Raw genomic sequence first — 57671 nt, 5'->3', positions numbered from 1 at the left:
ACTCATCCACCAGACCAACCACCTTCTCGGTGTTATCCATATCCGCGGTCATCACCGCCGCCATAAACTCGGCGGGATAGTGCGCTTTTAGCCATAGCGTTTGATATGACACCAAAGCATAGGCTGCCGAGTGCGACTTGTTAAAGCCATAACCGGCGAATTTCTCTACCAGATCGAAGATCTTCATCGAGAGTTCGCCATCAACACCCATGCTCTCGGCACCGTCCTGGAACACTGAACGCTGCTTGGCCATCTCTTCGGGTTTCTTTTTACCCATAGCACGGCGCAGCATATCCGCACCGCCCAGGGTATAACCCGACAGCACCTGAGCGATCTGCATCACCTGTTCCTGATACAGAATGATGCCGTAGGTCGGTTCCAGCACCGGCTTCAGGGTTTCGTGCTGCCACTGAATATCCGGATAGGATATCTCTTCACGACCGTGCTTACGGTCAATGAAGTTATCTACCATGCCTGATTGCAGCGGCCCCGGACGGAACAGCGCCACCAGTGCGATCATATCTTCAAAGCAGTCCGGCTTAAGACGTTTGATCAAGTCTTTCATGCCGCGCGATTCAAGCTGGAATACCGCCGTGGTTTCCGAACGCTGCAGCATATCGAAGCTTTTCTTGTCATCCAGCGGGATGGCGGCGATATCGATCGGCTCCAGCCCCTCTTTGGCGCGGCGCGGGTTAATCATCTTCAGCGCCCAGTCAATGATGGTGAGCGTACGCAGGCCAAGGAAGTCAAACTTCACTAGCCCGGCATATTCCACATCATTCTTATCAAACTGGGTGACCGGGAACTGGCCATTTTCATCGCAATAAAGCGGGGCGAAATCGGTGATTTTGGTTGGCGCTATTACCACACCACCGGCGTGTTTACCGGCGTTACGCGTGACACCTTCCAGCTTACGCGCCATATCAATCAGCGCTTTGACCTCTTCATCTGCCTCGTAGATTTCCGGCAGTTGCGGTTCCGCTTCAAAGGCTTTTTCCAGCGTCATGCCGGGATCGGGCGGGATCAGCTTGGAGATACGATCGACAAAACCATACGGATGACCGAGCACGCGTCCCACGTCGCGGATAACCGCTTTCGCCGCCATGGTTCCGAAGGTGATGATCTGTGATACCGCTTCACGGCCATACATCTCAGCAACGTGATCGATGACCTGGTCGCGCTTCTCCATGCAGAAATCGACGTCGAAGTCAGGCATCGACACACGCTCTGGGTTGAGGAAACGTTCGAACAGCAGGTCAAACTCCAGCGGATCAAGGTCAGTGATTTTCAGCGCATAGGCCACCAATGATCCTGCACCTGAACCACGGCCCGGCCCAACCGGAATGCCGTTATCCTTCGACCACTGGATAAACTCCATCACGATCAGGAAGTAGCCCGGAAATCCCATCTGGTTGATAACGTTAAGTTCAATCTCCAGACGTTCATCGTATTCTGGTCGCTTTTCAGCACGCAGTTTGTCATCCGGGAACAGGAATTCCAGACGTTCTTCCAGCCCCTCGCGCGATTTCATCACCAGGAAGTCTTCGGTACTCATTTCACCGGTGGGGAACTGTGGCAAGAAGTACTCACCAAGGCGAACCGTGACGTTACAACGCTTAGCAATCTCTACGCTGTTTTCCAGTGCTTCTGGGATGTCCGAGAACAGCTCGCACATCTCCTCTTCACTGCGCATATATTGCTGAGGACTGTAATTGCGCGGACGCTTGGGATCGTCCAGCGTATAGCCATCGTGGATGGCAACGCGAATTTCATGCGCGTCAAAGTCTTCCTCGTTGAGGAAACAGACTTCATTGGTCGCCACCACCGGCACGCCCTCGGCAATCGCCAACTCAACGGCGGCATGCAGATAGGTCTCTTCATCGGCACGCCCGGTGCGCGTCAATTCAAGGTAGTAGCGGTTTGGGAAATGTTCCTGATAAAAACTGAGACATTGCGCCACCAGCGCGCTGTTACCACGTAGTAGACTCCGACCAACATCACCACGGCGTCCACCGGAAAGCAAGATGAGCCCTTCGCCTAATTCAACCAGCCAGTCACGATCGATAATCGGCCCTGCGATGCCATAGCCACGTTGATAGGCTCGTGAAATCAGCAGCGTCAGATTTTGGTAACCGGTGTTATTGGCGGCGAGTACCGTCAGTTGGGTCAGCTCATCACCCATCAATTCACTGGCAACGTGGAAGTCCGCACCGACGATCGGTTTTACCCCTGCATCGTGCGCGCTACCGTAGAATCGCACCAAACCACAGAGGTTGATGTAATCGGTGATGGCAATCGCCGGCATGCCGAGCGCAGCCGCCTTTTTGACCAGCGGCTTGGTTTTCGCCAGGCCATCCACCATGGAGTAGTCGCTATGGACGCGCAGATGTATAAAACGAGGTTCAGCCATATCAGTTTCCGGTTAAAACAGCGTCAGGCTATTAAAGCGTAGTAGGCTGACGCGCGGCCAGCACATCAGCATCAATCAAAGCATTACGCACCGGCGCAAAGCTGCGACGGTGATGAGGCGTGGCACCAAACTGCGCCAGTTTTTCCATGTGCAACGCGGTCGGATAGCCTTTATGTTGGGCAAACCCATATTCCGGGAACAGCTGATCCAACTCGGCCATTTCACGGTCACGCGTCACTTTGGCGATAATCGATGCAGCGCTGATCTCTTGCACCAGGCTATCGCCCTTCACCACTGCCTGAGAGGGCATCGGCAGCGCGGGGCAACGGTTCCCATCGATCAACACAAAATCTGGCGTGACAGACAAGCCTGCAACGGCACGCTGCATCGCCAGCATGGTAGCGTGCAAAATATTCAGCTGATCAATCTCTTCAGGCTCGGCACGGCCAAGACTCCAGGCCAGCGCCTTTTCTTTGATCTCGTCATACAAAGCCAGACGACGTTTCTCAGAAAGCTTTTTTGAATCGGCCAAACCCACGATTGGGTTAGCGGGATCGAGGATCACGGCAGCCGTAACCACCGCACCAACCAGTGGACCGCGTCCGACTTCATCAACGCCCGCAATACATTGTGCGTTGGGATAGATAAACTCAGCCATTGGCGATCTCCAGCACGGCATCCGCGGCCTGCTCATCGGCGTTCCAGCGAATCTGTTGGTGTAATTCATTGAAGGTTTGCATCAGTGCATCACGCTCTGGCCCTGCATGAAGCAGAGGTTCCAGTGCTGCGGCCAGCGATTCCGGCTGACACTCATCCTGTAACAGCTCTTTGACCAGTTCGCGCCCCGCCAGCAGATTAGGCAATGATACGTAGGGTGTTTTTACCAACCGCTTTGCCAACCAGAAGGTGAACGGCTTCATGCGATAGCCCACCACCATCGGACACTTCGCCAGCATGCACTCCAGGGCGGCCGTCCCCGATGCGAGAATTGCAGCATCGCTGGCGATCATCGCCTGGCGACCTTTGCCATCCAGCAAATGCATCGGTAGCTCTGGCGCAACCTCGGCTTTGATATGCTCAAACTGCTCACGACGCTTGGCATTCACCAGCGGCACGACAATTTCCAACGTCGGATATCGTTGGCGCAGCAACTGCGCCGCACGCAGGAAATCAGCGCTGAGCATTTCCACTTCTGCACCGCGGCTACCAGGCAGCAAACCAAGGCAAATAGCATCATCAGCAATACCTAACTCACGGCGTGCTGCAGACTTATCGGGCTGCAGTGGCATCGCATCCGCCATGGTGTGGCCAATAAACCGGCACGGTACGTTGAAGCGATCGTAAAACGCTTTTTCGAACGGCAGGAACGCCAGCACCAGATTGGTGTTACGGCCAATCTTGAATACGCGTTTTTGCCGCCATGCCCAAACTGACGGACTGACGTAATGAATGGTGCGAATACCCGCGCGCTTGAGGCTACCTTCCAACGTAATGTTGAAATCCGGTGCATCAATGCCGACGAACACATCAGGTTTGAGTTCGGTGAAGCGCTGCGTTAAATCTTTGCGAATTTTTAGCAAGCGGCGCAAACGGCCGAGCACTTCGACAATGCCCATGACCGCCAGCTCTTCCATCTCATACCAGGCTTCACAGCCTTCGGCTTGCATCAATGGGCCGGCAACGCCGACAAAGCGGGCATCGGGATGGCGCGCTTTCAACGCACGAATAAGACCTGCACCAAGAATATCGCCGGAGGTTTCTCCGGCGACCAAGGCAATCGTTAAGGGACGCACTGACATGGATTAACGAATCAATCCACGCGTTGAACGAGCAAAGAAGTCGTAGAAAGGCTGCACTTCGCTGTGTTGTTTCGCCAGTTCTTCGATCTCTGGTTTCACTTCATCCAGCGTTTTGCCGCTGCGGTACAGTAATTTGTACGCATTACGAATCGCGTGCAGGGCTTCTTTGCTAAAGCCACGACGCTTAAGCCCTTCGATATTAATGCCGAACGGTGTCGCGTGGTTACCCTGCGCGATAACATACGGCGGGACATCCTGCGCCACGCCTGAACAACCGCCCACCATCACGTGCGCACCAATGGTGCACCACTGATGCACTGCCGTCATGCCGCCGATAATCGCAAAATCATCAACCGTCACGTGGCCGCCCAGGGTCGCGTTGTTGGCGAAGATGCAGCGATTACCAATCACGCAGTCATGGGCAATGTGCGCATTGACCATCAGCAGGTTGTCACTGCCAATTTTAGTCAGGTTGCCACCTTGCGTGGTGCCACGATGAATGGTGACGCTTTCACGAATACGGTTGCGATCGCCGATTTCAACACGCGTTGGCTCACCGGCATATTTCAGGTCCTGATTCACTTCGCCAATTGAAGCAAACTGATAGATCTGATTGTCTTTACCGATACGCGTATGGCCATTCACCACCACGTGCGATTTGAGCACCGTACCTTCACCAATCTCCACGTTAGCACCGATAAAGCAAAACGGGCCGATGTGAACATTGGCGCCAATAACGGCACCCTCTTCAATAACAGAACTGGGATGAATACTGGCGGTTGAATCAATCACTAATTATGCCTCCCGGCTACGGGCACACATCATGGTCGCTTCACAGACAATCTTGCCGTCTACTGTTGCCACGCCTTTGAAGCGTGTCAGACCACGACGAGTTTTCTCGAAGGTCACTTCCATGATCATCTGATCGCCCGGTACTACCGGACGCTTGAAGCGGGCTTCGTCGATACCAGCGAAGTAATACAGCTCACCGGGTTCCAGTTTCCCAACGCTTTTAAACGCCAGAATACCTGTTGCCTGCGCCATAGCTTCCAGAATCAGAACGCCTGGGAAAATCGGCTTACCAGGGAAATGTCCCTGGAAAAACGGTTCATTAACAGAAACGTTCTTCACCGCACGCAGGTATTTATGCTCTTCAAATTCCAGCACGCGGTCAACCAGCAAGAATGGATAGCGGTGCGGCAGCAGTTCTAAAATCTCTTCGATTTTCAGAGTATGCGTTTCAGTTGTCAAAATACTCTTCCTGTCCTAAAAAATCTGATGGCAATAATAACACGGCCTGCACAGATCAAAATGATCCTCCGCAGGCCGCAAATCAGTTCGTTGGCGTAACGCTTTCTTGAGAGACTTGTTGCTTCGTTCGGGTTAAGCCGATGAAGAGACAAAGTACGCTGCTTTATTATGAAAGCGGGTCGCGGAGATGCGTTTAGTCGTCTTTGCCGACCTTACGTTCGATGGCTTTTAAGCGTTTGCTCATTTCATCGATGTTCATCACCAGCGCTGCCGTTTTACGCCAGGTTTTGTTGGGTTGCAGTGGAATACCCGAAGAGTAAACCCCTGGTTCTGTGATTGGGCGCATCACCATGCCCATACCGGTAACGGTCACTTTGTCACAGATTTCCATATGGCCGTTAATGACGCTGGCGCCGCCAATCATACAATAACGACCAATCTTCAGACTACCCGCCATGATCACACCACCAGCAACGGCAGTGTTATCACCAATCACAACGTTGTGTGCAATCTGACACTGGTTATCTATGATAACACCATTGCCGATCAGAGTGTTATCCAGAGCGCCGCGATCAATGGTAGTACAGGCACCAATTTCTACCCGATCACCTATCACAACGGTACCCAACTGCGGAATTTTAACCCAATTACCACGGTCGTTAGCATAACCGAAACCATCAGCACCGATCACGGTACCGGACTGAATCAGACAATCCTGACCGATCTGGATCTCATGGTAAATCGTGACGTTAGCCCACAAACGGGAGCCACGGCCGATACGCGTCTGCTTACCAACAAAACATCCTGCGCCAATCACGACGTCGTCACCCAGCTCAACGCCGGATTCGATCACCGCATTTGCACCCACCGACACGTTCTTACCCAGCTTCGCAGTGGGATCGATTACCGCACTAGGCGCGATATTTTGCGCGGGCTGCGGCGTTGTGTCCAGCAGTTGTGCCATACGGGCATAGGTCAGGTAAGGATTTTTCACCACCAGGGCGGCCGTTTTACACCACTCCAGATCCGCTTCCGTCAGCACCACGGCTGAAGCCTGGACAAGAGCGAGCTGCTCGCGGTAGCGGCTGTTTGCAAGAAAAGTGATTTGACCAGTGGTGGCGGATTGCATAGAAGCAATGCCGGAGATGGCGATATCGCCATCTCCGTGCAATTCTGCATCCAACTGCTGGGCTAAATCAGCCAGTCGAATTGAAGACATCAATTATTTAACCTGTTTTACAACGTCAGCAGTGATGTCTTTAGCATCAGCAGAAGAGTACAGCACAGCCTGAGAGTCCAGCACCAGGTCGTAACCTTCGCTTTTCGCTACAGACTGAACAGCGGTCTGGATTTTAGCCAGCAGCTTGTTACGCTCCTGCATCTGACGAGACTGGTTGTCTTTGTCGAAAGCCTGCGCTTTCTGTTCAAAGGCAGCACGCTCAGAAGCAATCTGCTTCTCTTTCTTGGTACGGTCGCTTGCCTTCATGGTTGACGCATTACGCTGCAGATCCTGGATTTCGCCCTGGATTTTCTGCTGTTGCGCCTGGAGGTCAGAAGCACGGCCTGAGAACTCACCCTCAAGCTGCTTAGCAACAGCGGCACGCTGCGGAGACTGCTGGAAAACCTGGCTCAGGTTCACAACGGCGATTTTATCGGCCGCTTGGGCACCCGCAGAAGCAGCTAATGCAACACCCAGAGCAGCAGCACAGAACAACTTTTTCACTATAAACTCCTTACCTCAACGTGTGTGTTTGCAGCGTGTCACGCGTCAGCGCGACACGGGTGCAAGACGATATTTTCACTTCCTTGTTCAGAACTTTACCAGGTTTTACCAATGTTAAACTGGAACTGCTCTGACTTGTCTCCCTCGACTTTCTTCATCGGCTGGGCATATGAGAATACCAGCGGACCTAACGGCGACATCCATTGCAGGGCAACACCTGCAGAGACGCGAATATTATTCGGATCGCTGTAGTCCGGAATGCCAGCCGCACGTGTTTCTGCGGTATTCTGCCATTTCGTATCCCAGACCGTACCGGCATCCATAAACACCGAGGTACGTACTGAGTTAGCATACTTCTCGCTCAGGAACGGCGTAGGCGTGATCAGCTCGAGGCTGGCAATCGCCATGGCGTTACCGCCCACCGCATCATCTGACTTACAGATACCGTTAGGATCCGTCAGATTACAGGTGGATGAGTGATCGTTCAGGTACGCAGCTTTAGGACCAATGGTGTTGGACTGGAAGCCACGAACCGTACTTGAACCACCGCCGTAGAAGTTCTCATAGAACGGCATCTCTTTTCCACCGAGTCCGTCACCATATCCGACACGGCCACGGCCCAGCACTACCCAGGTACCGTCACGGTTCAACGGCACGTACTGCTGAGAATCCAACGTTGCTTTGTAGAAGGCGTTATCAGAACCCGGAATCGTCACTTTGCCGTTCAGGTTGGTGCGGTTACCCTTGGTAGGGAAGAAGCCGCGGTCCAACGTGTTGTACGTCCAACCGTAGTTGAAGGTGAAGTCATCTGCTGAGAAATCACCGTCATCATTCAGACCCTGATGACGACCTACCGAGTCAAGATAACGCCACATCGCAACCTGCGGCTGCATATTGGACAGATCGTTATGTACATATCCTAAGCCAACACGCAAGGTGTTGTTTTCGTTAACTGGGAAGCCCAGCGTACCGTCTACACCATAACTTCTGTTGGTGTAGTCTGACAGGTCCGCATCATCGGCTTTAAAGTCGTTATAGAATACGCGGCCACCCAGGCTGACACCGTCGACCGTAAAGTACGGATCGGTCAGTGAGAATTCAGCATAGGTTTGGTAATCGTTCTTCGTCCCGCTGATGCCAACGGTATTACCGGTGCCCAGCCAGTTTTCCTGGGTCACACCCACCTGGAAGCTGACGCCACTTTCCGTACCGTAACCGACACCAAAGTTGAACGTACCGGTGTTACGCTCTTTGACCTTGTAGACCACATCAACCTGGTCCGGAGAACCTGGTACACGCTGGGTGTCTACATCGACCGTTTCAAAGTAACCGGTTCGGTTCAGACGCTCTTTACCCTGGTCAACCAAGTCGCTGCCTAACCACGCACCTTCCATCTGACGCATTTCACGGCGCAGAACCGCATCTTTGGAGGTGTCATTACCTTCAAAGCGAACTTTGCGCACGTAGTAACGGTTACCTGCATCAACATTGATGTGCAGCTTGACAGTTTTGTCCGCATCGTTAATTTCTGGCTGTGTCACCACACGCGGATAGGCGTAACCGTAGCGACCCAACAATTTTTTGATGTCATCTTCCATCTGGGTCACTTTGGTGCCGTTATACAGCTCACCCGATGGAATACGCGTCATTTTTTCGATTTCAGCCGAATGACCCGCCATGCTGCCGTTAACAATCACGCCAGCAATTTTGTACTGATCGCCTTCAGTCACGTTCACGGTGATATAGATGCCTTTTTTATCTGGCGTCAGGCTCACTTGCGTTGAATCGATATTGAAGCGCGCATAGCCGCGATCCAGATAGAAGCTGCGTAAGGTCTCAAGATCCCCAGCCAACTTCTGTTTCTGGTATTTGCGATCGCCCACTACGTTCCACCACGGCACTTCATCACGCAATGAGAAGCGCGAGATCAATTCGTCGGAGCTAAATGCTTTGTTACCGACAATATTGATCTGCTGGATCTGTGCAGATACGCCTTCCTGGAAGACAAATTTCAAGTCCACGCGGTTACGTGGCAGCGGCGTCGCAATGGCTTTGACGCTGGCGGTGTATTTACCGACGCTGTAGTAGAAATCTTCCAGACCCTTCTCAATAGAAGAGAGCGTCGTGCGGTCAAGTGCTTCGCCGACACGCACACCGGAGGCTTCAAGGTTCTGCTTCAGCTGATCTTCTTTCACCGCTTTGTTACCGGAGAAAGTGATGCTGGCAATGGTCGGACGCTCTTTCACCTGAACAATCAGGGTATTTCCGTCACGCAGAACCTGGACATCTTCAAAGTTGCCGGTGGCGAACAGTGAACGAATGGTGTTTCTGACATCGTCATCAGAAACCGTATCACCGACACGTACCGGCATGCTGAGCAGAGCCGCGCCGACGGCGACTCGCTGGAGACCTTCGAAATGAATGTCCTTCACTACGAAATCGTCTGCACCGTACACGGTGGCGCTGCTAAACAGCAGCGACGCTATGAGCAACTTTTTCATCGCCATCGTTGTTATGCGTTTTCCTAACACATCCCGCGCCTGTCTGCGTTCCAGCTATTACAGGCGTGAGAAATCATTGAAAAGTGCAAGCCCCATTAATAACACCAGCAGTATTGAGCCAATGCGATAACTGAAGTCCTGAACTCGCTCGGACACCGGTCCACCTTTGATCTTTTCGATCGCCAGAAAGAGCAGATGTCCACCATCTAATACCGGCAGAGGGAACAGGTTGATGATGCCCAGGTTGACGCTGATCAGCGCCAGGAACATCAGATAGTAAATCACCCCGTACTCAGCGGATAACCCAGCACCTTGCGCAATCGAGATTGGCCCGCTCAGGTTATTCAGCTTCACATCCCCGGTTATCAACTTGCCCAGCATTGAGACCGTTAACTTCATCAGCTGCCAGGTTTTGACACTGGCTTCACCGATGGCGGCAAAAGGTCCATACTGCCTTACCGTTTTGTACTCGTCTGGCAGCGGAATCACGCGTGGAATGACCCCCGCAAAGCCTTCCGCATCATTTCCCGGTTTCGCTTCCGGCGTTAACGTCAACGCCACCGATTCGCCGTTTCGTTCGACTTCCAGCGCCATGTTTTTGCGCGGATTGTCGCGTACCTGTGCCGCGAAAGCCTGCCATTGCGTTAACGGCTGACCATCGACTTTAACGATCCTGTCGCCTGCTTGCAAACCGGCAACGCTTGCCGGTGAGTTTGCCTGAACTTCCGCTAAGGTCGTTTCAATCTGCGGCCCACGTGGACGAATACCTAACGCCACGACCGGGTCCTGCTTATCGGGCTCAAATTGCCAGTCGCGCAAATCCAACTGCTTTTGCTGCGTGGCATCTTCACCAAATTGCGAGACGGTAAGCGTGGCATTGTTGTCGCCGATTTTACCGATCAGCGCCATACGCACAGCATCCCAATCAGGCGTTTCGATACCATCTACTGCTTTAAGTTCCATCCCGGAGGTAATTTGCGCTTCTGCAGCCACCGAACCGTTCAGAATTTCGCCAACAACAGGACGTACGCCAGGTACACCGTGGATGAATACCACCCAGTAGGCGAAAACGGCAAAGATGAAGTTGGCGACAGGACCGGCGGCAATAATGGAAGCGCGTTGCAGCACGGTTTTGTTGTTGAAAGCCTGATGACGTAGCTCGGCAGGGACGCTCTCGACACGTTCGTCGAGCATTTTGACATAGCCGCCAAGTGGGATAAGCGCAATGACGTATTCCGTTCCCTGGCGATCACTGCGGCGCCATAGCGCCTTACCAAAGCCAATAGAGAAGCGTTCGACTTTCACGCCGCAGCGGCGGGCCACCCAAAAATGGCCGAATTCGTGAACGGTAATCAGCACGCCAAGCGCCACGATAAAGGCGACAAAACTCCAGAGTATGCTCAACATGGTTGCTAATCCTCAGAGGGTGCGGAACACCAGCAGCAGCAAGCAGGCAAACACCGGCACCGCAGCTGTCAGGCTATCGATACGATCGAGGATACCACCGTGCCCCGGAATCAAGTTACCGCTGTCTTTGATACCCGCTTCACGTTTAAACATGCTTTCGGTCAGGTCACCCAATACCGAAGCCAGCGTGGCAATCACGGCGCAGATGACCAGCGTGCCTGGCGCCACCGTCAGCGGCGCTAGCATCGCAAACAGCCAGGCAATAATAGCGGAGGAGAGCAGGCCACCAAAGAAGCCTTCCCAGGTTTTTCCCGGTGAGACTTTCGGTGCCAGTTTGTGTTTGCCGAACAGACGCCCAAACATGTAGGCGCCGGAATCAGCCCCCCATACGATGAACATCACGAACAGCAGCCACCATGCACCCGCGAAGTGGTCAGTATCATAGTGATATTGACGCAACGCCATCATGCCCCAGAAGAAGGGGATAACCGTGAGGAGACCAAAGATGAGGCGCAGCGGGCGCGAATGGCGCCACAGTGCAGCCGAAGCAGGATAGAAAAGCACCAGAACCAAGGCGACGATCCACCAGCCCAGAGAAACCCATAGCGAGCCTTCCATCTGGTATTGATGCAGATTACGTTGGTAGGGTTGCAGGGTAAACAGCATCGCCGCCAATAACAGGCCGCAAAGCACCGCCAGCCAGATACGTTGCTGACGCGATGCCATACCGGCAAACTGCCCCCATTCCCAGGCGGCCAGCATGCAGATGATGATCGTTATAATCGCAAAACCAGACAGCGGTAACCAAAACAGTGCAGCGATCACCAGCGGAATTAAAATAAACGCGGTAATCAGACGAGACTTCAGCAAAGGTTACCCCCAGATTGCTCAGGCGCCACCTGGTGCAGCGCCGCCGTAGCGTCGCTCCCGCGTAGAGAATGCATTCAGTGCACCTTCAAAAACGTGTTCATCAAAATCAGGCCAAAGAACATCGGTAAACCAAAACTCAGCATAGGCGATCTGCCACAGCAGGAAGTTGCTAATCCGATGCTCTCCCCCGGTCCTTATCACTAAATCCACCGGCGCCAACTCCTGCATACACAGATAAGGAGCTAAGCTTTCTTCGGTTATTTGGTCAGGACGTAACAAACCTTCCTGAACCTGTTCAGCCAGTTTTCTGGCACCCTGGATAATATCCCAACGTCCACCATAGTTGGCAGCAATGTTGAGGGTCAGTCCATTATTTTGCTGAGTCAGTTCTTCGGCGCGGCGAATGCGTTCCTGAATACGATTGTTAAAACGACTGATATCGCCAATGACGCGCAGACGCACGTTGTGTTTGTGCAGGCTTTTGACTTCGCTGTCGAGCGCCCAAACAAACAACTCCATTAATGCCGTCACTTCCTGTACTGGTCGGCTCCAGTTTTCACTGCTAAACGCATAAAGCGTGAGCGCTTCCAGCTTGTGGCTAACCGCAAAGCTGACAGCCCGGCGTACTGATTTTACCCCGGCTTTGTGGCCTGAAATACGCAGTTTGCCCTGATTTTTTGCCCAGCGACCATTACCATCCATAATGATGGCCACGTGACGTGGCGTACAGTACGACTCGTCATCGATTGTGTTGTGATTGTTGGACGACATAACGCGTAATAATTCCTTTCATCAGAAATGCTGTGGTTTCTGAATACATTGCGCCTGCGGCAAACTCCAGCCATTCTGCCGGATGACATCGAAACAATGTCGGGCCATGAAACGCGAGCGAGCGACTATACCATTTTCACCTTGAGCGAACAAATAGCGGTAAGTATCAACCTGCTAAACGAAAGCGTGGTAGCAATTCATTGGCACAGATTCGGGCTAACCGATCGATTTCCATCACATCATCAATGTTGCTCGGTTCCTGGCACTGCAGAGAGGCCAGCACTTCGCTATTCATGGCTGCAATATCGGTAAAACGAATCTGATGCTGTAAAAATGCCGCCACGGCCACTTCATTCGCCGCGTTCAGCGTTGTCGTCGCCGCCTGCCCTGTTGAGCACGCATCAATGGCCAGCTTCAGGCAGGGGTAGCGCGCATAATCCGGTTCATCAAACGTCAACGCCTTCATTCGGGTGAAATCAAGCGGCGTGACACCGGCTGAGATACGCGCTGGCCATGCCATGCTGTGCGCTATCGGCGTTCGCATATCGGGCGAACCTAACTGCGCCAGCACACTGCCATCGCAGTAACGCACCATAGAGTGAATCACCGATTGCGGATGCAGGATAACTTCCATTTGTGCGTCAGTGGCATTAAACAGCCAGCGGGCTTCAATGTATTCAAGACCTTTATTCATCATGGTGGCCGAATCAACAGAGATTTTACGCCCCATTGACCAGTTCGGATGTGCACATGCCTGGTCTGGCGTCATGGCCGCCAAATCGGCTAATGGAGTGTCACGAAAAGGACCACCCGATCCCGTAAGGAGAATGGAATCAATGCCATTTCCCCGCAGATCAGCGTACCCCAACTGATGCTGTATGGAAGCGGGTAAACTCTGAAAAATGGCGTTGTGCTCGCTGTCGACCGGCAGCAATTGAGCCTGATGATGGCGCACCGCCTCCATAAACAGACGGCCGCATGTGACAAGGGATTCTTTATTGGCAAGCAGCACCGTTTTGCTGGCACGAATCGCGGCCAGTGTCGGCTGGAGACCCGAGGCGCCAACAATCGCCGCCATCACCTGATCGACCTCATCCAACGCAGCCAGTTCGCAGGCTGCCTGAACGCCGGAGAGCACTTCAGTTTGAAGGTTCAGTGCTCTCAGTCGCTCACGCAGGGCCTGTGCCGAGGTCTCATCCGACATCGCGGCATAACGCGGCTTAAATTGCTGACACTGTTCTGCCATCAGCGCCACATTCTGGCCGGCAACCAGCGCGGTGACCTGATACAGGTCTGGATTTGCCGCCACCACTGCCAGCGTGCTGGTGCCAATCGAACCCGTGGAACCCAGCAAAGTTAATCGCTTCATCATGCTATCCCTGTGAGGTTGTGAACCGTGCCCGCAACTGCGCCGGGCACAATGTAAAACGCCGCCAGAGTCGCACAACGTCTCTGAACGGCGTTTTATACCCGTCATAGTAAAAATCACATCCAGATTGGCTGCGACTCATACCATTTCGGGTATAGATAACTTGATGGAATTAGAAATCCATCAGTTCCTTTTCTTTGTCGGCCAGTGCTGCATCAACGTGTTTGATGTATGCATCGGTCATTTTCTGGATCTCATCCTGCGAGCGACGTTCGTCGTCTTCGCTGATCTCTTTGTCTTTCAGTAGTGCTTTGATCTTATCGTTGGCATCACGGCGCACATTACGGACAGAAACACGGCCCTGCTCCGCTTCACCGCGCACGATCTTGATCAGATCTTTACGACGCTCTTCCGTCAGCGCTGGCAGTGGCACACGAATATCGCTGCCTGCTGAGCTCGGGTTAAGCCCCAAGTCAGATGCCATAATGGCTTTCTCAACGGCTGCGCCCAATGAACGATCAAACACGTTGATTTTCAGCGTACGAGAATCTTCTACCGTGACGCTCGCCAGCTGACGCAGTGGCGTAGGAGTACCGTAGTAAGGCACCATAATGCCGTCGAGCAGTGAAGGCGAAGCACGACCGGTGCGTACTTTGCTGATTTGGTTTTTAAATGCATCCACACATTTTTCCATGCGCGTGTCAGCATCTTTTTTAATGTCGTTAATCACGTTAAAACCCTTGGATTCGGTTTGACCTGGCCACATCCGGCGTTCCAGAAGTGGTATCGATAAACATCGATCATCCTGTTACCCACCATAATTCGAGCTGCAAACGCATTGTTGACACTGAAATTATGTGAAGTAATGGCGCGGTGACCCAGCATCGCGCCCACAGAATATACCTTATTTTATCCTGCGTCGGGTATTAATGCGTAATCAGGGTGCCTTCTTTTTCACCCATCACCACGCGACGCAGCGCGCCAGGCTTGTTCATATTGAAGACACGGATCGGCAGCTGATGGTCGCGCGCCAGTGTAAAGGCGGCCAGATCCATCACTTTCAGCTCTTTATCCAGTACTTCGCCATAAGACAGCTGCTCGTACAGCGTAGCATCCGGGTTTTTCACCGGATCATCCGAGTAAACACCATCGACTTTAGTGGCTTTCAACACCACATCCGCTTCGATTTCAATGCCGCGCAGGCAAGCAGCAGAGTCGGTAGTAAAGAACGGGTTGCCCGTACCCGCGGCGAAGATCACCACACGGTTGTTACGCAACAGGCTGATGGCTTCTGCCCAGCTGTAGTTATCACACACGCCATTCAGCGGAATCGCGGACATCAGTCGTGCGTTCACATACGCACGGTGCAATGCATCACGCATTGCCAGGCCGTTCATCACGGTTGCCAGCATACCCATATGGTCACCGACCACACGGTTCATACCTGCCTGTGCCAGGCCAGCGCCACGGAACAGGTTACCGCCACCAATAACCACACCCACCTGGATGCCCAGCTCAACCAGCTCTTTCACCTCTTGCGCCATACGGTCAAGCACGCTCGCGTCAATACCAAAACCTTCGGCACCTTGCAGTGCTTCGCCACTCAGTTTTAGCAGGATACGTTGATATACAGGTTTTGCGTTGGTCGCCATGGTCAATTCTTCCTGGAAGATATGATGAATGAGAAGTTAAATCTGATCGATCATCCGCTTAGCAAGCGAGAAAAGCTATTGGGATGAGACTGAAAAGTGGTCCACGCAAAACGCAGACAAAAAAGAACCGCCTTCCGGCGGTTCTTTCGGAACATTAAGACTGTTTGGACATTGCAGCAACTTCTGCTGCGAAGTCAGCTTCAACTTTTTCAATGCCTTCACCCACTTCGAAGCGGATGAAGTTGATGACGTCTGCGCCTTTCTCTTTCAGAGCCTGGCCAACGGTTTTGCTTGGATCGATAACGAAAGCCTGACCGGTCAGAGACACTTCGCCGGTGAATTTCTTCATACGGCCATCAACCATTTTCTCTGCGATTTCTTTTGGCTTGCCAGACTGCATGGCGATGTCCAGCTGTACCTGGTACTCTTTCTCTACCACGTCAGCAGACACGTCTTCTGGCTTAACGAACTCTGGCTTGCTTGCAGCAACGTGCATAGCAACTTGCTTGCTCAGCTCTTCATCAGCACCGGTGGTTGAAACCACAACGCCGATACGTGCACCGTGCTGGTAGCTGTTCAGCTGAGCACCTTCCAGGATAGCAACACGACGGATGTTGATGTTCTCACCGATTTTAGTAACCAGCGCTACGCGTTCTTCTTCGAACTGCGCTTTCAGAGCTTCAACATCAGTCACTTTACCTGCAGTGGCTGCATCCAGTACTTTGTCAGCGAAAGCCTGGAAACCAGCATCTTTAGCAACGAAGTCAGTCTGGCAGTTAACTTCCAGAATCATCGCGTAACCGTCAGCGATTTTAGTTTTGATCACGCCATCAGCAGCAACGTTGCCTGCTTTCTTAGCGGCTTTGATCGCGCCAGATTTACGCATGTTCTCAATCGCCAGCTCGATGTCGCCGTTTGCTTCGGTCAGCGCTTTTTTGCAATCCATCATGCCTGCGCCAGTACGCTCACGCAGTTCTTTTACCAATGCAGCGGTAATTTCAGCCATTCCAGAATCCTCGATTCGTCTCTGTGTGCGTTCACACTGTCAGAAACTTGTTGCGGAAAATTTACTCTGCCCCGCTTACCCAAAGGAAGCGTGACAAACTTAGATAAATAAAAGGGGCCTGTGCGGCCCCCTTAACAGATATATCCAGCATATTTCGCATGGCAGATGCGTTGGCTGCTCTCGTTCACCCACATCACTGACTCAAGTCAGCTCAGTGGGCTTCTCTCGGTTGCCGCCTTCCTGCAACGCGAACTATTTTGGATAAAACATCTGATGTCTAAGGGCTCTCAGAAAGAGCGAACCTTATTAAGCTTCAGCAGCTTCTTCTGCCTGCTCAGCCAGATCCTGTGAACGGCCTTCGCGCACGGTAGTCGCAACAGCAGTCAGGTACAGGCTTACAGCACGGATTGCATCGTCGTTACCTGGGATAACGAAATCAACGCCGTCTGGATCAGAGTTGGTATCAACGATAGCAAATACTGGGATACCCAGGTTGTTTGCTTCTTTGATAGCAATGTGTTCGTGATCAGCGTCAACGACGAACAGTGCATCCGGCAGACCGCCCATATCTTTGATACCGCCCAGGCTGTTTTCCAGCTTGGCCAGTTCACGAGCACGCATCAGTGCTTCTTTCTTGGTCAGTTTGTCGAAAGTACCGTCCTGAGACTGAGTTTCCAGGTCTTTCAGACGTTTGATTGACTGGCGAACAGTTTTCCAGTTAGTCAGCATGCCACCCAACCAGCGGTGGTTAACGAAGAACTGGTCGCAGCTCAGAGCTGACTCTTTTACCGCTTCGGCAGCAGCGCGCTTAGTACCAACGAAAAGGATTTTGCCTTTACGTGAAGAGATCTTCTGCAACTCAGCCAGAGCTTCGTTGAACATTGGTACAGTTTTCTCAAGGTTGATGATGTGAACTTTGTTACGAGCGCCGAAGATGAATGGCTTCATTTTCGGGTTCCAGTAACGGGTTTGGTGACCAAAGTGAACACCAGCCTTGAGCATGTCGCGCATTGAAACAGTTGCCATGATTACCTCTAAAGTATGATTGGGGTTGGGCCTCCATGTATCCCATACAACCGACCTCTTTCAAGGCACCCCGGCGTATGTGTCGATACATGTGTGTTTTAGTACACAAAGTGAGTTTTATGCGTTTCTCGCCAACCACGAAGGTGACAGAGAATCGTCGGCGCGCTTTATACCATAATGCGCAGGAATACGCCAACAGAAGTTCGCGGCGTCAGGCGTGAACAATCCCGATTTGGCAGCCTAATTGCTGGCTGCTAACATGACTGCCACAGAACTCATTATTGTCGAAAATTTCGGCGATTGCGGATTATTTAATGGCCATTTCAATCAAAACCCCTGAAGAAATCGAAAAAATGCGTGTGGCAGGCCGTCTGGCAGCTGAGGTGCTGGAAATGATCGCACCGCACGTTGTGCCTGGCGTGACCACCGGTGAACTCGACCGCATCTGCCACGATCACATCACCAATAAGCAGCAGGCCATCTCGGCTTGTCTGGGCTATCACGGCTTCCCGAAATCGGTATGTATTTCGGTTAACGAAGTGGTATGCCACGGTATCCCCAGTGACGATCGCGTATTGAAAGATGGCGACGTAGTGAACGTTGATGTCACAGTGATCAAAGACGAGTATCACGGCGACACCTCGAAAATGTTCATTGTGGGCAAACCCACCATCCAGGGTGAGCGTCTGTGTCGTGTGACCCAGGAAAGCCTGTATATCGCCTTGCGCCTGGTGAAGCCGGGCATTCGCTTACGCGAGCTGGGCCGTGCGATTCAACAGTACGTTGAAGCACAGGATTTCTCCGTGGTGCGTGAATATTGCGGACACGGCATCGGTAAAGGCTTCCATGAAGAGCCACAGGTGCTGCACTACGATGCGGATGACGGCGGCGTGGTGTTGCAGGCTGGTATGACCTTTACCGTTGAGCCGATGGTGAATGCGGGTGATTACCGCATCCGTACCATGAAGGACGGCTGGACCGTAAAAACCAAAGATCGCAGCTTGTCCGCGCAGTATGAGCATACTATTGTGGTGACAGAAAACGGCTGTGAGATTCTAACGCTGCGTAGCGATGACACCCTTCCTGCGGTGCTTGAAAACAACGCGTAAAATTCTCCAACACAGTACCAAGCCGGCCAATAGCCTGTTACCCCTCGCGCAAGTGATGGGTATCAGGTTTAGAGTCGGCTTTTTTTATGGCGCAGATTGAGGCATGTCGATGAGTGGTAGCGTGACCGAAGCAGTACACAAAGGCCTGACCGATTCCCCCGCCAGCTGGCCAGATGAAGCCCTGACCCGTGACAAACTAAAACTCTATCTTGAGCAATTCCAGCAGCATCTGGGCGTGGCCTTTGATGCGGGAACGGATGTGGAATCGCTGATTGATGTCCGTACGCTGTTTATCGATCGCTTGCTACGCCGACTGTGGCGCTTCTATGGATTCGATAAATTAAAAGAGATCGCCCTGGTCGCGGTGGGTGGCTATGGTCGCGGCGAACTGCATCCGCTCTCCGACATTGATGTGTTGATCCTCAGTCGTCAGCCATTAGATGACGCCACCGCGCAGCGCACCAGCGAGCTGTTAACGCTGATGTGGGATTTAAAGCTCGAAGTCGGTCACAGCGTGCGCACGCTGGAAGAGTGTTTGCTGGAAGGCTTATCAGACCTGACGGTAGCGACCAATCTGATTGAATCGCGCATGCTCACCGGCGATGTAGCGCTGTTCCTTGAACTGCAAAAGAACATTTTCAGTGATGGCTTCTGGCCATCTGCGCGCTTCTTCGCGGCCAAAATAGAAGAGCAGCAAGAGCGCCATCATCGCTATCACGGCACCAGTTATAACCTCGAACCGGATATCAAAAGTAGCCCTGGCGGCCTGCGCGACATTCATACCTTGCAGTGGGTGGCGCGGCGCCATTTCGGTGCCACCACCATGGATGAGATGGTCGGATTTGGCTTTATCACCGAAGCCGAACGCAACGAAATCAATGAGTGTCAGACATTCCTCTGGCGCATTCGCTTCGCCCTTCATCTGACCCTGACGCGCTACGACAATCGCCTGCTGTTTGATCGCCAGCTCACCGTTGCCCAACGGCTCAACTATCTGGGCGAAGGCAATGAGCCGGTTGAGCGCATGATGAAGGATTTCTACCGTGTAACGCGTCGTATCGGCGAACTCAATCAGATGCTCCTGCAGCTGTTTGACGAAGCGATTCTTGCCCTCTCCACCACCGAAAAACCGCGCAGTATTGACGATGATTTTCAACTGCGCGGGAATTTGATCGACCTGCGCGATGCCACCCTGTTTGAGCGCGAACCGCAGGCAATTCTGCGAATGTTTTATGTGATGGTGCGCAACGAAAACATCACCGGCATCTATTCCACCACGCTGCGCCAGTTGCGCTACGCGCGACGCCACCTGAAACAACCGCTGTGTCAAATTCCGGAAGCACGCGAAACCTTTATGGCGATCCTGCGACACCCCGGCGCGGTGAAACGCGCGCTGGTGCCGATGCATCGCCATAGCGTTCTGTGGGCCTATACGCCGCTGTGGGGCAATATTGTCGGCCAGATGCAATTTGACCTGTTCCACGCCTATACCGTTGATGAACACACCATCCGCGTGCTGCAAAAGCTTGAGAGCTTTGCCAATGAAGCCACGCGCCCGATGCACCCGCTGTGTGTGGAACTCTGGCCGCGCCTGCCACAACCTGAGTTACTGCTGATGGCGGCCTTACTGCACGATATCGCCAAAGGACGCGGTGGCGATCACTCCATCCTCGGCGCGCAAGATGCGCTGGAGTTTGCCGAACTGCATGGCCTTAATTCTCGTGAAATGCAGTTGGTGGCTTGGCTGGTACGCCATCATCTGCTGATGTCGGTGACGGCTCAGCGCCGCGACATTCAGGACCCGACGGTGATCCAGCAATTCGCGGAAGTGATGCAAAATGAAAATCGCCTGCGTTATTTGGTGTGTCTGACCGTTGCTGACATCTGCGCCACCAACGAGAGTTTGTGGAACAGCTGGAAACAGAGTCTGCTGCGTGAGTTGTTCTTTGCCACCGAAAAACAGCTGCGTCGTGGTATGGAAAACAGTCCCGATTTGCGCGAGCGAGTCCGCCATCACCGCTTGCAGGCGCTGGCGCTATTGCGCATGGAAAACCTCGACGAAGAGCGTTTGCATCATATCTGGAGCCGCTGCCGTGCAGATTACTTCCTGCGTCATACGCCGAATCAGCTGGCATGGCATGCGCGCCATTTAATCGATCATGACCTCAGTAAACCGATGGTGCTGGTCAGCCCGCAGGCCACACGCGGGGGCACTGAAATCTTTATCTGGAGTCCAGATCGCCCTCATCTGTTTGCCGCGGTGGCAGGCGAACTCGATCGCCGTAATTTAAGCGTGCATGACGCACAAATCTTCACCAGTCGTGATGGCATGGCCATGGACACCTTTATTGTTTTAGAGCCCGACGGCAGCCCGCTGGCCGCCGACCGCCATCCGATGATCATGCAGGCGCTGGAGCAGGCGATCACCCAAACCGAATGGGTACCACCGCGCACACGCCGCCAGTCGGCACGCCTCAAACACTTCAGTGTGGATACCGAAGTGAATTTCCTGCCAACGCACACCGACCGGCGGAGTTATCTGGAATTGGTGGCGCTGGATCAGCCAGGTTTGCTGGCGCGTGTGGGTGAAGTGTTTGCCGATCTGGGCGTGTCACTGCACGGTGCGCGCATCAGTACGATTGGCGAACGGGTTGAGGATCTTTTCATCCTGGCGGACAGCGAGCGACGCGCACTTGATGTAGAAATGCGCAATGTGCTGAAAGAGAGGTTGACAGAGGCCCTTAATCCAAACGATAAACTGTGACCTACCCGTCATCATTCAAACTGTAGGCGCGTTGGCTCTCCTCGCTCGGCCTGGTCACATACTGATGTATGCTCCCAGGCACTCGCTGCGTGGCCGCCTTCCTACAGCCTGAATGATTTAGGGTAGGCAATAAATTACTCATGTCCGAATTTACGGACATTCCGCTATGACAGACTCAGGAATTAAATATGCAACAGTTACAGAGCGTTATCGAATCTGCCTTTGAGCGCCGCGCCGACATCACGCCTGCCAGCGTAGACAGCGCGACCCGTGAAGCCATCGAACAGGTTATCGGCCTGCTGGATAGCGGTGAGCTGCGCGTGTCTGAAAAGATCAACGGCGAGTGGGTAACGCATCAGTGGCTGAAGAAAGCAGTGCTGCTGTCTTTCCGCATCAATGACAACCAGGTCATTGATGGCGCTGAAACCCGTTTCTACGACAAAGTGCCAATGAAGTTTGCCAACTGGGATGAAGCTCGCTTCAAAAATGCCGGCTTCCGTGTTGTTCCTCCAGCAGCCGTGCGTCAGGGCGCATTCATTGCACGTAACACCGTACTGATGCCTTCGTACGTCAACATCGGCGCTTACGTTGATGAAGGCACCATGGTGGATACATGGGCAACCGTGGGTTCCTGTGCACAGATCGGTAAAAACGTCCACCTGTCTGGCGGCGTGGGCATCGGCGGCGTACTGGAGCCACTGCAGGCTAACCCAACCATCATCGAAGATAACTGCTTCATCGGTGCACGCTCTGAAATCGTTGAAGGCGTTATCGTCGAAGAAGGTTCAGTGATCTCAATGGGCGTCTACATCGGCCAGAGCACCAAAATCTACGATCGCGAAACCGGCGAAGTGCATTACGGTCGCGTACCAGCAGGTTCTGTGGTGGTTTCAGGTAACCTGCCATCAAAAGACGGCAGCTACAGTCTGTACTGCGCCGTGATCGTGAAGAAAGTGGACGCGAAAACCCTGGCAAAAACCGGCATCAACGAGTTGCTGCGTACCATCGACTAAACTTTCGCACAGGTATAACCTCCTGCCAACGGGTCCGTATTCGGGCCCGTAATTTTTTGTTTACACTCAGATGACAATTACCTGTTTCGCGCCGCGAATTAACAGGTGCGTTTATTTTTCAAACAGTTCATAATCCGCGCCAGTTAACTCCGGTCGCGCACTGTTCATCCCGGTTTTTGTGTCTACAGTTGATTAAGTATGCCGTAAGCGTTCCGGTTGCCGCGTTTTTTGCTGCATCCCGAATGATGATGATAGTCCTGCGCGCTCACCCACTCTTAGATGGAATATAAACGCTATGTACGACAACCTGAAAAGCTTAGGTATCAGCAACCCTGACGACATCGACCGTTACAGCCTGCGTCAGGAAGCCAGCAACGACATTCTGAAAATCTACTTCCGCAAAGACAAAGGTGAATTCTTCGCCAAAAGCGTGAAATTCAAATATCCACGTCAACGTAAAACCGTTGTCGCTGACCACACCAGCCAGGGTTATAAAGAAGTTCAGGAAATCAGCCCGAACCTGCGCTATGTGATCGACGAGTTGGATCAGATTTGCCAGCGTGACCAGGTTGAAGTGGATCTGAAACGCAAAATTCTCGCGGATCTGCGCCACCTGGAAAACGTGGTGTCGAATAAAATCGCTGAAATCGAGTCAGATCTTGATGAATTAACCCGTAACGGTCGTTAATTCCTGCCACGATTATCAAGGCCAGCCTATGCTGGCCTTTTTGTTTGCTGAAATCAGTCTCTTCTTAGTCTCCCCGCGCTTTCTGAATCCCTGATGCCTGGTTACTATTGGTCTATGTCTGACTTCCGGTATGACTATGACAATGCAATTTGCAGCTATCACCTCCGGCCAACGCGGCCTTGATATCCATATTGCCAGTGACCTCGCGCGCAAAATCTTGTCTGGAACACTGAAAGTCGGTGATGTCCTTCCCAGCGAAGTCGAGTTATGCGGTCGGTTTGGCGTTAGCCGCACTGCGCTGCGTGAAGCACTTAAACTGCTCTCGTCCAAAGGTTTACTGGAATCTCGCCCCAAACTCGGCACGCGTGTGCGTGAGCGCGCCCATTGGAATTTACTCGATGTGCAGTTGCTGGAGTGGATGGAAGGGATTGAATCGACGGAAGAGATGTATCAGCAATTTTTGGCATTTCGCCAGGTTATCGAACCGCAGGCAACGCGGCTGGCCGCCCTGCACGCTACGCATGATCAACGTGTTGAGTTATCGCATTTGTTCCGCGAAATGAGCGCGGTTTGCGCCGCCCAACCTTTTGACCTGGTGCGCTGGCTGGAAGCAGACAGTGCCTTTCATCGTCTTATTTTCCACGCCACGGATAACTGCTTCTTTACGCCGTTCGGCAATTTGCTGGCGACCACCTTTAAATGTTTCTTCACCTGGCCGACCAGCGCACAAGAGATCTTTCTCGACGAGCACCGCAAAATCTATGAGGCGATCATGATGGGTGATGCTGATGCCGCCCAGCAGGCGTCCACCGTTTTAATGCTTCACAGCCCACGCACGCCCACCTCTTAAGGCTGCCGCGGCAACGACAATAGCCAGGTGTCACGCTGCGCCTGCATCACCGCACCCTTGAAGTGGATGTTTCGGGAAGCGACCAGCTTGCGTGGTCGATCCAGCGTTGGTAACGATGGCTCTTCAGACTGTTATCCGCCAGCGACAACAGCGGAATCATCCTGACGCTCACCCGGTCACGATTTTTCCACGGCCAGGGTTTACGGTCATCGCTGTAGGGTGCCATGTAATCCAGTGCATCGATCAGTGAACCGCCCTGCTGATGGTAATGCCACAAATCTCCCGCCCCACTTCGCTGCACCAGCTGCGCCACACTGGTCAACGCTTGCAGATTGAAATAGCTGTAATGGAAAGAGCGCGTGCGCGCCAGTTCAAATGGCTGGGTGCCGTCCGCACGGATCTGCCCATCAATTTTTTGCCGTGTCAGTGCAGCCATCTGCTTAATCACCTCAGGCTGCTGCAAATACCAGGCAATACCGGCGACCTGCGCAGCGTACCAACTTCCGTGATTGTTGGGCGCATCGCGTTCGCCCTGTGCCAGTTTGCTGTGCTGCAGCCAGTGCAGATAATCACGAAACCAGGCGTGCAGTGCGGCCTGATCCTGCGCTCGCCAGCCGGGGGAATCTTGCAGCAGCAACAGCGCATCCACCACGCGCGTGGCGAAATAGCGCCCATCCAGCACGCCGGTGTGCCTGCCTTGCGCTTTGCCCGGCACACCCTGCGCATAATTGAGGTTGGGGTTCATGCGGGTTGCAGGATCGATAAACCATGTCCGCGCCATGGATTGGGCTTTTGCCGCATAGCGTGTTTCACCGGAAAAATACCAGGCCAGGGTGAGGGTCTGCAGATCGGCAGTAAAGCGCGCCAGACGCACACCATCGCTTTGATCGTTTTTACTGGCAGGATTCACCTCTCCGTCATGGCGAATCCACGGTAAGCCCGCCTCCTTCGCCTTATCCGGCCACCAGTAAGCACTCAGGCTGAGATAATCATGTCGCGATCCGCTGGGCGGCAACATCCCTTTTTGCGTAACGGACGGGTTTGGCTGGTGCAGGGCGCGGTCGGCCGCGTGCTGCAACTGCTGCCACGCGGCGAAAGTCTGAGGAGCCGCGCTTTTGCTGTGCAGTGCATCTCGCGCCTGCTGCAGCTGCTCGCCTGATAAGAATGCCAGCACCGGCGTCTGTGCCCGGCAAGACACCGCGATCGTCAAACCCAGCAGTAACCAAAGCGTCCGCGACATCAATGCATGCATCACCCTCTCCCAACCGCTGCTATTACTTAACTTTGCTCATCCAGTTGCAATGCAACGTACAGCAATAAACGATCGTCGAAATTACCCAGATTCAACCCGGTCAGCTCGGAAATACGGTTGAGGCGATATTCCAGCGTGTTGCGATGAATAAACAGCGCCCGCGCAGTGGCACTGGGTTGCACATTATGGTTGAACCACGCCACCAGGGTGCGGCGCAGCAATCCATTGTTGTCATTGGTTTTCAGCTTCGCCAGCGGCCGCGCCAGTTCGTTAGCTTGCCATCCGCCACGTAAACTATCCAACAACACGGGTAATACCAAATCCTGATAGAAAAAGCTGCGCTGTTCCGGCATACGCTGCTTGCCCACCATCATGGTGGTGCGCGCGGTGCGGTAGGATCGTGCGATGCTGCCAGGACCAGTGAAAAAATTACCCAGCGCGATGCGCATCCGCACCTGGCCGCTCTCTTTCATACGTTGCAGCAGTTGGTCGACACGCCGCCGATGATCGTCCTGATCGTAACGCCCATGCGCATTTAGAGCCGGTTTCAGCACCACCATCTCGGTGAGTGAGACGATGGCAATGAGATTGTCACGATCGGGCGTGGTGAGCAGCGTTTGCAACTGCTGCAATTCAGACATCGCACTATCAACGCCGAGTTGGCCGCTGTCCACTTCCACCACCGCCACCACGCGCGGTTGATTGAGATCGATCCCCAAACGCTGCGCCCACTCGTTTAACGCGGGCGAGAGCGTCTCACTGCGAATCAGGTTGAGCACTAACTCCTCACGCAGGCGGCTATCTTGCGCCAGCATATGCAGCAATCGCGCTTGTTCCAGCATCATTTCTGCCGTCATACACACCAGTTCACCGTAGTGACGTAGCGCCGCGGGTTGCCCGGTCAAACCAATCACGCCGACAATGCCGCCATCGATACGCAGAGGCAGATTAATACCCGGCCGCACGCCGTGCAGATGTTTAGCCACGGCTTCGTCGATGTCCACCACCCTTCCCTGTGATAGCACCAGCAGCGCACCTTCGTGCAATTCGCCAATACGCTCGCGATCGCCGCTGCCAATAATGCGGCCGCGCGCGTCCATCACATTGACATTGCTGTCAATAATTTGCATGGTGCGGGCAACAATATCCTGAGCCAGTCGCGCATCGAGATGATAGGTGGCCATCAATAGCTCCATAGATAAAGAGGAACTGACAGAATACGCATCCCCACCACGCCTGACATTGTGCAACTGCACATAGCCGGATGGATAATGCGGGAATTGAGGCGAGCGTCACATTGCGACACGGACATCTGCACAATTTGATACAAAGCATCGTGGTACTAATGCTAACCGCGGGGCGGGATCATAACGAAAAAAGGCGAGCCGAAGCTCGCCTGTGATTAACAACGTAAAACCTTACTGCATCAGCAGATAAAGGCTGCTGTCGCCGCGCTGCACGTTCAATGCCAGCACGGATGGCTTGGTATCGAGGATTTTGCGCAGTTCACCGAGGTTCGCGATGGCCTGCTGGTTGACGCCCATGATCACGTCACCTTTCTTCAGACCAATTCGCGCCGCCGCACTGCCCGCCTTCACGTTATCGACTCGCACGCCCTTCTGACCATTGCTATCGACATTGCTCAGGTCGGCACCTTCAATACCGGTGTAAATGGTGGCCGACTGCACTTTTTCCTGCGAGCTCTGCTGGAGTTCTACCGTGATATTCACGGGTTTGCCATCACGCAGCAGGCCCAGTTGCAGTTTGGTTCCCACTGGCAGTGAACCGACTTCGGCACGCAGCGCCGCAAAGCTGGTCAACGGTTTACCATTCATCGACACCACAACATCACCGGCTTTCACACCCGCTTTTGCTGCCGCAGAGTTTGGCAACACCTGGCTGACGAAAGCACCGCGCTGCGCATCGACTTTCATCGCTTTCGCCAGTTCGGAGTTCAGCTCGGTGCCCATGATACCCAGTTCACCGCGTTTCACCTGGCCGTACTCGATCATCTGTGCGGTGAGGTTTTTCACCATCGCACTTGGGATCGCGAAGCCGATACCGATGTTACCGCCATCCGGTGCGAGGATCGCGGTGTTAATCCCGATCAATTCACCGTTCAGATTCACCAGCGCGCCACCGGAGTTACCGCGGTTGATCGCTGCATCGGTCTGGATAAAGTTTTCATAATTTTCGACGTTCAAGCCGCTACGGCCCAATGCCGACACGATGCCGGAGGTGACCGTTTCACCGAGTCCGTAAGGGTTACCGATCGCCACGGTGTAATCGCCTACGCGCAGATCGTCAGAATCGGCGATCTTAATGGCGGTCAGATTCTTGGCATCCTGCAGCTGGATCAGTGCGATATCCGATTGCGGATCTTTACCAATCACTTTGGCGTCATAACGACGACCATCACTCAACTGCACCTGAATTTTGGTGGCGTTGTCGACTACGTGGTTGTTGGTCACCACATAGCCTTTATCCGCGTTGATGACTACGCCCGAACCCAGCGCACGGAATTTCTGCTGCTGCGTATTGGCTCCGCCGTCACCACCACCCTGGCTGCCATCACCGCCGCCCTGGCACATTGGCGAGCTTTGGAATGGCGAACCGTCCTGGCAGAATGGCGAATTATCACCAAAGAATTGCTGGAATTGTTGCGGCATCCGCGGTGTTTTCACGGTGGTACTTCCTTCAACGCTGATACTCACCACGGAAGGCATCACTTTTTCCAGCATCGGTGCCAGGCTTGGCAACTGTTGGCTCGAGGAGGAAGCAGATTCCGCCGCGAAAACACTCACAGGGCTCAATGCCATGCCCAGACTAAGCGCCAGCGCACTTAACATTAAGGTGCTTTTTTTCATTTGTCTGTGTCTCTCTAAGATTTACGGCCAGACCATTGCTGTGGTCGTGATGGTGAGATTAAGTTTTTAGCGCGAAGTTCCTAATGAAGTTTTGGGCAAAGGTAAAAATTTATTCTTCATCTTTACAAAACTCGGATTATTCCACCGCCATTAAACGACGATATTCATCCCACGCATAATTATCTGTCATACCGCTGATATAGTCCTGAATCAGCCGCGAACGATAATAGCGTTCCCATAACAAGCGTTGATATTTATGTTCGACGATAAGCGCGCGCATCTGCTGTTGATACGCTTTGCGATGTTTTCCGGAGAGTTTATGAAACAGTCGCGTCTCGATAGGATGCTTAGGGAGAAAATCATCGTTCATCAGCGTGGTAAACTGCTCGTAATCCAGCAACATCAATGACTGATATATTTCCAGCAGCCCTTTAATCACGCGATAACCCTGTAATTCCAGCTGCTCAACTTCAGGGTGATTAAAGACTTGCTGACGTGCCACAGTTTTAAATAGCTTCAACAATCGGCCTTCATCGCCATCATCTTCCAGCAAAGCGTGGTTAAAGCTGCCCTCGTAAATAGCAGGCAAATTATCCACAAAGCGGCGAACCGCATGACTCACCAAGACATTTTGTACATTAACGCGTAACGACATAAAAAACTGATCGCTGATACTGCGGCGTTTTTTCTGATTCGCTTCTTTCCAGGCTTCACCGACCGTGCGACTAAAGGCATCGCCACTATTTACCGGGCCCCAGGCGTTGAGTAAATATTTATATAGGGTTTCAACATCAAAAATATCTTTCTCAACGGCATCATCCAGATCGGCAATGCAATAGGAGATATCATCGGCGGCTTCCATTATCCACGTCAGTGGGAAGCGATGATGTTCAGCCATATTGGTCGCCGCACGCAGCTCGGCAACATATTCGCGTTCAGATAAATAGAAACCCGGCTTCTTCATTAATACGCTAAATTCAGCCGGCTTATCGCCCTGCCACCATGCGGGGGCGGTATATTTCAGGATGCAGGCGACCTGGGCATAGCTCAGATTAAGTTGCAGCAGCGTATGCACCAGACGAATCGCTTGTGCATTACCTTCGAAGTGGCACAAATCCTGACGAATCATTGCATTCAGCTGGTCAAAATCTGCTCGCTGAATATCATCAGCAACGCCCGCCACCAGCGGATCCACCAGTTCAGCAGGCAGGTTATCATCGAACCAGTCATTAATCGCCGCTTCGCCGAAGTGACCAAATGGCGGGTTACCGACGTCATGAAGCAGGCAAGCCATCTCTATCAGGCTTTCAAATGCCCCTTCAAACTCATCCAGACCATATTTTGCCAACCCACCGCCTTGAGTCTTCAGGGCTTGCAGAATCTCTTTAGTGATGTAGCGCCCGGTTTGCTGTACTTCCAGCGAGTGAGTCAAACGCGAACGCACGGCGGCATTGCGCTCCAGGGGAAATACCTGGGTTTTTTGTTGCAGGCGGCGAATAGCCGCAGAGTTAATAATGCGCCCGCGGTCGCTTTCAAAGTGACGCGTAATAAAGTATTCGCCTTCCGGATCTTTGCGACTGGTATAAGGGCGGGTAAAACTGATCTTCTTCCTGAAATTGATCGTTGCCATCATGACCCCTTATTTTTTGGTGAATTCATCCTCAGTCAGCCATGGTAGACTATGCCTCACTTTTGAGGTTTACATCCATCATTACAGCGAGATTCTTTATGAAAGCAGGCATTATTGGCGCGATGGAGCAGGAAGTTACCCTGCTGCGTGACAAAATCGAAAACCGTCAGACCCTGACGCTCGCCGGCTGCGAAATTTACACCGGTACGCTGAACGGTGTTGAGGTGGCTCTGCTGAAGTCAGGTATTGGTAAAACCGCAGCCGCACTCGGCACGACTCTGCTGCTGCAGCTGTGCAAACCGGATTTCATCATCAACACCGGTTCAGCGGGCGGTTTAGCGCCAACCCTGAAAGTGGGCGATATCGTGGTATCAGATGAAGTGCGTTATCACGATGCCGATGTCACCGCATTCGGATACGAACCGGGCCAGATGGCCGGTTGCCCTGCGGCATTCGCCGCTGACGAGAAGTTAATTGCTGCTGCTGAACAGGTCATTAAACAGCTGGACCTCAACGCCGTGCGCGGCTTGGTGGTCAGCGGTGATGCCTTTATCAACGGTGCTGAGCCGTTGGCGCGCATTCGTCATACTTTCCCGCAGGCGATTGCGGTAGAGATGGAAGCCACGGCAATTGGCCATGTTTGCCACCAGTTCAAGGTGCCATTTGTGGTAGTACGCGCAATTTCAGACGTGGCAGATAAAGAGTCCCACCTGAGCTTCGATGAGTTCCTGGTCGTGGCGGCGAAGCAATCTTCCCTGATGGTAGAAAATCTGCTGGCACAACTGGCGCGTGGCTAAGTATTGGCTGCTCGGGCTATTGCTGATTGGCAATAGCCTGCTTGCCGCAGTTCCTCGCGTTATTACCCTCGCCCCGCATCTTACTGAACTCGCTTTTGCCGCAGGTATAACGCCCGTAGCGGTCAGTGCGTATTCGGATTACCCCGCCCAAGCCACTTCGCTTGAGCAGGTGGCGAACTGGCAAGGGATCAAGGTGGAACGCATCCTGCAACTGAAGCCGGATGTGGTGTTGGCATGGCGTGGCGGCAACCCGCAACGGCAAATCGAACAACTGCAACGATTGGGTATTAAAGTCGAGTGGATTGATCCACAAACCATTGATCAAATGATCGATGCGCTGGCCGCGTTACAGCAGTGGAGCCCGCAACCCAATCAGGCTGTCTCCGCCGCGCAAGCACTGCGCGAGCAGGAGAACGCCCTGCGCAAACAGTATCAGCGCCAGGCACCTACGCCGCTGTTTATGCAGTTTGGTCAGCAGCCGCTGTTTACCGCTGCGCGGAATACCCTGCAAAACGACGTGATCACCTTATGCGGCGGCAAGAATATCTTCGCCGATAGCAGCGTGAGTTGGCCGCAGGTGAGTCGTGAGCAGGTGCTGGCTCGTCATCCGCAGGCGATAGTGATTGGCGGTGACAAGGCTCAGGCCGCGAATATCGTGAAATTCTGGCAGCCTCAACTGGCGGTTCCGGTATTGGCTATTCACGATGACTGGCTAAGTCGGCCGGGTCCACGTATCTTGCTGGCAGCAAAACAGCTGTGCCAGGATTTACATCCGGTGAAAAATAACACCAATTAAGACTAAAGATTCGGCAAAAATTGTCGAAAATCAAAATACAAGGCACGGTAGCCACGTATGCTCTGTGCCCTTTTTGCGCTAAGCGCAATTTTGACTTCACCAGGAATTAGACATGACCAGAGCTCTGCTGCTGGCCATAGGACTCGTGATGGCTGTACCTGTTGGTGCGGCGACGTCAACAGGTTCTATTGCCGTCACGCTGACCTTGTTCTCTCGTTGCGATATTTCGCGTCAGAATGAGCAAACGTTGCCATCGATTGATTGCGGGCGTCATTTCAGCGCACAGCCGCGCGTCACAGAAAGCATATTGAAAAAGAGTGCTAAACGGCAGGTGGCGTCACGATTAGTGACCGTTGAATGGTAGTGTCTGACCGCCAGAACGGCGGTCAGAAGCGGTATCAGATGCTGAAGGAAGAGCCACAACCACAGGTGGTTTTTGCATTGGGATTGGTCACGATAAAACGCGATCCCTCCAGACCTTCGGTGTAATCCACAGATCCGCCTACCAGATATTGCAGGCTCATTGGGTCCACCACCAGCGCCACACCCTGTTTCTCAATGGTCATGTCGCCGTCATTCATTTGATCGTCGAAAGTAAAACCGTACTGGAAACCACTGCAACCGCCGCCAGTGATGTACACGCGCAGTTTCAGCTCTGGATTCTCTTCATCCGCAATCAGGTTTTTTACTTTTTTCGCTGCTGCTTCCGTGAATTGCAAAGGCAGTGCTGCTACGTCGTCACTCATCTTATACTCCGGGTAAACGTCCAGGTCAGAAAACAACCTCAATGCCACTATTATCTGCCAGCCGCCCAGTGCAATCAAGTGCCGTGCTTGACACTGAGTGCCGCCTGCGCTGCGTTAAAGTATAGCGTGACTCAGGGCTTTAGCACCGGAGCGCCTTTCACCGCAGCCCGTTCTTCCTTAGAATGGCGCCAGAATTTTTTTCCAGAACAGCAGGAGCCGATCAATGAGTAAGTCAGAAAACCTGTATGCCGAAGCGCAACGCCTAATCCCTGGCGGTGTGAACTCCCCGGTACGTGCCTTTACCGGTGTGGGCGGCGTACCGCTGTTCATCGAACGCGCCGATGGTGCGTATCTGTTTGACGCCGATGGCAAAGCCTATATCGATTATGTCGGTTCATGGGGACCGATGGTGCTTGGGCACAACAATGCCACCATCCGCAATGCAGTGATTGAAGCGGCATCACGCGGCCTGAGCTTCGGTGCGCCGACCGAGATGGAAGTCAAAATGGCGGAGTTAGTGTGTGAGCTGGTGCCAAGCATGGACATGGTGCGTATGGTCAACTCCGGCACTGAAGCCACCATGAGCGCCATCCGTTTAGCGCGCGGTTTTACCCATCGCGATAAAATCATCAAATTTGAAGGCTGCTACCACGGCCACGCGGATTGCCTGCTGGTGAAAGCCGGTTCCGGCGCGCTGACTCTGGGCCAGCCCAACTCGCCAGGCGTACCCGCTGATTTTGCCAAGCACACCCTGACCTGCACTTACAACGACCTCGCCACCGTGCGTGCGGCGTTTGAACAGTATCCAGAGGATATCGCCTGTATCATCGTTGAGCCGGTTGCCGGCAACATGAACTGCATTCCACCGCAGCCAGACTTCCTGCCGGGCCTGCGCGCGCTCTGTGATGAGTTTGGTGCCTTGCTGATTATCGATGAAGTGATGACCGGCTTCCGCGTGGCGCTGGGCGGTGCTCAGGCCTATTACGACGTGACGCCAGACCTGACTTGCCTGGGCAAAATCATTGGCGGCGGCATGCCAGTGGGCGCCTTTGGTGGACGTCGTGATGTGATGGAAGCGTTGGCACCGACCGGTCCGGTTTACCAGGCGGGAACGCTCTCAGGTAACCCGATTGCCATGGCCGCCGGTTTCGCTTGCCTGACGCAGATTGCCCAACCGGGTACGCACAGCACCTTGACCGATCTGACCACTCAGCTGTCTGAAGGTTTGCTGGCGGCGGCTAAAGCAGAAAATATCCCGCTGGTGATCAACCACGTTGGCGGCATGTTCGGTATTTTCTTCACTGAAGCGGACAGCGTGACCTGCTACGCCGATGTGACAAAATGCGATGTCGAGCGCTTTAAGCGCTTCTTCCATCTGATGCTGGCAGAAGGGGTATACCTTGCTCCATCCGCCTTTGAAGCGGGCTTTATGTCGCTGGCGCACAGCCAGGAAGATATTCAGCGCACCATTGATGCCGCACGTCGTAGCTTTGCTAAGCTGTAAGCTTTGGTCGCCATTAATCGCGTAATGCATCTCAGCTAAGCGCTTTCTGGTCGCCATAAATGGCAACCCTACGACGATCGAGCGCGGTTTTCGTAGGGTGCATATTCATACGCACCAAGGCATTGGCAAGCATACATATAAGGGTGCCATATTTCGTAGGGTGCGCATTCATGCGCACTGGTTAGAAATGCGCACCCTATTTATGTTATGCGCGGCGTAACAACCAAATAAAATAGGGCGCACCGAAGAAGGTGGCCATCAGCCCTGCCGGGATTTGATCCGGAAACGCCAGCATTCTGCCGCACCAGTCGGCAAACACCATTAAACCTCCCCCCAGCAAACCTGCCATCAGCACTTGCGGTAGCGCACGACGGAACCCCAGCATACGCACAATATGCGGTGCCATCAGGCCGACAAAACTGAGTGGCCCAATGGTCAGCGTGGCCGTGGCAGTCAAGGCCGCCGCCAGCAACAGCAGGCTCAATCGCGATCCCGTTAACGCCATGCCTGCCGACCGTGCCGTGGCACTGCCCAGCGGCAGCAGCGTTAGCCAGCGGCTGGCCAGAGGTGCCAGAGCAATCAAAATCATCCCCACTACCGCGCTTTGTACCGCCTGCTCAAGACTGATGTTGTAGGTCGAGCCTGAAATCCATGTCAGCAAGCCACTCATACGTGGATCACCGCTGGCCATCAGCACCATTAACAGGGTGACAAAGGCACTGTTCAGCGCCATGCCCGCCAGCAGCATACGTTCGGGCGAGAAGCCACCTCGACTGGCCACCAGCATGATGATCAGCAGCGTCAGGGCGGCTCCCAACGCACCTGCAGGCAGCAACCACGCCACCGCATCACCGGGCACAAAGAACATCATCACCACGGCACCGCATGCTGCCCCTGAGCTAATGCCTAACACTTCCGGGCTCGCCATTGGGTTACCGGTGAGACGCTGAATCAACGCGCCCGCCACGCCCAGCATCATCCCGACTACCAGCGCGGCCAGCACGCGCGGCACACGCCACGGCAGCAGCTGATGCAACATCTCGCCGCTGACCCACGTCCAGCTGTGCGCATCGCGGCCAAACGTCAGAGCGACAGCGCCCAACAGCGCCAGCATCGCCACGCCAAACAGACACCAGCGCACGACGTTTTGCCGCTCCGCCGGGACCTTATCCCCCATGTTCATCGCCGGGGGGACTGAACCGGTGCGCAAGCGCGGCAACAACCACAGCAGAATCGGCACGCCAATCAGCGCCGTCGCAGTGCCAGTTGAAACCTCACGCCAGTGGCTGGTGAGCCACAGCACACACTGATCGGCCAACCACAGCAGCAGCGCACCAATCAGTGGTGCGAGTAGCATGCGGCTTAACAAGCGACGGCCTCCCAGCATTTTCGCCAGCAGCGGGGCAAACAGACCGATAAAGCCAATGATGCCCGCCACATTTACCAGCTGCGCACTGAGCAGAATCGCCAGTGCCAGCGCACCGATACGCGCCGCTGACAGTGCCAGGCCAAGATTTTTCGCCACGCCATCGTCCAGCCCCATCAGGGTCAATGGACGTAACAGCGCCAGCGCCACCACAAAGGCCAGCAGCAGGCGCGGCCACAACATTGCCACGTTGTGCCCATCCATCTGATTCAACGCGCCCGTGCTCCACAAGAACATGTTCAGCAGCTGATCATGATTGAAGATGGCAAAGATTTGATTCACTGAACCGGCATAGAGGCTGAGCACCAGCCCGGCAAGGATCAGCGTCACAGGTGACAAACGTTTTCCCCACGCGACACCAAACACCAGCACACCGACCAGCACCGCACCGCCCATCGCCGCAAATTGTTGCGTCAGTTCCCCACCCGGCAGATGCCAAAGCGTGGCGACGGTGATGCCCAGCTGTGCGCCCGACGACACGCCAAGCGTGGTGGGTTCCGCCAGCGGATTACGCAGCACCTGCTGGAACAGCAAGCCCGCTAAGCCGAGGCCCGCCCCGACCAGCAGCGCCAGCGCAAGACGCGATAGCAGACTGTGGTGAAACACCACTTGCTGGATATTGTTGATGTCTGGCGCAATGATCGCCTGTGTCCACTGTGCCGTTGGCAGTGCTTCACTCAGGTTGATATAGGTTAACGCCAGTGCCAGTAAACACAGGCTACTCAGCAGCGCGACAGGAAAAAGACGATGGCGCATCATTGCGACTCCAGCGCGTGTTCCAGCACGCGAATAAACTTCAGCGCCGAATAGGTCGCGCCGTAATACCACACTGCAGGCACGCGCTGGAAACGGCCAGCACGGATAAACGGCAGCGCCTGCCACAGCGCCGTTTTCATCACGCGCTGCATATCGCGGTCGTTATCGTGATCGAAGCAAATGACCTGCACGTCGCCCACGTTAGCCAAACGTTCAAGCCCGACTACCGCGCTGCCCCAGAAGTTGGTTTCACCGTGCCAGGCGTTGGTCAGGCCAAGGATCTCCATCACTTCCAGGAACAGGCTATTGGCGCCAAAGGTAATGGCGTGACGGCTGTCCATCAGTGACATCAATAATATCGGGCGACTCGCCCAGGGTTTAAGACGCTCACGCGCCGCCGCGAGCTGCTCATCGAGGTACTGCAGATGCTGCACCGCTTGCTCTTCTCGCCCCAGTCGTGCGCCCAGTGCATGCAACGAATTGCGCGCCGTGGTTAACGGTTTACCGTCACCGCTATTGAGATCAAAACCCATAGTGGGCGCAATGCGTTGCAGCTTATCCAGCGCCGGACCGTAGCCGTTGGAATGCAAAATCAGTGAAGGTTGCAGCTGCGTCATCAACTCCAGATTGGGTTCGGTACGCAAGCCAAGATCGATGGTGTTAGCGGGCAGCTGCGGCTCGCCCACCCAAATCCTGTAGTTACGCACATCGGCCACACCCAGCGGTGCCACGCCGAGCGCCATCATCAATTCAACGGGTAACCATTCCAGCGCCAGAATCCTTTGCAGATCGGGCTGAGACGCGTGCAAGGGCGCTACATTCATCAGGGGCGAAAGTGCCAGCGCCGTCAGTAAGCGACGACGGGAAATGTCAAACATGGCGAGGCCTCAGTAAACGAAACTGACGGGCGCACCGCCCTGGGGATGAGGCAAAATGCCCATCGGAATCCCGTAGATATTGCCCAGCACATCGGCCTGCATAATCACCTCGGGTCCACCCTCAGCAATCATCTCACCGCCGCGCAATGCCACCAGACGATCGCAGTAACGTGCTGCCATGTTGATGTCGTGCAGTACCGCGATCACCGTTAACCCGCGCTCACGGCTCAGGCGCTGAATCAATGCCAGCACATCAACCTGATGGGCGATATCCAGCGCAGAGGTGGGTTCATCCAGCAGCAGACAACGGCTATTTTGCGCCACCAACATCGCTAACCAGGCACGCTGACGCTCGCCGCCAGACAGGCTGTCCACCAGCCGTCCCGCGAAAGGTTTCAACCCCACCAGCGTAATCGCCTCTTCCACGCGGTCACGGTCTTCCTGGCCATAACGCCCCAGCGCGCCATGCCAGGGATAACGACCAATCGCCACCAGTTCGCGCACCGTCATGCCTTCCGCAGCAGGTAACTGTTGCGGTAAATACGCCACCTGACGCGCAAAATCTTTGCTGCCCCAGTGATCGACCGCCTCGTCATTCAACAGCACCCGGCCTTCACTCGCTGCATGATGACGCCCAAGCATTTTCAACAGCGTGGATTTACCCGAACCGTTATGACCAATCAGCGCCGTGACTTTGCCCGGTGCGAAGGTCAGCGAGAGGGGCTGCAACAGCGTGCGCCCAGGCACGCGAAAGCTGACGTTATCCAGCGTGAAGGTGGTTTCTGCGTGGTGCGGATGCTGCATGGTAATCCCTGGTTGATTAATTCATTGCACATCGAATTCTGTAGAGGCGGCCCATGAGCCGCCTCTTGGTACGTCTGAGGGCGACCTGAAGGCCCCCCTAACTCTTGTGGTTAGAAACGGAAGGTCGCCGTACCGACGATCTGACGCTCAGCGCCCCAGTAGCAAGCGTAATCACGATAGCAGCTGGCAACGTATTCACGGTCGAACAGGTTGTTGATGTTCACACCCACGGTTGAACCCGGCAGGCCGAAACGACCGAGGTCATATTTTAGCGCTGCGTCCACTGTGGTGTAACTCGCCACCGCAAAGTTCTGATTGGCGTTATCTCCGCTTGCGTACAAGCCTTGGCTTTCACCGACATAACGCACACCTGCACCCAAGGTCACACCAGACAATGCGGTTTCATGGAAGGTGTAGTCACCCCATAACGATGCCATATGCTTCGGCACCTGCACCGGCGTTCTGCCTTTAAGCACTGTATCTTCGGTGTATTCCGCATCGGTGTAAGTGTAAGACGCCGTCATGTTGATGTTGGCGTTCAAGGCCGCTTTCGCTTCCAGCTCAACACCGCGCGAACGAATTTCACCGCTCTGTACGCTGAAGTTAATATTGTTCGGGTCTGGCGTCAGGTTCTTGGTTTTCGTCAGCTGATAGATCGCCCCCGTAATCACAATTGGACGATCTTTCGGAACGTATTTCACCCCAGCTTCATACTGCTTCGCACGGGAAGGGTCGAAGGTTTCACCGCTGGCGGTGGTACCCGCCGTTGGGATAAACGATTCGCTGTAGCTGAAGTACGGCGCAATACCGTTATCAAAGACGTAGTTCAAGCCGCCACGCCAGGTAAAGGCCTGGTCATGGTTCTTCTCTTCGGTGTTGCCATTGCGATTCAGTGCTGAAGTCATCGCATAATCGTAACGACCACCTAAAGTCAGCACCCAGCGGTTCCACTCCATTTGATCTTGAGTGTAGAGACCGGTTTGCTCTTGACGATTCAGATACTGATAAGGGAATGGCGTGCCAATGATGGCATCGTTACCGTACTGAGGATTAATCGCACTGATTGGGGAGGCTGAGCCAAATGCCGCATCAATATCATTACGGGTGCGCTGATAATCCACCCCCATCAGCAGAGTATGGTCCACCGCACCGGTGCCAAATTTAGCCTGTGCCTGAGTATCTACCGCAAATTGATTCAGTTTCTCATCAGAAACCGCTGAACCACGGGTAATTTCATTAGTCGCGGAGTTAAAGCCATTACCGTAAATACTGCGATAATTGGTTCTTAAATCCGCATAGCGCAGGTTTTGGCGCACTGTCCAGGTGTCGTTAAAGCTGTGCTCGAAGTTGTAGCCCACCATTTTGGTATTACGCGAGATCTTGTTGCTGTCTTCGCCTTCATCAAAATTGGTCGGCAACTTATAGCTGCTGCCATCCGGACGCGTGATCCCTACAACGGTGCCCTGACGTGGCAGCCAGCCGTAATAACCGGTTTCAGGCTCGTTCTGGAAGTAGGTCAGCAGGTCAAAACGGGTATTGGCATCTGGGCGCCAGCTGAACGAAGGCGCGATGGTGTAACGCTTCTCTTTGTTCATCTCCTGCTGCGCATCGGCGCTGCGGGCTAAGCCGGTCAGTCGATAGCTGTAAACGCCGTCATCATCCAGCGAACCACCAAAATCAAAACCGGTTGAGAACAGGTTGTCGGTGCCCATCTGGAACTGCACTTCGCGCAGCGTTTCCTGCGTGGGTCGCTTGCTCACCAGCGACACCACGCCGCCTGGGTTACTTTTGCCATACAGAACAGAAACCGGACCACGCAGCAGCTCGGCGCGCTCCAGGAAGTAAGGATCGATAGCGAACTCAGAGTAGTTATCACCCTGCAATTTCAGGCCATCAAGATATTGGTTGGTGTTGGTTTCACTGAAGCCACGAATCGACAGTGCATCGATTACATCAGAGCTGCCACGGTTGCCGGTCAACACACCAGGCGTGTAGTTGAACGCACCTTTAACGCTGGTGACGGCATGCATTGCCATCTCTTCCTGCGTCACCACCGACACAGACTGCGGGTTCTTCTCAATCGGGGTATCGGTTTTGGTGCCGGTCGCACTGTGTTTGGCGGCAATGGTCGGTGCCGGGCCCCACGCGCTTTCCTGCGCGACGGTGTTACCGCCATTGGCAGTGACCACCACGGTATCTTCTGCCACCGCCTGTGCGCTCAGCGTGCCCAGTGTTAAAGAAATCAATAAAGCGAGCGGACGACGGGAAGTCGCAGCACGTGCAGAACAAGGATTGGAATTTCGCGCATTCATAAAAGGATCTCTCAAAAAAGGGAACAATGCAGGCGAATGAAAACGAGAATGATTATTAGACGCACGGATTTTAGGCGAAGTCCGGCAAGATCCGCAAGATGTAATGCCTGATGGCGGTGCGTTTGCGACCAGATCGTGCATGTCCATGATCGCGATTAATAAATCGCAGACACGAAAAAGGGCGCCGAAGCGCCCTGTGGTTTATACAGCTAACTACTTGCTGCCAAACATATCCTTGATCCAACCCGCTACGCCGTCAGCGTCTTTCTGCTCATCCTGCGGCTGTTGCTGTGGTTGCTGCTGTTGTTGCTGCTGGACCTGTTGCTGTTGAATTTGCTGTTGCTGCTGTTGGCAAAGCGCATTGGCATCCAGTGTCCACACCGGCATTGAACGCCAGGTGCTGCTGCCCGAACCGCAAACAAAGTTACCGGCAGAATCGACGTTCATCTGCGTGATATCTTCTGGCGGGGTCAGCTGCAGTGGCATCGGTGCCTGGTTATCGAGATAGCGACGATAAATCTGCATCGCACCGCTCGCACCATACAGCTTCGAGCTTTGGTTGTTGTCGCGGCCCACCCACGTGATCGCCACTTCTTTGCCATCGATACCAGCAAACCAGCTGTCGATCAGGTCATTGGTGGTACCGGTTTTCCCGGCCAGATGAGCATTCGGGTAACGCGCACCAATCGCCCGCGCCGTACCGTGATCCACCACCTGCTGCATCCCGTACAAGGTCAGATACGCCGCCTGCGCTGGCTCGACACGCTGGGCCTGCGGGAAGCTCTGATACAACACCGTGCCATCTTCTGCGATCACCGAACGCACCGCTGACAGATCGGCACGGTTACCGCCGCTGGCAATCGACTGGAACGCCTGAGCCGCTTCAATCGGCGTCAGGTTCAGCGCACCCAGCAACATCGCTGGCACCGGGTTGAGCTGATCTTTGCCCACGCCCAGCTTGGTCCAGGTATCGACAACCGAAGCCAGCCCCAGCGTCATCCCCAGGTTTACGGTCGGGACGTTCATTGAGTTAGTGAGCGCATCCACCAGCATCACTTTTCCGCTGAAACGCTTATCGTCATTCATCGGCTTCCAGACAGAACCGTTTGGCTGCTTCAGCGCAATCGGTTCATCCGCCAGCCAGGTGTTGAGACGATAGCTGTTCGGCTGACTCAACGCGGTAAGATAGGTGGCTGGCTTAGCCAGTGAACCAATCGAGCGTCGCGCCTGCAGTGCACGGTTGTATCCAGCAAACTGCGGATCGGCACCACCGACCATGGCGCGCACTTCGCCGCTGAAGCGGTCCACTACCACCATCGCCGTTTCCAGATCCTTCAGACCGCGCTGTTTTTTCAGCGCTGGAATACCTTCTTCCACCGCTTTTTCAGCCGCATCCTGTGAGATCGGATCCAGCGTGGTGAAGATCTTCACGCCGGACATATCTTTCACTTTATCGCCCAGTTTGGCCTGCAGTTCGTTGCGTACCATCTGCATAAACGCAGGCTGAGGGGTGATGACTCCACCTTTCGGCTGCACCCCCAGCGGACGTGCCGAGAGCATGTCGTACAGCTCCTGGTCGATGACGTTCTGCTGTTGCAGCAGGCGCAGTACCAGATTACGACGCTCCAGCGCCAGTTTCGGGTTGCGCCACGGGTTATACAGCGAAGCCCCTTTCACCATGCCGACCAGCATCGCCTGCTGATCGAGGCTCAGTTCATCCACCGGACGCCCGAAGTAGTACAGACTCGCCAGCGGGAAGCCACGGATCTGATCGTTACCCGCCTGGCCGAGGTAAACCTCGTTGAGGTAAAGCTCAAGGATGCGATCTTTGCTGTAACGCGCATCCATAATCACGGCCATGTAGGCTTCACGCGCTTTACGCCACAGTGAACGCTCATTGGTCAGGAACAGGTTTTTCACCAGCTGTTGCGTCAAGGTACTGCCGCCCTGCACCGCTTTACCCGCCGTGATGTTGGCGAGGAACGCGCGGCCAATCGAGTAAGGGCTGATGCCATCATGCTCGTAGAAGTGGCGGTCTTCGGTGGCAATCAGCGTGCTGACCAGCAAATCAGGGAAGCCCGCGCGCGGCACAAACAGGCGCTGCTCACCGTTCGGTGACTGCAACATGGTGATCAAACGCGGATCGAGGCGGAAGAAGCCAAAATCACGTCCGGTATCAAGGTTTTTAATCTCGCTCAGTTCGTTATTGCTGAACGTCAGACGCGCATTGATCTGCCCCTCTTTGCTGTCCGGGAAATCAAACGGACGACGCAGCAGGTCAATGGTATTGCCTTTAACACTGAACTCACCCGGACGGGTAATGCGCGACACTTCGCGATACTGCGTGCCTTCCAGCAGCGCAATCATCTCTTTTTTGTCGTACGACATCCCCGGTTCAAGGCTTACCATACGGCCGTAAACGGCGGCAGGCAGTTGCCACACTTTACCGTCGATGCGGCTGCGGATTTCTGAGTCGAGATAGACGCCCCAGGCAGCCATCACCACAACAAAGACCAGGAAGAGCTTGATCAGCCAGCCTAACCAACGACGTTTGCCGCGTGGCGGACGTTTTCCTTTACCTTTACCTTTTGCTGGCACCGGCGCACTCTCCTCATCATCTTCGTCAAAATCGTCCTGATCGATATCATCATCAAGTTCCCTGCGGCGACCCCGACGCGCAGTGCTGCGCGGCGGCTTTGGCGCTTTTCCTTTACGCCCAATAGGTTCGCGATCGTTCCCAGACATGCTTTTATTCTCCAGGCATAGCTACGGCTGCGGCCGTTACTCTATATACTTCATACTTCGATTTGCAGGTGCGTTGGCTGCTCTCGCTCACCCGAATCACTTAAATAAGTAAGCTCATCGGGATTCTCTCGTTTACCGCCTTCCTGCAAATCGAATTATTTAGTCTACAACTGCTTTCTCGTGCTGCGCATGGCAGAACCCTCTGAATTCGATCCACAGAGTGTCACGATGAAAATTTCTTGGTTCGCCTTGTCGGCAAGGCGTTGGCCGGATCGTCGGGCCAGAGATGTTTGGGATAGCGCCCTTTCATCTCTTTCTGCACCTCAGGCCAGGCACCTCGCCAGAACGCCGCGAGATCACGGGTGATCTGCAACGGACGCTGTGCCGGTGAAAGCAACTCCAGTACCAGCGGAATACGCCCTTCGGCCACCGCGGGATTTTGTGCCTCACCAAACATCTCCTGAATGCGCACTGCCAGCGCAGGGGGTTTATCCAGCGCGTAACGGATGGGCAGGCGACTTCCGGTCGGCACAGTGTAATGAGTTGGCAGCACAGTATCCAGCCGCTGACGTTGTGACCATGTCAGCAAATGTAATAATGCACTGACAAGACTGACGCTTTGCAGGCTTTTGAGATCGCGCACCGCACTCATCTCCGGCAGCAGCCAACGCTCAAGTGAATCGAGTAGCGTTTCGTCGTCCAGCTGCGGCCACGCCTCTTCAGGCAGCCATTCAGCCGCACAGTATAAGCGCAGACGCAGCTGTTCCGCTTCCGGTGTCCAGCCGAGTACTGAGAGCCCTTTTTCGCGGATCCAGCGCAGCATCGCCGGATGTAAAATATCCGCTTCCGGACGCGCCTGCGGTTGCGCTTTTAGGACCAGCGAACCCACGAGTTCACGCTTCCACGCACGCAGTGTGCCCTTCTCTTCGTCCCATTCCACATCAATACGTTGTGTCACCAGGGCCGGGCATTGCTGGCGCAGCTGCGCCATATCCACTGGCAGCGCCATCAGGATGCGCGCATCGGCGGCGCTGGCACCTTGCAACAGCGTAGGGGCAATCAGCCATTCATTACGACTCAGGCCATCCTGTTCATCCAGCATCGCGCCAAGGCCGTTAGCCAGTTGATAGCGGGCACTGTCGCCGCGACGCAGCGCCAGGCGGTCGGCAAACCCCGCCACCAGTAACGCCGGAAACAGATCGGGATTGACCTTGCCACCGCTGGCATTCAGCCGTTGCTGCCACTGACGTGCGCGGCGCTGCCAGTGCGGCTGTGGTCGATTGAGCGCATCTCGCAGATCGGCGCTGCCACTGCGTGGGGGATCTTCCAGAATCGCGACCAGCAAGGCCGCACTGGCAATCGCATCACTGTCTTGCGCGGCACTTAATATCGCGGTCAAGCACGGATCGCTGCCCAGCGCCGCCATTTTTCTTCCACGCGCATTCAGTTTGTCGCCTTCCAGCGCGCCTAAGTGGGTCAGCAACGCACTGGCCGCGCGTAGGCTGCGCACGGGCGGCGCATCCAGCCAACGCAGTTGCGACGCATCCTGGCAGCCCCACTGCAGTAAATTGATGTGCAACGCGGCGAGATCGCTGTTAAGTATTTCCGGCTCACTTTGTGCGGCGGCACGCATCGCTTGCTCTTGCGGCAATAAATGCAGGCAGATACCCGGTTCAAGACGACCGGCACGTCCGGCGCGCTGCGTCATGGAGGCCTGGCTAATGCGCTGTGTTTGCAGCCGCGTGACGCCGCTGCGCACGTCGAACTGCGCCGAGCGTTCAAGTGCGCTATCCACCACTAACCGGATGCCTTCAATGGTCAAACTGGTTTCGGCGATATTGGTGGCAAGCACCACTTTACGCCGACCAGTCGGTGCAGGCAGGATGGCGCGACGCTGTTCCTCCAGCGATAACGCGCCATATAAAGGAGAGAGATCAACATCTTCACCAACGCGTGACGCCAGTTCACGCTTCACACGCTCAATCTCGGCCACGCCCGGCAGAAACAGCAGCAGTGAACCGGATTCTTCCCGCAGCAGTTGCGCCACTTCACGCGCCACCGCTTCTTCAAAACGTTGCTGCGCATTGAGCGAGGCATAGCGCCGTGTGACAGGAAAACTGCGCCCCTCAGAGGCGATAAAGGGGGCATCAGGCAGCAGTTGACGCAGGCGATCGTTATCCAGGGTCGCGGACATCAGCAAAATTTTCAGGTCATCACGCAACCCTTGCTGCACATCCAGCAGCAAGGCCAGCGCTAAATCCGCCTGCAAACTGCGTTCATGGAATTCATCGAGGATCACCAGCGATACGCCTTCCAGCATCGGATCGCGTTGCAACATGCGCGTCAGAATGCCTTCCGTCACCACTTCAAGGCGCGTGTTGGGACCACAGCAGTTTTCACCGCGCATGCGGTAACCCACAGTTTCCCCCGGCTGTTCACCCAGCCCTTCCGCCAGCCGTTGTGCAACGTTGCGTGCCGCCAGACGGCGGGGCTCCAGCATGATAATCCGCCCCGGCAACCGTGCTTTTTGCAGCAATTGCAACGGCAGCCAGGTGGACTTCCCCGCCCCGGTGGGGGCCGCTAACAATACCTGCGGCGACTGCGCCAACGCTTCCAGCAATGCGGGTAGCACCTCGCTGACCGGTAATTCACTCACACTCAACTCCCACTGCGCCTGTGCTAAGATGGCGCGCATTGTAGCACTCAACGGCAACTCCATCATGACCACGCAACGTCTGTTCTTTGCCCTCGAACTGCCCGATCCGCTCCAGCAACAGCTGGTACAGTGGCGGGCGGAGAACTTTGCTGAAGAGGCGGGAAAACCGGTGGTTGCTGCGAATCTGCACCTGACGCTGGCATTTCTGGGAGAAGTGAGCCGCGAAACCTCACAGCAGTTGCAGCAGCTTGCCGCGCGTATCGCTCAGCCTGGCTTTCATCTCGATATCGATGATGCAGGACACTGGCCTCGCCCCGGCGTAGTCTGGCTCGGCTGTCAGCGGGCGCCACGCGGTTTATTACAGCTAGCGAGTTTGTTGCGTGCCCAAGCCGCGCGCCATGGCTGTGCGCAAAGTGCGCAGCCTTTTCATCCGCATATCACACTGCTGCGGCACGCTACACATAAGGTGGCCCTGCCTGCGCGCGGATTCCACTGGCGTCTGGATGTCAGTCACTTCGCGCTGTTTTCATCAACCTTTAGTCAGGGTCGCACACGCTATCGACGGCTGGCCCGCTGGCCACTGTTAACCACCTCAGGAGCATGAATGCAGTTTGAGCCACCCTTAAAACCCGCCCGATTAATCGCCCGTTATAAACGCTTTCTGGCAGACGTGGTGACACCTGAGGGTGAAACCTTGACGATCCACTGTGCCAACACGGGAGCGATGACCGGTTGCGCCACGCCAGGAGATACGGTGTGGTACTCCACCTCAAACAGCGCCACGCGCAAGTACCCGCACAGCTGGGAATTGACCGAGACCCAGCAAGGCCACTGGATCTGTGTTAACACTCTGCGCGCGAATCAACTGGTGCGTGAGGCGTTAACCCTTGACGCGATTCCAGAATTATCCGCTTACAGCCACTGCCAACCCGAAGTGAAATACGGTACGGAAAAAAGCCGAATTGACTTCCTGCTGCAAGCGGAAGGGAGATCAAACTGCTATATTGAAGTCAAGTCCGTCACCCTTTTACAGCAGGGTAAAGGCTATTTTCCGGATGCGGTGACGACTCGAGGACAGAAGCATCTGCGCGAACTCAGCACCATCGTGGCAGAAGGTCATCGGGCCGTTTTATTGTTTGCGGTTCTGCACTCGGGGATTGAGGACGTCTCCCCGGCGCGCCACATTGACGCACACTATGCAGAACTACTGGAACAGGCGCAGCGCTGCGGTGTCGAAGTGTTAGCGTATCAGGCTCAGCTATCACCCGCTCAAATGTTACTCACTCGCACACTGAAAGTAGCAGTTTGAACAGAGTTGTAATATTTATAACAATTTGCTGTGATAGGAATGTGCTGGTCGGTGCGCTGATTACGCGGTTATTCAGAGGCTTGTCAAGGTGTGAACAGGAATAATTGCCAACCTTGACTGCTTCTGTTATTTATAGCGGCCTGTTTTTTTCCCTAATGGGAATCAATAAACCCTAAAAAGTTTGAGTTGCAGGCAGTAAGTGATTGAACACAGCAAAACATGCGACTTGAAACATAACGGGTAGTGCGTGTTATCCAGGAGAAGCAACATGCAAGAAGGGCAAAACCGTAAAACATCGTCCCTGAGTATCCTCGCCATTGCTGGTGTGGAGCCGTATCAGGTGAAACCGGGCGAAGAGTACATGAACGACGCCCAACTGAGCCATTTCCGCAAAATTCTGGAAGCCTGGCGCAACCAACTGCGTGATGAAGTCGACCGCACTGTGTCGCACATGCAGGACGAAGCGGCTAACTTCCCGGATCCGGTAGACCGTGCCGCGCAGGAAGAAGAGTTCAGCCTGGAATTACGTAACCGCGATCGTGAGCGTAAATTGATCAAAAAGATCGAGAAAACGCTGAAGAAAGTGGATGACGAAGATTTCGGCTACTGTGATTCCTGTGGTGTAGAAATTGGTATTCGTCGCCTTGAAGCGCGTCCAACCGCCGATCTTTGCATTGACTGCAAAACGCTGGCTGAAATCCGCGAGAAGCAGATGGCAGGCTAATGGCCGTGAGCAGACTGTCGCCGCACAGCCGGGAAAACCACTGTTTTCCCGACGTGCGGTACACTTCAAAATGACCGCTTCAACTTCTTCCTGTATTGGGCGTTTCGCTCCCTCTCCTTCTGGTGATTTGCACTTTGGTTCGCTGATAGCTGCACTAGGCAGTTACCTGAGCGCGCGCGCGCAGCAAGGTCAATGGCTGGTGCGTATTGAAGATATCGATCCGCCGCGTGAAGTTGCGGGTGCCGCAACGCGTATCCTCCAGCAACTTGAACATTACGGTCTGCAGTGGGATGGCGAAGTGCTCCGGCAATCGCAACGCCATGATGCCTACCGCGCCGCACTGAGCTGGCTGCAGCAACATCGTCAGAGCTATTTTTGCACCTGCACGCGCAGCCGTATTCAGCAGATTGGTGGCTTCTACGATGGCCACTGCCGCAACTTGCATTTACCCGCAGAGAACGCGGCATTAAGGTTACGCCAGCATGCGCCTGTGTTCAGCTTTCACGATCGCCTGCGCGGCCACTTAGCGGCTGACACACAGTTGGCGCAGGAAGATTTTATTATCCATCGGCGGGATGGGCTGTTTGCCTATAACCTGGCGGTGGTGGTGGATGACCATTTTCAGGGCGTGACGGAAATTGTGCGTGGCGCGGATTTAATTGAGCCTACGGTGCGTCAAATTGCGCTTTATCAACAGTTTGGTTGGCCAGTGCCGCAATATCTGCATCTGCCTTTGGCCGTCAATACAGACGGCAATAAGCTGTCAAAGCAGAATCATGCACCTGCCTTACCCACGGGGGATCCGCGTCCTGTGTTGGTGCAGGCGCTGCGCTTGCTCGGTCAGCCTGTGATGCAGAGCTGGCAAGATTTATCGTTACCTCAGTTACTGACGCATGCTGTTGCGCAGTGGAGTATCCAACTGATCCCACAGCAGAACGCGCTAATACCTGATGAAGCGACATCGCCATTCCTAAATGGTTCGCAACAGGCTATGATTAGCCGCTGATTTATTAACACCCATTTTCTCACTGTCGAGGTGTCCCATTTTTACCCGAGTCGCTAATTTTTGCCGGAGAGTCCTCAAGCGTGACGAGGAGGTGCCTGAAGAGGTGGAAACCGAGAGTCTGATGACCGTCATTCCCCGTGAAAGCCACAACATCTCACGCAAAGATATCAGCGAAAACGCCCTTAAAGTGCTGTATCGCCTGAATAAAGCCGGTTTCGAAGCATACCTGGTTGGCGGTGGCGTGCGTGATTTACTGCTGGGTAAAAAGCCGAAAGACTTTGATATCACCACCAACGCCACACCAGAGCAGATGCGCAAATTGTTCCGCAACTGCCGCCTGGTCGGTCGTCGTTTCCGCCTGGCCCACGTGATGTTTGGTCCGGAAGTGATCGAAGTGGCGACCTTCCGTGGTCACCATCAGGAAGAGAGTGAAGAGGATCGCAACAGCTCACAGCGCGGTCAGAATGGCATGCTGCTGCGTGATAACATTTTCGGCAGCATTGAAGATGATGCCCAGCGCCGCGATCTCACCATCAATAGCCTCTACTACAGCGTGGCGGATTTCACCGTCCGTGATTACGTGGGTGGTTTACAGGATCTTGAGGATGGCGTGATTCGCCTGATTGGCGATCCAGAAACCCGTTATCGCGAAGACCCGGTGCGCATGCTTCGCGTGGTGCGTTTCGCCGCCAAGCTGGAAATGCGCATTGCCGCTGAAACTGCCGAGCCGATTCCACGCCTGGCCACGCTGTTAAACGATATTCCGCCTGCACGTATGTTTGAGGAGTCCCTCAAACTGCTGCAAGCCGGTTACGGCCTACGCACCTATCAGATGATGCGTGAATATCAGCTGTTCCAGCCGCTGTTCCCGATGCTGACGCGCGGCTTCACGGCCGAGAGCGACAGCTTGATGGAACGCATGCTGATTCAGGTGCTGAAGAACACGGACAACCGCATTCAGAATGATATGCGCGTCAATCCCGCCTTCCTGTTTGCCGCGATGTTCTGGTATCCACAGTTAGAGTCGGCAGAGCGTATTGCACAGGAGAGCGGGCTGACCTACTTCGATGCGTTCGCCCTCTCGATGAATGAAACGCTGGATGAAGCCTGCCGTGCGCTGGCGATTCCGAAGCGCATCACCACACTGATCCGTGATATCTGGCAGCTACAACTGCGCATGTCGCGCCGTCACGGCAAACGTGCGTGGAAGCTGATGGAGCATCCAAAATTCCGTGCCGCGTATGATTTGCTGGCACTGCGTGCCGACGTGGAAAATAACCGCGAACTGCAGAGTCTTACTCACTGGTGGGGCGAGTTCCAGGCGGCGGCACCTGTGCAGCAGAAAACCATGATGACCACGCTGGGCGACGATCCGGCTCCACGCCGTAAACCGCGCCGCCCTCGCCGCCGTCCAACCGGTCCGCGTCGTGATACTAACAGCCCATCATGATCCGCGTTTATCTCGCACTCGGCAGTAATCTGGCCGATCCGCTGCATCAGGTTGATGCAGCGCTCGCCGCGCTCGATGCCCTTCCGCACACCTCGCGCGTGGCGACCTCTTCGCTGTATCGTACCCCCCCTTACGGCCCGCCGGACCAACCCGACTACCTGAATGCTGTTGTCGCGCTGGATACGCTGCTGGAAGCGGAAGCGTTGCTGGATCACACGCAACGCATTGAGCTGGAGCACGGCCGAGTCCGCAAAGCCGAGCGTTGGGGCCCGCGTACTCTCGATCTCGATATCATGCTGTATGGCCAGCAGACGATCCACACCCCGCGTCTCACCGTGCCGCACTACGATATGCACAACCGCGCGTTTATGCTGGTGCCGCTGTTAGAGATCGCTCCTGCGCTGCGTCTGCCTAACGGTCAGCCACTGGCCGGGATCCTGGCCACGCTCGATCGCAGCGCCATTCGTCCGTGGAATGTCTAGCCTGTAATAATCGCACTGTGTTCGTATCGCCTTTCCAGCCAATCCAGTAAACTGCGCGCATCTGAAAACGCTGGAGAGCGCGATGAAACCAACCACCATCTCCCATTTACGCCAGTTGAAAGCCAGTGGCCGCAAATTTGCCACCCTGACGGCTTACGATTTCAGCTTTGCCCGCCTGTTTGCCGATGAAGGCATTCAGGTGATGCTGATTGGCGACTCCCTCGGCATGACCGTGCAAGGTCATGAATCCACCCTGCCCGTGACCGTGGCAGATATCGCCTATCACACTGCCGCCGTGCGCCGTGGTGCGCCTCAGGCGCTGGTGATGGCCGACTTACCCTTTATGAGTTACGCCACGCCACAGCAAACCTTTGATAACGCCGCACAGTTGATGCGTGCCGGTGCCAATATGGTGAAGCTGGAAGGCGGAGAGTGGCTGGCTGACACCGTGCGTATGCTGACGGAACGTGCCGTGCCGGTGTGCGGTCACCTTGGCCTGACGCCGCAATCCGTCAATATCTTCGGTGGCTACAAGGTGCAGGGCCGTGACGAAGCGGGCGCAGAGCGTGTGCTGGCCGACGCGCTGGCACTGGAAGCGGCGGGCGCACAGCTGATGGTGCTGGAGTGCGTACCCGTCGCGCTGGCGGCGCGCGTGACCCAGGCGTTAAGCATTCCGGTGATCGGCATTGGTGCCGGTAACGTCACCGATGGCCAGATTCTGGTGATGCACGACGCCTTTGGCATTACTGGCGGCCACATCCCTAAATTCGCCAAAAACTTCCTCGCGGAAACCGGCGACATTCGCGCGGCCATTCGCCAGTATATTGCCGACGTTGAGGCGGGCATTTATCCTGCCGCCGAACACAGTTTCCAGTAAATCAGGAGATTTGCAGTGTTGATTATTGAATCGCTGCCGATGCTGCGCCGTGAAATTCGTCGCTGGCGGCAGGAAGGCAAACGTATCGCGCTGGTGCCCACCATGGGCAACCTGCATGACGGCCACCTCACACTGGTGGACGAAGCGCGCGAACGGGCCGATATCGTGGTGGTGTCGATTTTCGTCAACCCGATGCAGTTTGAACGCGCCGATGACCTGGCGCGCTATCCACGCACCTTGCAGGATGACTGCGAGAAGCTTAATCGCCATAGCGTGGATCTGGTTTTCGCACCGGCACCGGCGGATGTCTATCCTAAAGGGCTGGATAGCCAAACCTTTGTGGAAGTGCCGGGCTTATCCTCGCTACTGGAAGGGGCTAGCCGTCCGGGGCATTTCCGCGGCGTCTCCACCATCGTGAGCAAGCTGTTCAACCTGGTCCAGCCCGACATTGCCTGCTTCGGCGAGAAGGATTTCCAGCAGTTGGCGATTATCCGCAAGATGGTGGCCGATATGGGCTTCGACATCGAGATTGTCGGTGTGCCTACCGTACGCGCGAAAGATGGCCTCGCGTTGAGCTCGCGCAACGGCTATCTCACCGCTGAAGAGCGCGCTATCGCCGCCGGTCTGAGCCAGGTGATGAACAGCATGGCAGCGCGCCTGAGCAACGGTGAACGCCATGTGGATGAGATTATCGAAAACGCCGAAGCCGCCTTGCAGGAGAAAGGATTCCGCCCTGACGGTTTGGCGATTTGTGATGCCGACAATCTGCAGCCGCTGACCGTAGACAGTCAGCGTGCCGTGATTCTGATGGCCGCATGGCTGGGCAATGCGCGCCTGATTGATAATCAGCAAGTGGATCTGACGGAGTAATTTCCGTTATTTATTAGAAGCTAACCAGGATTCTGTCGCTATGATTCGTACCGTACTTCAGGGCAAGCTGCATCGCGTGAAAGTCACTCAGGCAGATTTGCACTATGAAGGCTCCTGCGCCATTGACCAGGATTTTCTCGATGCCTCCGGCATTCTGCAATATGAAGCCATCGACATCTATAACGTCACCAATGGTCAACGTTTCTCGACCTACGCGATTGCCGCTGAGCGCGGCTCTAAAATCATCTCCGTGAACGGTGCCGCCGCGCGTTGCGCCTGCGAAGGCGATATCATGATCATCTGCTCGTATGTGCAGGTGGAGGATGAAGTCGCTCGCAGCTGGCAACCGAAAGTCGCCTATTTCGAAGGTGATAACGAGATGAAACGCATCGCCAAAGCGTTACCAGTGCAGGTCGCCTGATAACAACGGAACCTCTGTTCAGAGGTTCCGCCCTTTCCTCACACCGGCTTTACGATCTTTACCCTTGGTTGAGACTTCAGGGTAAACAGGAAGTTGAACCAACCGCGCTGGCGCAACAGGCACAGCGTCCAGGGGAAGATCATCGCCGCAATAAACGCCAGCACAAACAACAGGTCGTAAACCCAAAGCGACTGGGTATGCAGCTTGACGATTTTGCTAAAGAACTGAATCACCAAATAATGCGACAGGTAAAATACGATGGAATTGACGCCCACGTAATGCACCAGCCGTGAATTGAGTTTCAGCGATATCCAGACAAACACCGGAATCGATAACAGCGCCAATGCGGCAAGCAGAACGTGTGATGGCGGGCGCTCACTCAGCAGGTTGAGGCACACGAACAGCACCACGCTGGCAAAAGAGAGCAGCACCAGCAGCGTATTTTCAGCCAGTTTCGGCACATCATACTGCTTACGAACCAGCTGATCGCCCACGTAGAAGAAAATAAACAAGTTAACGGATTTATTGATGTGCGCATTGTCGAAGCTGGCAAACATGCCATCCGCACTGAATTCAGGTAAGAAATAACTCAGCAGTAAACACGCGGGAATCACCAGCCAAAACGGCATTTGCCGTACCACAATGATGGCGAGGAAGAAAAAGAACAGTGAATGTAAGAACCAGGTGATATCACCGCCGCCGCTCAGATGCATAGCAATAACATGCAAGGGAGATTGCGGGTTATTCGCCATCGAGCTAAATAAGATTTTTAAGCCGCCATACACCACTACCCAGACGGCAAAGGGATATAAGATTGTCTGGACTTTATTATTGATAAATGGTCCGAGTCCTTTCCGTAATCCGGCATCAACAAATAATCCCGACACAAAAAATACTAAGCCAAGAAATACTGGTATTAACAACGGATCCAGTACTGAGATCAGCGGTGCGAAGTGCCCAACATTGCCATTTACCGCAATAACGCAGTGCAGCAGAATAACAACAAGTACACCTATACCTCGCAGATTATCCACCCACGTTATCCGATTCATATTTTCCCCTGCCTGACAAAGATAATAAGAGCCATCTCTTTAAACAAACAGAGTGGCGCATTTGTTATGCGTTGCTGTGTGGTTGTGTAGCCTGAAAACAATAAGCAAGGCAATATTCTAATTACGGGGAATTAATGACAAGTTCAAAATTCCGCTAAAGCCATAACAAATTCCTTACGCCTTATAGATTAAGCAGTTACAGAGCATCGTCATGACATTTATCAGAAAAAGACGCAAAATATCAAAAACAGTAAACAATGGATTTAATATATATAAATTAATTCGCTGGCGCTGATTAATTTGGAATTTATCTTAAAGTGTACTTTGGAAGAAATGAATATATCACTATTCCAAAAACAAAAAATGCAGCCGTAGCTGCATTTTTAATAGCGGATGTGACTAAGTACGTAAGCCGCGTCCACGCTGAATCAGCGCATACACCAATACGTAAAACACCACGATAAACGCAATCAGCACCGACAAGGTGAACACCAGTGGCACATCATTAATGCCGAGAAAACCGTAGCGGAAACCGCTGATCATATACACCACCGGGTTCAGCTTCGACACCGCCTGCCAGAAAGGTGGCAGCAACGTCAGCGAATAGAACACCCCGCCCAGATAGGTCAACGGTGTTAACACGAAGGTCGGAATCAAACTGATATCGTCAAAGGTGCGCGCAAACACCGCATTCAGCAGACCCGCCAGCGAGAACAGAATCGCGGTCAGCAGCAGCGTCAGGGCCACCATCGACCAGGAATGCACGTGGAATGGCACAAAGAACAGTGAAATGGCGGTCACCAAAATCCCGACACACACGCCACGCGCCACGCCACCACCCACATAACCGGCAATGATAATATGCGTCGGCACCGGTGCCACCAGCAGCTCTTCAATATTGCGCTGGAATTTAGCGCTAAAGAACGATGAGGCTACGTTGGCATAGGCATTGGTGATCACCGCCATCATGATCAGGCCAGGCACGATAAACTGCATATAGCTAAAGCCATGCATATCACCAATACGTGAACCAATCAGATTGCCGAAAATAATAAAATAGAGCGTCATGGTGATCACCGGCGGCACCAGCGTCTGAATCCAGATGCGTGCAAAGCGGTTGATCTCCTTGGCCCAGATACTCTTCAGTGCCACCCAGTAAAGATGTGTCATGCTTTTGCTCCTTTTCCCTGGGTCAGGCTGACGAACAGCTCTTCAAGGCGGTTCGCTTTATTACGCATACTCAACACCTGCACGCCCTGCGCGCTCAGTTGGCTGAACACGCTATTCAGCCCCTGCTCACGCATCACTTCCACTTCCAGCGTAGAGGTATCCACCAGACGATACTGGAAACCTTCCAGCTGCGGCAGGGGGCTACGCGGCGCAAGATCCAGAATGAAGGTTTCTGATTGCAGCTTCGACAGCAGACCTTTCATCGAGGTGTTTTCCACCAGTTCACCGCTCTGAATAATGCCGATGTTACGGCACAGCATTTCGGCCTCTTCCAGATAGTGAGTGGTGAGAATAATGGTGGTGCCTTTGATATTGAGATCTTTCAGGAAGGTCCACATCGAGCGGCGCAGTTCAATATCCACGCCAGCGGTGGGTTCGTCGAGGATCAGCAGCTTTGGCTCATGCATCAGTGCACGCGCAATCATCAGACGACGCTTCATGCCGCCCGAAAGCATACGCGCACGCTCGTTGCGTTTACCCCATAGATCGAGCTGGTTGAGGTATTTCTCGGCGCGCTTGTTGGCCTCACTGCGCTCTACGCCGTAGTAACCAGCCTGATTCACCACAATCTGCATCACGGTTTCAAACGGGTTAAAGTTGAATTCCTGTGGCACCAAACCGAGCTGGCGCTTGGCGTTGACCACATCTTTTTCCAGGTCATAACCAAATACGCGCACGCTGCCACCGGATTTATTCACCAGTGAACTGATAATGCCGATGGTGGTGGATTTACCCGCGCCATTCGGCCCGAGCAGTGCGTAAAAATCGCCAGCCTCTACGTTGAGATCCAGCTTCTTCAGCGCCTGTACGCCGCCGGGATAGGTTTTGGTCAGCCCGGAAAGTTCCAGTGCATAAGTCATTGCGAATCCATACCCTGTTGTAGTGACATCAAAGCCCTATGAAATGATAGTGCGCTCACAGCGAGCGTGCGGGGTTATTCAGAGATAATAAGTGAAAAATCAAAGATGAAGCGCCCGCCACACTTTACCACTCTGCTTGTCGCAGGGGAACGCGAGCATAGCCCGTAAGTCAGTGACTCGCGGGCTGCGCATCTTATCGCAGGCTAAAGGGATTAGCCTTGGAAGATTGTGCGGTTATTCACCGGTTGGGATAACTTTGCCGATGTACGGCAAATGGCGATAGCGTTGCGCGTAGTCGATACCAAAGCCTACAACGAACTCATCTGGAATGGTGAAGCCAACGTATTCAACGGTCACTTCGACTTCGCGGCGCTCGGGTTTATCCAGCAGGGTGCAGATGGCCAGTGATTTTGGCTCACGCAGACGCAAGATTTCACGCACTTTGCTGAGCGTATTGCCGGAGTCGATGATGTCTTCCACGATCAACACATCTTTGCCACGAATATCTTCGTCGAGATCTTTAAGGATCTTCACATCGCGGGTGGATGACATACCGCTGCCGTAGCTGGACGCGGTCATAAAATCGACTTCGTGCGGCACATCAATCGCGCGACACAGATCGGCCATAAACATAAAGGAACCGCGCAGCAGGCCCACTAAAACCATTTCGCTGCCGCTGCTGCGGTAGTGTTCGCTTATCTGCTTGCCCAGTTCGGCAATACGGGTTGCGATCTCCTGCTCAGAGATCATCACGTCGACGGTGTGTTTCATTGCATTCGCCTGGTTAAGGTTTTTCAGAAAGCCACGAAGTCTATCATAGTCGAACCAACCTCTAACGCGGCGCACAGAACGCAAACGATACCGTGGCAAAATTTATTGCTCTGACCTTAACTACAGGAAACCTCCCGCCCTCTCACCGGTGACCTCTGGAGATCCTATGGCCGCTTCATCCAGTAAAAAAACGCAGATTGGCAACCACGACCTGCATCCGGAAACGCAAATGCTGAATTACGGCTACGATCCGCGGCTGTCCGAAGGCGCGGTGAAACCGCCGGTGTTTCTCACCTCCACCTTTGTGTTCAACAGCGCCGAAGAGGGGCAGGATTTCTTTGATTACGTGGCCGGACGTAAACAGCCGCCGGAAGGCAAAAGCGGCGGGCTGGTCTATTCGCGCTTTAACCATCCCAACAGTGAAATCGTCGAAGATCGGCTAGCGATCTATGAAGGTGCCGAGAGCGCCGCCCTGTTCTCATCCGGCATGTCAGCGATCGCCACCACGCTGCTGGCCTTCGCCCGCCCCGGAGAAGTGATATTGCATTCACAGCCGCTGTACGGCGGCACCGAAACGCTGTTAAGCAAAACCCTGCACGACCTTGAGATCAAGGCCGTGGGTTTCAGCGATGGCACCGATGAAGACAAAGTGTATGAGGCCGCCAAACTGGCATGGCAGCGCGGTCGGGTCGCGCTGATTCTGATTGAAACGCCCGCCAATCCCACCAACAGTCTGGTCGACATTCAACTGATGAAACAGGTGGCAGATGTCATCACGCAGCAGCAAGGATCGCGGCCTGTTCTGGCCTGTGACAATACTTTGCTTGGCCCCCTGTTCCAGCACCCGCTGCAGCACGGCGCAGACTTATCGCTCTACTCGCTGACTAAGTATGTCGGCGGGCATTCAGATTTAATTGCGGGGGCAGTGCTTGGCAACAAAGCCTTGGTAGGCAAAGTGCGATCGCTGCGCAGCGCCATTGGCACGCAGCTTGATCCCCATTCCAGCTGGATGATTGGTCGTTCGCTGGAAACGCTGTCGTTGAGGATGGAAAAAGCCGCCAGCAATGCGGAAAAAGTCGCGGCCTATTTGCGCGATCATGAGCAGGTAGAGAAACTGCACTGGCTGCCTTATCTCGACGAAAGCAGCCCAGCTGGCGAGACTTATCAACGTCAGTGCAGCGGTGCGGGTTCAACCTTTTCCTTTGATATCAAAGGCGGACAACCGGCAGCCTTCCGTTTTC

The 57671-nt window shown here is 54.2% G+C and carries 49 protein-coding genes and 1 pseudogene (2 of these 50 running past the window's edge); 19 read left to right on the top strand and 31 right to left on the bottom strand.

All coding sequences use genetic code 11. The features are described 5' to 3' along the window. From dnaE to rpsB, 16 genes are all read right to left on the bottom strand, one after another. Positions 1–2410, bottom strand: partial view of a DNA polymerase III subunit alpha gene (dnaE, locus tag ACPUC8_RS08845; protein WP_494926054.1) — the 5' portion only. Its footprint begins 1073 nt before the window's first position; 2410 of the gene's 3483 nt are visible here — the first part of the coding sequence; its start codon is at positions 2408–2410; the stop codon falls past the left edge of the window. 31 nt (positions 2411–2441) lie between these two features. Next, complete coding sequence (gene rnhB, locus ACPUC8_RS08840; RefSeq protein WP_058972673.1) at positions 2442–3068, bottom strand: ribonuclease HII; 627 nt, start codon at positions 3066–3068, stop codon at positions 2442–2444. Beyond that, positions 3061–4209 (bottom strand): lipid-A-disaccharide synthase, encoded by a 1149-nt coding sequence (lpxB, locus tag ACPUC8_RS08835; RefSeq protein ID WP_494926053.1) that lies wholly within the window; start codon positions 4207–4209, stop codon positions 3061–3063. Before lpxB ends, rnhB begins: the two co-directional genes overlap by 8 nt. Positions 4210–4212: 3 nt before the next feature. Further along, entirely contained in the window at positions 4213–5001 is a 789-nt protein-coding gene (lpxA, locus tag ACPUC8_RS08830; RefSeq protein ID WP_058972675.1) for an acyl-ACP--UDP-N-acetylglucosamine O-acyltransferase, read from the bottom strand. 3 nt (positions 5002–5004) lie between these two features. Further along, on the bottom strand, positions 5005–5460 hold the full coding sequence (gene fabZ, locus ACPUC8_RS08825; protein ID WP_013507953.1) for a 3-hydroxyacyl-ACP dehydratase FabZ: 456 nt from the start codon (positions 5458–5460) through the stop codon (positions 5005–5007). Positions 5461–5653: 193 nt separating this feature from the next. Beyond that, entirely contained in the window at positions 5654–6679 is a 1026-nt protein-coding gene (gene lpxD, locus ACPUC8_RS08820; protein ID WP_039331205.1) for a UDP-3-O-(3-hydroxymyristoyl)glucosamine N-acyltransferase, read from the bottom strand. A 3-nt stretch (positions 6680–6682) separates the two neighbouring features. Further along, positions 6683–7183 carry an OmpH family outer membrane protein gene (locus tag ACPUC8_RS08815; protein WP_039331207.1) on the bottom strand — a complete coding sequence of 167 codons (501 nt, stop codon included), beginning with the start codon at positions 7181–7183 and terminating at the stop codon, positions 6683–6685. A 95-nt stretch (positions 7184–7278) separates the two neighbouring features. After that, positions 7279–9690 carry an outer membrane protein assembly factor BamA gene (bamA, locus tag ACPUC8_RS08810; RefSeq protein ID WP_039331209.1) on the bottom strand — a complete coding sequence of 804 codons (2412 nt, stop codon included), beginning with the start codon at positions 9688–9690 and terminating at the stop codon, positions 7279–7281. Between the two features lie 51 nt (positions 9691–9741). Continuing rightward, positions 9742–11091 carry a sigma E protease regulator RseP gene (gene rseP, locus ACPUC8_RS08805; RefSeq protein ID WP_039331211.1) on the bottom strand — a complete coding sequence of 450 codons (1350 nt, stop codon included), beginning with the start codon at positions 11089–11091 and terminating at the stop codon, positions 9742–9744. A gap of 12 nt (positions 11092–11103) precedes the next feature. Further along, positions 11104–11961, bottom strand: a complete 858-nt coding sequence (gene cdsA / locus ACPUC8_RS08800) for a phosphatidate cytidylyltransferase (protein ID WP_039331213.1) — start codon at positions 11959–11961, stop codon at positions 11104–11106. An 18-nt stretch (positions 11962–11979) separates the two neighbouring features. Beyond that, entirely contained in the window at positions 11980–12732 is a 753-nt protein-coding gene (gene ispU, locus ACPUC8_RS08795) for a (2E,6E)-farnesyl-diphosphate-specific ditrans,polycis-undecaprenyl-diphosphate synthase (RefSeq protein WP_039331217.1), read from the bottom strand. A gap of 166 nt (positions 12733–12898) precedes the next feature. Then, entirely contained in the window at positions 12899–14101 is a 1203-nt protein-coding gene (ispC, locus tag ACPUC8_RS08790) for a 1-deoxy-D-xylulose-5-phosphate reductoisomerase (RefSeq protein ID WP_197063324.1), read from the bottom strand. A 172-nt stretch (positions 14102–14273) separates the two neighbouring features. Beyond that, positions 14274–14831, bottom strand: coding sequence for a ribosome recycling factor (gene frr, locus ACPUC8_RS08785; protein ID WP_039331333.1), 558 nt, complete (start codon positions 14829–14831; stop codon positions 14274–14276). 196 nt (positions 14832–15027) lie between these two features. Further along, positions 15028–15753 carry a UMP kinase gene (gene pyrH, locus ACPUC8_RS08780; RefSeq protein ID WP_039331221.1) on the bottom strand — a complete coding sequence of 242 codons (726 nt, stop codon included), beginning with the start codon at positions 15751–15753 and terminating at the stop codon, positions 15028–15030. A 154-nt stretch (positions 15754–15907) separates the two neighbouring features. Then, on the bottom strand, positions 15908–16759 hold the full coding sequence (tsf, locus tag ACPUC8_RS08775; RefSeq protein WP_039331222.1) for a translation elongation factor Ts: 852 nt from the start codon (positions 16757–16759) through the stop codon (positions 15908–15910). 306 nt (positions 16760–17065) lie between these two features. Then, the gene (gene rpsB / locus ACPUC8_RS08770; RefSeq protein WP_034829491.1) at positions 17066–17785 is read right to left on the bottom strand and encodes a 30S ribosomal protein S2; all 720 of its coding nucleotides are present in this window, start codon (positions 17783–17785) and stop codon (positions 17066–17068) included. A gap of 314 nt (positions 17786–18099) precedes the next feature. Between rpsB and map the strand changes: the two genes are divergently transcribed. From map to ACPUC8_RS08745, 5 genes are all read left to right on the top strand, one after another. Further along, positions 18100–18894, top strand: coding sequence for a type I methionyl aminopeptidase (gene map, locus ACPUC8_RS08765; protein ID WP_039331225.1), 795 nt, complete (start codon positions 18100–18102; stop codon positions 18892–18894). Between the two features lie 109 nt (positions 18895–19003). Further along, positions 19004–21658, top strand: coding sequence for a bifunctional uridylyltransferase/uridylyl-removing protein GlnD (gene glnD, locus ACPUC8_RS08760; protein ID WP_039331227.1), 2655 nt, complete (start codon positions 19004–19006; stop codon positions 21656–21658). Positions 21659–21846: 188 nt separating this feature from the next. Further along, the gene (gene dapD, locus ACPUC8_RS08755; RefSeq protein ID WP_058972680.1) at positions 21847–22671 is read left to right on the top strand and encodes a 2,3,4,5-tetrahydropyridine-2,6-dicarboxylate N-succinyltransferase; all 825 of its coding nucleotides are present in this window, start codon (positions 21847–21849) and stop codon (positions 22669–22671) included. 295 nt (positions 22672–22966) lie between these two features. After that, positions 22967–23359 carry a DUF3461 family protein gene (locus tag ACPUC8_RS08750; RefSeq protein ID WP_039331232.1) on the top strand — a complete coding sequence of 131 codons (393 nt, stop codon included), beginning with the start codon at positions 22967–22969 and terminating at the stop codon, positions 23357–23359. A gap of 136 nt (positions 23360–23495) precedes the next feature. Further along, positions 23496–24209: a FadR/GntR family transcriptional regulator gene (locus ACPUC8_RS08745; protein WP_039331233.1), complete on the top strand. Its 714-nt coding sequence runs from the start codon at positions 23496–23498 to the stop codon at positions 24207–24209. Here ACPUC8_RS08745 and ACPUC8_RS08740 read toward each other — a convergent pair. The 4 genes and pseudogenes from ACPUC8_RS08740 to dgt form a co-directional block, all read right to left on the bottom strand. Next, positions 24206–25461 (bottom strand): annotated as a pseudogene (locus ACPUC8_RS08740) (alginate lyase family protein). The gene ACPUC8_RS08745 and the pseudogene ACPUC8_RS08740 overlap by 4 nt on opposite strands. Before the next feature lie 26 nt (positions 25462–25487). Then, positions 25488–26645, bottom strand: a complete 1158-nt coding sequence (locus ACPUC8_RS08735) for a CdaR family transcriptional regulator (protein WP_039331234.1) — start codon at positions 26643–26645, stop codon at positions 25488–25490. A gap of 234 nt (positions 26646–26879) precedes the next feature. Next, positions 26880–28328: a serine endoprotease DegP gene (gene degP, locus ACPUC8_RS08730; RefSeq protein ID WP_039331236.1), complete on the bottom strand. Its 1449-nt coding sequence runs from the start codon at positions 28326–28328 to the stop codon at positions 26880–26882. Between the two features lie 136 nt (positions 28329–28464). After that, entirely contained in the window at positions 28465–29958 is a 1494-nt protein-coding gene (gene dgt, locus ACPUC8_RS08725; RefSeq protein WP_039331238.1) for a dGTPase, read from the bottom strand. Positions 29959–30056: 98 nt separating this feature from the next. On the opposite strand from dgt, the gene mtnN reads away from it, so the two are divergent. From mtnN to ACPUC8_RS08710, 3 genes are all read left to right on the top strand, one after another. Continuing rightward, positions 30057–30755 carry a 5'-methylthioadenosine/S-adenosylhomocysteine nucleosidase gene (gene mtnN, locus ACPUC8_RS08720; RefSeq protein ID WP_039331240.1) on the top strand — a complete coding sequence of 233 codons (699 nt, stop codon included), beginning with the start codon at positions 30057–30059 and terminating at the stop codon, positions 30753–30755. Then, positions 30748–31551 carry a vitamin B12 ABC transporter substrate-binding protein BtuF gene (btuF, locus tag ACPUC8_RS08715; protein WP_039331242.1) on the top strand — a complete coding sequence of 268 codons (804 nt, stop codon included), beginning with the start codon at positions 30748–30750 and terminating at the stop codon, positions 31549–31551. Before mtnN ends, btuF begins: the two co-directional genes overlap by 8 nt. A gap of 112 nt (positions 31552–31663) precedes the next feature. After that, positions 31664–31915: a hypothetical protein gene (locus tag ACPUC8_RS08710; RefSeq protein WP_039331244.1), complete on the top strand. Its 252-nt coding sequence runs from the start codon at positions 31664–31666 to the stop codon at positions 31913–31915. A gap of 34 nt (positions 31916–31949) precedes the next feature. Here ACPUC8_RS08710 and erpA read toward each other — a convergent pair whose 3' ends face one another. After that, complete coding sequence (gene erpA / locus ACPUC8_RS08705) at positions 31950–32297, bottom strand: iron-sulfur cluster insertion protein ErpA (protein ID WP_034829523.1); 348 nt, start codon at positions 32295–32297, stop codon at positions 31950–31952. Positions 32298–32520: 223 nt separating this feature from the next. Between erpA and hemL the strand changes: the two genes are divergently transcribed. Beyond that, complete coding sequence (gene hemL / locus ACPUC8_RS08700) at positions 32521–33801, top strand: glutamate-1-semialdehyde 2,1-aminomutase (protein WP_039331246.1); 1281 nt, start codon at positions 32521–32523, stop codon at positions 33799–33801. A gap of 205 nt (positions 33802–34006) precedes the next feature. On the opposite strand, the gene fhuB is transcribed toward hemL, so the two are convergent. The 6 genes from fhuB to hrpB form a co-directional block, all read right to left on the bottom strand. Further along, complete coding sequence (gene fhuB / locus ACPUC8_RS08695; protein ID WP_039331338.1) at positions 34007–35983, bottom strand: Fe(3+)-hydroxamate ABC transporter permease FhuB; 1977 nt, start codon at positions 35981–35983, stop codon at positions 34007–34009. Beyond that, positions 35983–36861 carry a Fe(3+)-hydroxamate ABC transporter substrate-binding protein FhuD gene (gene fhuD / locus ACPUC8_RS08690; RefSeq protein ID WP_494926052.1) on the bottom strand — a complete coding sequence of 293 codons (879 nt, stop codon included), beginning with the start codon at positions 36859–36861 and terminating at the stop codon, positions 35983–35985. Before fhuD ends, fhuB begins: the two co-directional genes overlap by 1 nt. A 9-nt stretch (positions 36862–36870) precedes the next feature. Next, positions 36871–37665 (bottom strand): Fe3+-hydroxamate ABC transporter ATP-binding protein FhuC, encoded by a 795-nt coding sequence (gene fhuC / locus ACPUC8_RS08685; protein ID WP_494926051.1) that lies wholly within the window; start codon positions 37663–37665, stop codon positions 36871–36873. Positions 37666–37775: 110 nt separating this feature from the next. Beyond that, entirely contained in the window at positions 37776–39977 is a 2202-nt protein-coding gene (fhuA, locus tag ACPUC8_RS08680; RefSeq protein WP_494926050.1) for a ferrichrome porin FhuA, read from the bottom strand. 213 nt (positions 39978–40190) lie between these two features. After that, positions 40191–42722, bottom strand: a complete 2532-nt coding sequence (gene mrcB, locus ACPUC8_RS08675) for a bifunctional glycosyl transferase/transpeptidase (protein WP_039331254.1) — start codon at positions 42720–42722, stop codon at positions 40191–40193. Between the two features lie 223 nt (positions 42723–42945). Then, entirely contained in the window at positions 42946–45417 is a 2472-nt protein-coding gene (hrpB, locus tag ACPUC8_RS08670) for an ATP-dependent helicase HrpB (RefSeq protein WP_494926049.1), read from the bottom strand. A gap of 25 nt (positions 45418–45442) precedes the next feature. On the opposite strand from hrpB, the gene thpR reads away from it, so the two are divergent. From thpR to panD, 9 genes are all read left to right on the top strand, one after another. Further along, positions 45443–45982 carry an RNA 2',3'-cyclic phosphodiesterase gene (gene thpR / locus ACPUC8_RS08665; RefSeq protein ID WP_058970943.1) on the top strand — a complete coding sequence of 180 codons (540 nt, stop codon included), beginning with the start codon at positions 45443–45445 and terminating at the stop codon, positions 45980–45982. Beyond that, positions 45983–46687, top strand: coding sequence for a DNA/RNA nuclease SfsA (sfsA, locus tag ACPUC8_RS08660; RefSeq protein WP_058970853.1), 705 nt, complete (start codon positions 45983–45985; stop codon positions 46685–46687). Between the two features lie 268 nt (positions 46688–46955). Further along, on the top strand, positions 46956–47411 hold the full coding sequence (dksA, locus tag ACPUC8_RS08655; protein ID WP_039331260.1) for an RNA polymerase-binding protein DksA: 456 nt from the start codon (positions 46956–46958) through the stop codon (positions 47409–47411). Positions 47412–47481: 70 nt separating this feature from the next. Beyond that, the gene (gene gluQRS / locus ACPUC8_RS08650; protein ID WP_494926048.1) at positions 47482–48417 is read left to right on the top strand and encodes a tRNA glutamyl-Q(34) synthetase GluQRS; all 936 of its coding nucleotides are present in this window, start codon (positions 47482–47484) and stop codon (positions 48415–48417) included. Between the two features lie 37 nt (positions 48418–48454). Next, complete coding sequence (gene pcnB / locus ACPUC8_RS08645) at positions 48455–49867, top strand: polynucleotide adenylyltransferase PcnB (protein ID WP_494926058.1); 1413 nt, start codon at positions 48455–48457, stop codon at positions 49865–49867. Beyond that, a complete protein-coding gene (folK, locus tag ACPUC8_RS08640) occupies positions 49864–50349 on the top strand; it encodes a 2-amino-4-hydroxy-6-hydroxymethyldihydropteridine diphosphokinase (protein ID WP_283226658.1) in 486 nt (161 codons plus the stop codon). Before pcnB ends, folK begins: the two co-directional genes overlap by 4 nt. 82 nt (positions 50350–50431) lie before the next feature. Next, positions 50432–51226: a 3-methyl-2-oxobutanoate hydroxymethyltransferase gene (gene panB / locus ACPUC8_RS08635; protein ID WP_058970862.1), complete on the top strand. Its 795-nt coding sequence runs from the start codon at positions 50432–50434 to the stop codon at positions 51224–51226. Between the two features lie 15 nt (positions 51227–51241). Next, positions 51242–52096 (top strand): pantoate--beta-alanine ligase, encoded by an 855-nt coding sequence (gene panC / locus ACPUC8_RS08630; protein ID WP_494926047.1) that lies wholly within the window; start codon positions 51242–51244, stop codon positions 52094–52096. A 40-nt stretch (positions 52097–52136) separates the two neighbouring features. Further along, positions 52137–52517, top strand: a complete 381-nt coding sequence (panD, locus tag ACPUC8_RS08625; protein ID WP_034829560.1) for an aspartate 1-decarboxylase — start codon at positions 52137–52139, stop codon at positions 52515–52517. A gap of 38 nt (positions 52518–52555) precedes the next feature. Here the strand turns inward: panD and ACPUC8_RS08620 are convergent, their stop codons facing one another. From ACPUC8_RS08620 to hpt, 4 genes are all read right to left on the bottom strand, one after another. Then, complete coding sequence (locus ACPUC8_RS08620) at positions 52556–53569, bottom strand: acyltransferase family protein (protein ID WP_039331272.1); 1014 nt, start codon at positions 53567–53569, stop codon at positions 52556–52558. 399 nt (positions 53570–53968) lie between these two features. Beyond that, positions 53969–54739 carry an ABC transporter permease gene (locus ACPUC8_RS08615; protein ID WP_034829563.1) on the bottom strand — a complete coding sequence of 257 codons (771 nt, stop codon included), beginning with the start codon at positions 54737–54739 and terminating at the stop codon, positions 53969–53971. Further along, positions 54736–55659 carry an ABC transporter ATP-binding protein gene (locus ACPUC8_RS08610; RefSeq protein ID WP_039331274.1) on the bottom strand — a complete coding sequence of 308 codons (924 nt, stop codon included), beginning with the start codon at positions 55657–55659 and terminating at the stop codon, positions 54736–54738. The genes ACPUC8_RS08615 and ACPUC8_RS08610 overlap by 4 nt, the downstream gene beginning before the upstream one ends. 234 nt (positions 55660–55893) lie before the next feature. After that, complete coding sequence (gene hpt, locus ACPUC8_RS08605) at positions 55894–56430, bottom strand: hypoxanthine phosphoribosyltransferase (RefSeq protein WP_039331277.1); 537 nt, start codon at positions 56428–56430, stop codon at positions 55894–55896. Between the two features lie 166 nt (positions 56431–56596). On the opposite strand from hpt, the gene ACPUC8_RS08600 reads away from it, so the two are divergent. After that, a protein-coding gene (locus ACPUC8_RS08600) for a cystathionine gamma-synthase family protein (protein WP_494926046.1) crosses the window boundary here: on the top strand, positions 56597–57671 show its 5' portion. 218 nt of this gene lie beyond the right edge of the window; the window shows 1075 of its 1293 coding nt (coding positions 1–1075); it begins with the start codon at positions 56597–56599; its stop codon lies off the right edge, out of view.

The organism is Pantoea sp. CFCC18177 (assembly GCF_059412425.1).
This window is presented reverse-complemented; position numbering and strand designations above follow the sequence as displayed.

Bases quoted from the DNA above. Each gene is read 5' to 3' on its own strand.
- folK (WP_283226658.1), top strand. From the start codon at position 49,864: ATGATCCGCGTTTATCTCGCACTCGGCAGTAATCTGGCCGATCCGCTG.
- ACPUC8_RS08735 (WP_039331234.1), bottom strand. From the start codon at position 26,645: ATGGCCACCTATCATCTCGATGCGCGACTGGCTCAGGATATTGTTGCC.
- erpA (WP_034829523.1), bottom strand. From the start codon at position 32,297: ATGAGTGACGACGTAGCAGCACTGCCTTTGCAATTCACGGAAGCAGCA.
- gluQRS (WP_494926048.1), top strand. From the start codon at position 47,482: ATGACCGCTTCAACTTCTTCCTGTATTGGGCGTTTCGCTCCCTCTCCT.
- mtnN (WP_039331240.1), top strand. From the start codon at position 30,057: ATGAAAGCAGGCATTATTGGCGCGATGGAGCAGGAAGTTACCCTGCTG.
- hemL (WP_039331246.1), top strand. From the start codon at position 32,521: ATGAGTAAGTCAGAAAACCTGTATGCCGAAGCGCAACGCCTAATCCCT.
- ispU (WP_039331217.1), bottom strand. From the start codon at position 12,732: ATGTCGTCCAACAATCACAACACAATCGATGACGAGTCGTACTGTACG.
- thpR (WP_058970943.1), top strand. From the start codon at position 45,443: ATGACCACGCAACGTCTGTTCTTTGCCCTCGAACTGCCCGATCCGCTC.
- sfsA (WP_058970853.1), top strand. From the start codon at position 45,983: ATGCAGTTTGAGCCACCCTTAAAACCCGCCCGATTAATCGCCCGTTAT.
- glnD (WP_039331227.1), top strand. From the start codon at position 19,004: ATGAGTGGTAGCGTGACCGAAGCAGTACACAAAGGCCTGACCGATTCC.
- dapD (WP_058972680.1), top strand. From the start codon at position 21,847: ATGCAACAGTTACAGAGCGTTATCGAATCTGCCTTTGAGCGCCGCGCC.
- ACPUC8_RS08750 (WP_039331232.1), top strand. From the start codon at position 22,967: ATGTACGACAACCTGAAAAGCTTAGGTATCAGCAACCCTGACGACATC.
- fhuD (WP_494926052.1), bottom strand. From the start codon at position 36,861: ATGTTTGACATTTCCCGTCGTCGCTTACTGACGGCGCTGGCACTTTCG.
- bamA (WP_039331209.1), bottom strand. From the start codon at position 9,690: ATGGCGATGAAAAAGTTGCTCATAGCGTCGCTGCTGTTTAGCAGCGCC.
- tsf (WP_039331222.1), bottom strand. From the start codon at position 16,759: ATGGCTGAAATTACCGCTGCATTGGTAAAAGAACTGCGTGAGCGTACT.
- mrcB (WP_039331254.1), bottom strand. From the start codon at position 42,722: ATGTCTGGGAACGATCGCGAACCTATTGGGCGTAAAGGAAAAGCGCCA.
- ACPUC8_RS08745 (WP_039331233.1), top strand. From the start codon at position 23,496: ATGACAATGCAATTTGCAGCTATCACCTCCGGCCAACGCGGCCTTGAT.
- ACPUC8_RS08620 (WP_039331272.1), bottom strand. From the start codon at position 53,569: ATGAATCGGATAACGTGGGTGGATAATCTGCGAGGTATAGGTGTACTT.
- rnhB (WP_058972673.1), bottom strand. From the start codon at position 3,068: ATGGCTGAGTTTATCTATCCCAACGCACAATGTATTGCGGGCGTTGAT.
- lpxB (WP_494926053.1), bottom strand. From the start codon at position 4,209: ATGTCAGTGCGTCCCTTAACGATTGCCTTGGTCGCCGGAGAAACCTCC.
- pyrH (WP_039331221.1), bottom strand. From the start codon at position 15,753: ATGGCGACCAACGCAAAACCTGTATATCAACGTATCCTGCTAAAACTG.
- panB (WP_058970862.1), top strand. From the start codon at position 50,432: ATGAAACCAACCACCATCTCCCATTTACGCCAGTTGAAAGCCAGTGGC.
- ACPUC8_RS08710 (WP_039331244.1), top strand. From the start codon at position 31,664: ATGACCAGAGCTCTGCTGCTGGCCATAGGACTCGTGATGGCTGTACCT.
- dgt (WP_039331238.1), bottom strand. From the start codon at position 29,958: ATGGCAACGATCAATTTCAGGAAGAAGATCAGTTTTACCCGCCCTTAT.
- hrpB (WP_494926049.1), bottom strand. From the start codon at position 45,417: ATGCGCGCCATCTTAGCACAGGCGCAGTGGGAGTTGAGTGTGAGTGAA.
- rpsB (WP_034829491.1), bottom strand. From the start codon at position 17,785: ATGGCAACTGTTTCAATGCGCGACATGCTCAAGGCTGGTGTTCACTTT.
- dksA (WP_039331260.1), top strand. From the start codon at position 46,956: ATGCAAGAAGGGCAAAACCGTAAAACATCGTCCCTGAGTATCCTCGCC.
- map (WP_039331225.1), top strand. From the start codon at position 18,100: ATGGCCATTTCAATCAAAACCCCTGAAGAAATCGAAAAAATGCGTGTG.
- ACPUC8_RS08610 (WP_039331274.1), bottom strand. From the start codon at position 55,659: ATGACTTATGCACTGGAACTTTCCGGGCTGACCAAAACCTATCCCGGC.
- fhuC (WP_494926051.1), bottom strand. From the start codon at position 37,665: ATGCAGCATCCGCACCACGCAGAAACCACCTTCACGCTGGATAACGTC.
- degP (WP_039331236.1), bottom strand. From the start codon at position 28,328: ATGAAAAAAAGCACCTTAATGTTAAGTGCGCTGGCGCTTAGTCTGGGC.
- rseP (WP_039331211.1), bottom strand. From the start codon at position 11,091: ATGTTGAGCATACTCTGGAGTTTTGTCGCCTTTATCGTGGCGCTTGGC.
- fhuB (WP_039331338.1), bottom strand. From the start codon at position 35,983: ATGCGCCATCGTCTTTTTCCTGTCGCGCTGCTGAGTAGCCTGTGTTTA.
- hpt (WP_039331277.1), bottom strand. From the start codon at position 56,430: ATGAAACACACCGTCGACGTGATGATCTCTGAGCAGGAGATCGCAACC.
- ACPUC8_RS08615 (WP_034829563.1), bottom strand. From the start codon at position 54,739: ATGACACATCTTTACTGGGTGGCACTGAAGAGTATCTGGGCCAAGGAG.
- fhuA (WP_494926050.1), bottom strand. From the start codon at position 39,977: ATGAATGCGCGAAATTCCAATCCTTGTTCTGCACGTGCTGCGACTTCC.
- ispC (WP_197063324.1), bottom strand. From the start codon at position 14,101: ATGAAGCGATTAACTTTGCTGGGTTCCACGGGTTCGATTGGCACCAGC.
- panD (WP_034829560.1), top strand. From the start codon at position 52,137: ATGATTCGTACCGTACTTCAGGGCAAGCTGCATCGCGTGAAAGTCACT.
- lpxD (WP_039331205.1), bottom strand. From the start codon at position 6,679: ATGTCTTCAATTCGACTGGCTGATTTAGCCCAGCAGTTGGATGCAGAA.